The following is a 57,093-nucleotide window of genomic DNA, read 5'->3' as shown; positions in this document are numbered from 1 at the left end:
CTATGCTGAATCCTTCCAAGCGGAACAAGGCGGGATTCTTAGCGACTATGACGCTGACTTCAACGCTCATAAGGGCGAGGTATTCGAGCCCAGTACGGGCAAGCAGTATGAGCTGGGCGTTAAATATCAACCAGTCGGCAGCGACATATTACTCAGCGCCGCAGTCTATGACCTGACGCGGCAAAATATCGTAACCACCAGCACCGGGGGAGCGACCGAGCCGGTGCGCGAAGTGCAAGTTCGTGGCCTGGAACTCGAAGCCACAGGCAACATCACCGACAACCTGAAACTGACAGCCGCCTACACCTACACCAACAGCAAGATGACCAAGGTCGCCGACCCACGTGACAAGAACCGCGCGCTACCGCTGACGCCCGAGCACCAGGCCTCGATCTGGGCCGACTACGACTGGAGCGTAGGCCCATTGGCTGGCTTCAGCATCGGTTTCGGAACGCGCTTTATCGGCTCTAGCGACAACGTTGGCGTAGGTAACCTCGCGTGGACTGAAAAAGAATACGGCCACAGCAGCGCCTATACCGTCTACGACGCCGCGGTGCGTTACGACCTCGGCCAGCTCGATGCAAGCCTGCGTGGCGCCAGCGTATCGCTCAACGCCAACAACCTGTTCGACAAGGAATACCTGGCCACCTGCGATGGTTTCTACTGCTATGCCGGCGACCCACGCCGGGTCACAGCCAGCCTCGACTACAAGTGGTAACAGGCTGAAAAACAGGAGCCGCCCGATGGGCGGCTCCTGTCATTACGCTGCAGTCAGCTCGCAATCCCCTGCAACTCGGCAGCGCCCTTGAAGAACACCAGCATCAGCGCCACGCCGGCCCCAAGCAACGGCAGCAGCGCCACTAGCATCAACAGCACGCTGGCCAGCATCAGCCCACCGACGATATCGAGCCAGGCCATCACTTTCAGCGCCGGATAGGGATTTTGCAGCTTGAGCAACCGTATCCCCAGCCAGGTGGTGCATATGCCCATAAGACACAACAGCGCCATATAGCCGATGGTCTGCCAGTCCAATCCGGCGAACAGTTGGTCAGCGAAAAGCATGTCCACTGCCTCCAGCAGCAGCGTCACCGCGAGCAGCAACCAGATCGGTACGCTTAGGTTGCGCGCGAAAAAGCGGGCTTCGGCAAAGGCTTTGAAACGCAGCAGCAGGTAGCAGCCGAGTAACGCCAGCGCCAGGCTAAGCCAGTCGGTGTAGGTAAACAGCAATTCAGCTTCATCCGCCTCCAGCAGGGCTCCGGCAAATGTAAGGCCGACCACCAGAGCGTTGGCTACCACCGAGACCAGTGCCAGCCAGCCCAGCACCTGCAGTTGCCTGGTGCTCCAACCTGGCAACGACTGTACGCCCGCGCTGTCGAGCAACTCCACCTGTGGCGCACTGTAGGGATTGTCTGGTTGCATCGCCTTTATCCTTGTTCGGCAAAAAACCGAGGCTAACCATCCAGACAGCACTTGACCAGACTGTACGGTTCAACCCAGCGGTGGCTGTACCGCGACGGCGTGGCGACCGCGCAATAGGCTTTGCCAGTCACCGGAGAACGACCATGTCCACCGAACTGCTGCTCGCCTTCATCGCCTTCGCCTTCGTCACCTCGGTGACGCCCGGCCCCAACAATATGATGCTGCTCGCCTCCGGGGTGAACTTCGGCGTGCGCCGCAGCATTCCACACATGCTTGGCATCAGCCTCGGTTTCATGCTGCTGGTGGCTGCCGTGGGCCTAGGCCTCGGCCAGGTGTTCCAACGCCTGCCGGTGCTGCACGACGTACTGCGCTATGTCGGCGCCGCGTACCTGCTTTATCTGGCCTGGAAAATCGCCCAGTCCGGCGCACCGCAGAGCCGCGAGAATCCCGAGGCCAAGCCGTTCACCTTCATCCAGGCGGCGGCCTTTCAGTGGGTCAACCCCAAGGCGTGGATCATGGCCATCGGCGCCATCACCACCTACACGCCGCAGGATGGCTTCTTCAGCAACGTACTGTTGATCGCCGCTCTGTTTGCCCTGGTCAACTGCCCCAGCGTGGGATTGTGGACCGTCGCCGGCAGCCTGCTGCGCAAGTGGTTGGACAACCCGCGCGCGCTGCGCGCCTTCAACATCGGCATGGCGCTGCTGCTGGTCGCCTCGCTCTACCCCATCATCGTCGACACTGGAATGTTCTGATGCAAGACGCCGCCCCTACTCGTCTGCGCCCACTGGCGGACACCTCCACCTCGGCCGTGGTCGCTGGCTTCATTGCCATGCTCACCGGCTATACCAGCTCCCTGGTGCTGATGTTCCAGGCCGGCCAGGCTGCCGGCCTCACCGCAGGACAGATTTCCTCGTGGATCTGGGCACTGTCGATCGGCATGGCGCTGTGCTGCATCGTGCTCTCGCTGCGCTATCGCGCGCCGGTGATGATCGCCTGGTCCACCCCTGGCGCCGCGCTGCTGATCACCAGCCTGCCGCAGGTCTCCTATGGCGAGGCCATTGGCGCCTACATCCTCGCCTCGGGCCTGATCGTTCTGATCGGTCTGACCGGCACCTTCGACCGCCTGATGCGCCGTATGCCTAGCTCCATCGCCGCCGCGCTACTGGCCGGTGTGCTGTTCAAGATCGGCCTGGAAATCTGCGTGGCCGCCGAGCAGCAGCCCTTTCTGGTGATCGCCATGCTGCTTGCCTACCTGCTCGGCAAGCGCCTGTGGCCGCGTTACTCAGTGCTCTCTGCGCTGATCGTCGGCAGCGTGCTGGCCGCGGTCTTCGGCCTGCTGGACTTCAGCGATTTCCAGTTGCAACTGGCCACGCCTGAATGGACCACGCCGAGCTTCTCTTTGGCCGCCGCCATCAGCATCGGCATTCCGCTGTTCATAGTCGCCATGGCCTCGCAGAACCTGCCGGGCATGGCCGTTCTACGCGCCAATGGCTATGACGTGCCGGCCTCACCGCTGCTGACCAGCACTGGCCTGGTGTCGATCCTGATGGCGCCGTTCGGCAGCCATGGCATTCATATGGCCGCCATCAGCGCCGCCATCTGCGCCGGCCCGGAAGCTCATGAAGACCCGCGCAAGCGCTACACCGCAGCAGTCTGGTGCGGGGTGTTCTACGCCATCGCCGGCATCTTCGGCGCCACCCTGGCCTCGCTATTCGAGGCGCTGCCGGCGGCGTTGATCCTGTCAATCGCCGCGCTGGCTCTGTTTGCCTCGATCATCGGCGGCCTGACCCAGGCCATGAGCGAGCCCAACGAGCGCGAAGCGGCGCTGATAACCTTCCTGGTCACCGCCTCCGGCATGACCCTGGCGGGCGTCGGATCGGCATTCTGGGGCATAGTCGCTGGCCTGCTGACCCTGGCCGTACTGAACTGGGGCAAGCGATAACCCCCTGTCGCCCGGATGCAATCCGGGCTACGCGCGGTAGGGTGCGCCGTGCGCACCAACGACTGACAGCGTATGCATGCGGTGCGCGCAGCGCACCCTACTGTTCGGGCACCGCGTCGTGGGCCAGCTCTGCGCCATGCACACGGTTGACCCACAAGCCGAACAGCGCCGCCGTGATGAACATGATCAGGCTGTAGATGGCCGCAGGAATGGCCATGGTCGGGTTGTTCAGCAGCGCCGGGCTCAGCGCCAGGGCAATGGCCAGGGTGCCGTTGTGAATGCCGATTTCCATAGCAATGGCGATGGCCTGACGCAGATTGAGCTTGAGCAACCTGGGCACGCAGTAGCCCACCGCCATGCTCAGCAGGTTGAAGGCCAGCGCCGCGCCGCCCACCGCAGGCGCGTAATCGACGAAGGTGCGCCAGTCCTTGGCCACTGCCAGCAGGATGATCAGCAGCAGGAACAGCGCCGAGATGATCTTCACCGGCTTCTGCATGCGCTCGGCGAAGCCCGGAAAACGGCTGCGCAGCCACATGCCGATGGCCACCGGACCAAGGACGATGACGAACACCTGCACCACCTTGGCGAACTGCAGCGGGATAGCCTGATCGGCCGACATGAAATAGGCCAGTGACAGATTGACGATCAACGGCATGGTCAGAATCGCGATCACCGAATTGACCGCGGTGAGGGTGATATTCAACGCCACGTCGCCGTGAGCCAGATGACTGTAGAGATTGGCGGTGGTGCCACCCGGCGAGGCAGCCAACAGCATCAGACCGACGGCCAGCGCCGGCGCCAGACCGAACAATTTAGCCAGGAAGAAGCACGCCAGCGGCAACAGCAGCAGCTGACAGGCCAGGCCGATCAATACCGGTTTGGGGAATTTGGCCACGCGGGCGAAATCGGCCAGGCTCAGTGACAGGCCAAGCCCGAGCATGATGATGCCCAGCGCAGCGGGAAGGAAAAACGTCAGCAAGGGATCGGCGGTCATTATTGTTATCGCTCCAGTTGAACCTGGCAGGATTGTGCTGAGTCAGGACCACTGCTGACAGTGGCCCTGCGAGCCAACCTTAGCCTGCTTGCAGACTACCGGGCTAGAGCCTTTATATTGCTGTGGCCCCGCCATCCACGGCCAATGCCTGACCAGTGGTGAATGCCGCGTGGTCGCTGCACAGATAGAGCACGGCAGCCGCGATCTCCTCGACCTTGCCGATGCGCCCGACCGGGTGCATGGCGGCGGCGAACTCGGCCTTCTTCGGGTCGGCCTCATAGGCGCGGCGGAACATGTCGGTGTCGATCACCGCCGGGCAGACCGCGTTGACGCGGATCTTCTTCTTGGCGTACTCGATCGCCGCCGATTTGGTCAGGCCGATCACCGCATGCTTGGAGGCGGCGTAGATGCTCATCTTCGGTGCGGCACCCAGGCCGGCGACCGAAGCGGTGTTGACGATGGCACCACCTCCCTGGGCCAGCAGCAAGGGGATCTGGTGCTTCATGCACAGCCACACGCCCTTGACGTTGACACCCATGATAGCGTCGAACTCGGCTTCGTTGCCGTCGGCCAGCTTGCCCTGTTCGATCTCGATACCGGCGTTGTTGAAGGCGTAGTCCAGGCGGCCGTACTGTGCCACCGTGGCGTCCATCAGCGCCTTGACCTCGGCATCACGGGTCACGTCGCAACGCACGAAGCAGGCCTCGCCGCCGGCCGCACGAATCAGCTCGACAGTGCCCTCGCCAGCGGCGACGTCGACATCGGAAACCACCACCTTGAGCCCTTCGGCAGCGAAGGCCTGGGCGGTGGCACGGCCAATACCGGCTGCAGCACCGGTGACCAGGGCGACCTGGCCGGAGAACGTCATGCTCATGTCTGCTTCCTCGCAGCGATTCTTGTTGAATTGGCGAGGAGTCTAGCCAGCAAGCCAGACGGTGAGCAGCACTATCAGGCTCTGGAGTGGTGGGTCATGCAGGGCGCTGATGGCGCGCCCTGCCAATCGATGCTCAGCCTTGCAGTTCGGCAACCACGGCAGCCAGGGCCTGCGCCGGATCGGCAGCCTGGCTGATCGGACGGCCGATCACCAGATAATCGGAGCCGGCCTCCAGCGCCTGGCGCGGGGTAAGAATGCGCTTCTGATCATCGGCGCTGCTGCCGGCAGGACGAATGCCCGGCGTGACCAGTTGCAGACGCGGCTGCGCGACCTTCAGTGCGCGGGCCTCCTGCGCCGAGCAGACCAGGCCGTCGAGCCCAGCCTCGGCGGCCAGGCCGGCCAGGCGCAGCACCTGCTCCTGCGGCGGCACGTCCAGACCGATGCCGGCCAGGTCCTGCTGCTCCATGCTGGTCAGCACCGTCACGCCAATCAGCAGCGGCTTGGCGCCAGCCAGCTTGTCCAGCTCATTACGACAGGCCGCCATCATGCGCAGGCCGCCGGAACAGTGCACGTTGACCATCCACACGCCCAGCTCCGCCGCGGCCTTGACCGCCATCGCCGTGGTGTTGGGGATGTCGTGGAATTTCAGATCGAGGAACAGCTCGAAACCCTTGGCCTGCAACGCCTCGACCACTTGTGGGCCGCTACGGGTGAACAGCTCCTTGCCGACCTTGACCCGACACAGCGCCGGATCGAGCTGATCGGCCAGCGCCAGAGCGGCATCACGGCTGGGAAAGTCGAGGGCGACGATGATCGGGGTTTGGCAGACAGGCATGGGCGGGTCTCGAACAGGATAAAAACGCCGCGCATTGTAGCGCAAAGCTTCCTCTCACTGGTCGCGGCTAAAGCCCTTACCACATGCAGTCCGCTAGCCCAGACTGCATCCGGGCTAGCGGCTATCAGGCAATCAGCCGCTCACGCAGGCGCCCGAGCATGCCCAGCAGACTGCCGACCTTCTCCTGCTCGCGCTCGTCACGCGGCACCTCGGCCAGGCGAGTGACCACCTGCTGCGGCTGCGCGCGCCAGATCAAGGCTTGCTCGGCAGCGGCCTTGAGGCCCTTCTCGAACAGACCACGGCGAATCGGCTTGGGCAGATAGCGGAAGATCTGCGCCTCGTTGACCAGGCGCAGCAACGCCTGGGTGTCCTGAAACGGCGTGACCACCAGGCTGAGCAGACGTGGGTGCGCTTGCGCCAGGGTCTTGAGCAACGGCGCGGTGTCCTCGCCTGCCAGCTTGAGGTCACTGACCAGAATGTCCACGCCTTCGTTGTTGAGTTGCAGCATGGCCTCGGCCAGATTGCGCGCACGCAGCAGGCGGTGCCCGCCTGCGACGCAGAACTCGCCAACGACGCTGAGCGTGTCCGGATCGTCGTCCAACAGCAGCACCGACAGCGGAGCACTCAGCCCTTCGCTGGCGACAGATTGCAGCGGCTGTGCCTGGCGCACCGCCAACTCTGCCGCCTGACGCAGGGTGAAGGCCATTTCCTGCTGGTCCCAAGGCTTGGTCAGGTAGCGGAAGATGCCGCCGTTGTTCAACGCCTCAACCGCGGCATCCAGATCGGAATAGCCGGTCAGCAGGATACGCAGGGTGTTCGGCGCGATCTCGCGCGCTTCGGCCAGCAGTTGCGCTCCGCTCATCTGCGGCATGCGTTGATCGCTGACCAGCACGTGGATGTGCTCCTCACGCAGGCGCTGCAGGGCGCGCAACGGGTCACTCTCGGTCAGCACCTCGTAGTGGCGGCGAAACTGCAGGGCGAGACTGCGCAGAATGCGCTCCTCGTCATCGACGAAGAGAATGCGAACGGGTGCGGACATCAGGCGCTCCTTTTCATGGCGACAGTAGCGGGCAGCGGCAGGCTGATCAGAAAACGCGTGCCACGCCCTGGCTCGGAGGCGACGCGAATGCGGCCGCCGTGGTCCTGGACGATCTTGTAGCTGATGGACAACCCGAGGCCGGTGCCCTGGCCGACCGGCTTGGTGGTGAAGAAAGGATCGAAGATTTTCGCCATGACTTCCGGCGGCATGCCACGGCCGTTGTCCTGCAGCGAGACATGGATGCCCTCGGCATCGGCCCAGCTGCGAATCTGAATACGCCCGCTGCCATCGATGGCCTGGGCAGCGTTGGTCAACAGGTTGAGCAACACCTGGTTGATCTGCGAGGGCGCGCAGGCGATACGCGGCAGCTCGCCGAGCTGCTGCACCACTTCGGCCTTGTCCTTGATGTGGTTGCGCGCGATCAGCAGCGCACTGCGGATGCAGTCATTGAGGTCGACCTCCTCGCTCATGGCGCGGTCGAGACGGGCGAAATCCTTCAGGCCCACCACCAGTTCGGCGATCTGTTCCAGGCCATACAGGGTGTCGCCATACAGCTGCTGCAGATCCTCGGCCAGTAGCTCCGGCGCAGCCTGCTGGCGAGCCTGTTCGGCGGCCTGCAGGGCCTGGCTCAGGCTCGCCTCGTCGCAGTCGGGGTCGTTCAGACACTGGCCCAGGCGCGCCTGTGCGGCGGCGAGTTCGAACAGTGGCTCACTCAATTCACGCAGCAGCTGCACGTTGTTTTTCACGTAGCCCAGCGGCGTGTTCAACTCGTGGGCGACGCCGGCGACCATCTGCCCGAGCGACGCCATCTTCTCCGATTGCAGCAACTGCACCTGGGACTCCTTGAGATCCACCAGCGCCTGGCGCAGCACGCGGTTGCGCTGGGCGACACGTGCTTCCATGGCCTTGAGCAGATCCAGCACCGTACCCAGACCGCAGTATTCTCCCTGGGCATCGATCAGGACGAAGTCCTCGGTGATCGGGTATTGCAACTGGGCGGTGACCTGCTTGGAAGCCTCTTCCAGGCTGGCTTCCAGGCTGACGATCAGCGGCGCGTCGTTCATCACCTCGCCAACCGGATGACGACCGCGCAGGTCGCGCCCGAAGCGCTGCATGAAGATGTCCTGCAGGGTGGCGCGACTGACCAGGCCGAGTGGCCGGTTGTTCTCGTCCACCACCGGCAGGGAAAGAAAGGCGCGGTGTTCAGCCGCCAGAAACAGATCGGCGACCTCGTTGATGCTCATCGACGCAGCGAGCGGCTTCACGGCTCGCATCAGCGATTGCAGCGCTCTGGCTTGGGTCACGAACGGCCTCCCCTGCTATCGGAAAGCCGTCATTCAAACAGCGCCAAGTTGCCATCATGTGACAGACATCACGCTGCCGGCGCGCCACCCTGGTGCGCCAGCCCTATTCCCCGCACCATTTTCCAGCTCCTGAGATAGCCGGCCAGCTTCTACGGAGCGCAAATCTCGGGCGGCCGGCCCTCTGGCATGAGCACTGCACGGCAAGCACATCCTTTTGCAGCAGGTTGCAGCCATGCCCTATCAAACCACCATCGGCAGCCTGGTCTACCGCTTCGCCGACCTCAAGACGCTGTTGGCCAAGGCCAGCCCGGCGCGCTCCGGCGATTACCTGGCAGGGCTGGCCGCCGCTACCTACGAAGAGCGTATGGCGGCCAAGCTGGCCCTGGCCGAGGTGCCGCTCAAGCGCTTTCTCGACGAGGCGCTTATTCCTTACGAGCAGGACGAAGTCACCCGCCTGATCATCGACCACCACGATGCCACTGCCTTCGCCCCGATCAGCCACCTCACGGTCGGCGACCTGCGCGACTGGCTGCTGCTTGAGAAGACCGACAGCGCGCGCCTGGCTGCCGTGGCCGCCGGGTTGACGCCGGAGATGGTTGCCGCCGTGAGCAAGCTGATGCGCAATCAGGACCTGATCCTGGTGGCGCGTAAATGTCAGGTGATCAGCCGTTTTCGCAACACCCTGGGCCTGCCCGGCCATCTGGCCGTACGCCTGCAGCCCAACCACCCCACCGACGATGTGCGCGGCATTGCCGCCAGCATGCTCGACGGCCTGCTCTACGGCTCGGGTGACGCCACGGTTGGCATCAACCCGGCCAGCGATTCGCTGCCAACGCTGATGCGCCTGTGGCAGATGATGGACGAGGTGCGCCAACACTTCGAAATCCCCATGCAGAGCTGCGTGCTCACCCACGTCACCACCCAGATCCAGGCCATCGAGGCCGGCGCGCCGATCGACCTGGTGTTCCAATCCATCGCCGGCACCGAGGCCACCAATGCCGGCTTCGGCGTTTCCCTGGCGATCCTGCGTGAGGCTCACGAGGCCGCGCTGTCGCTCGGTCGCGGCACCCTGGGGGATAACGTCATGTACTTCGAAACCGGCCAGGGCAGCGCGCTGTCGGCCGGCGGCCACCATGGCGTCGACCAGCAGACCTGCGAGGCGCGCGCCTACGCCGTGGCCCGCGAGTTCCGCCCGCTGCTGGTCAACACCGTGGTCGGCTTCATCGGCCCGGAGTACCTCTACGACGGCAAGCAGATCATCCGCGCCGGGCTGGAGGATCACTTCTGCGCCAAGCTGCTCGGCCTGCCGATGGGCTGCGACGTCTGCTACACCAACCACGCCGAAGCCGATCAGGACGACATGGACAGCCTGCTCACCCTGCTCGGCGCGGCCGGCATCAACTTCATCATGGGCATCCCGGGTGCCGACGACATCATGCTCAACTACCAGAGCACCTCGTTCCACGATGCGCTGTACCTGCGCAACGTGCTGGGCCTGAAACGCGCACCGGAATTTGACGCCTGGCTGGCGCGCATGGCCATTACCGAACCGAGCGGCCGCCTGCGCGAGATCGGCCGTGGCCACCATCTGCTCAAGCAACTGCCGCACATCTCGGGAGCCGCGTGATGGCCAATGACCTGATTCAGCAAAATCCCTGGGATGAACTGCGCGCGCATACCTCGGCGCGTATCGCCCTCGGTCGCGTCGGCTGCAGCCTGCCTACCCGCGAGGTGCTCAAGTTCGGCCTGGCCCATGCCCAGGCGCGCGATGCGGTGCATCGTCCGCTGGACTTCGGCGAACTCAAGCATCAGTTGCATACGGCAGGCTTTCGTACCCTGAAAGTACGCAGCAACGCCGAGGACCGGCAAACCTACCTGCTGCGTCCGGATCACGGCCGACACCTGCACGGCGACTGCCGCGTGCAGCTGCAACACGAACTGCCCGCGCCTGAACTCGCCATCGTACTGGCCGACGGTTTGTCGGCCGTCGCCGTGCAGCGCCATGCCCTGCCGCTGCTGCAGGCCTTTCGCGAACGCTTCACCACCGACTGGGCCAATACCCCGGTGGTGCTTGCCGAACAGGGCCGCGTGGCGATTGGCGACGGCATCGGCGAAGCGCTGCGAGCCCGCCTGGTGGTCGTGATGATCGGCGAGCGCCCGGGCCTGACCTCGCCGGACAGCCTCGGCCTGTATCTGACCTACGCACCGCGGGTAGGTTGCCTGGACAGCGCGCGCAACTGCATCTCCAACGTGCGGCCCGAGGGCCTGCCTTACCAGTTGGCGGCACACAAGCTCGACTACCTGGCACGTCAGGCGCTGCGCCTGCAACTGAGTGGCGTGCAGCTCAAGGACGACAGCAACCTGCAGCCGGTGGCGTTACAGGCCGACTGACAAGACCCGGCACGCGGGTTATGGTGATAACTTCATTGCCCCATGAGGAGTCATCATGCCTTGGTACGTCTGGCTGCTGCTGGTTCTGGTGTTTGGCTCGGTGATCGGTAGCCTGCTGGTGCTGCGCAGCAGTGCCAAGAAAATGCCCCTGAGCGAAGACCAGCTCGAACGCATGCGTAAACGCGCCATCGAGCAGGAAGCCAAGGATGCGCGCGAGCGTCAGCGCTAAACGCACTCGTCCCGTCAGGTAACGCCAAGACTGCCCGCAACGCAGCCTGCTAGACTGCGCGCCTTCTCCAGGAGAGGTGCCATGCCCCTGCATCTGCGCTTGCTGCTCCCCGTCCTGATCCTGGCCCTGGGCACAGGACTGGGTTTCATCCAACCCGTCGGCCTGCTGCTGGGCAGCGCATTCGTCATCGTCCTGCTGGCCGGACAATCGCATCTGCCAAACTGGCTATGGCTACCTCTGATCCTGCTTGGCGGAATCGCCCTGGCGGCGCACCTCATACCCGGTTTCAGCCCTTGGCAGCTGTGGCAGCCACGTCTCATCAGTGCTGATGCGGCGCCCTATGGCCTGCGCCTGTCCTGGGACAAACTGCTGTTGGGCAGCGCCCTGCTCGCCTGGTGGCTGGGGCAGCCACGCAGACCCGTGCTTTCGCTGAAAAATGCCTGGCTGACGTGCATCGCCACCCTGCTGCTGGTGCCGCTGCTGGCCATGGCGCTGGGCCTGGTCGCCTGGCAACCCAAATGGCCGCAGGGTCTGCTGTTGTGGCTGGCGGTCAATCTCTGCGTAGCGGTGCTGGCGGAAGAATTGCTCTTTCGCGGCCTGCTACAGACCGTCCTGATCAAGCACCTGGGCACCTGGCCCGGTTTGCTGTTGACGGCCGGCTTGTTCGGCGCGGCCCATCTGCCTTTCAGCGCACTATTTGCCGTGCTGGCAACCTGCGCTGGCCTCGGTTATGGCCTGGCCTTTCACTACAGCGGCCGCCTGAGCCTGGCCATCGCGCTGCATACAGCGGTCAATCTGCTGCATATTCTGTTGCTGAGCTATCCGTTACGTCTTGCGTGACGGCAATGCGGTAAGGCGAGAAGATGCGTTGCAGCTCGCCCTTCTCCCGCAACTGCTCGAGCAAGGTGGCGAAGCGCTCGGGAGTTATCGGCGCGCCAGCGCGAATCATCGCATGGTGACGATAGACCTGATCGACACGCTCGGAGATCAGTAACTGGCGTGCATACTCGCGATTGCGCTCAAGGAAGTCATAGAGATTGGAACGAGTGACCAATGCGACATCGGCGCGCCCGCGTATCACCATCAGCAGGTTGCTGTCGTGAGAGTGACCGAGGTTGGCGTTGAAGGTGCTGGTCAGGAACTCCGGATCGCTGTTGAACTGGGCAAATCCGTAGTGATAACCGCGATAAAGCGCCAGGCGCTTGCCTTCGAGCTGTTCGAAGTAACTCTGGTCGCGCAGCGCCTCGTTCCTGGCCACGAACAACTCAGCATCTTCCAGCCTCATATCGACAGCTTCAGCGTCGATGTCCTGCCATCCCCATTGCGGATTCTCGAAAATCGCCATGTCGATACGCCCACGCTGCAGGTCACTGAAACGACGCACGATGGCGGTGGGCAGCATGGTGAAGTGGTATTCGCTCTGCTCTCGGTTGAGCGCTTCGAGCAGTTGCGGCAGCAAGCCACTCGAGTCGTGCAGGTTGGATTTGATCACATAGGGGGGAAAGTGCGCGCCACCGACCTTGACCACGTCGGCCGCGTAGAGAGAATCCACTAGCAAGAGACACAAGGCACCCAAACATCCATGAATCCAGCACCGCGCATGCCGCATCTCGAGTCCCCAAAAAATTCCTTCTCTTAGTGTGGTGCACACTACTCCAGTCTCTCCTGACCGACCAGATGGATTTTCACTGCACTGACACTTTGTTGCCCAATGTCAGACGATAGCGCCCAAGTAGCTTCGCTAGCTCTCCACTGGTCTGCAGCCGGTTCAACAATTCGGCAACTTCAGCCGGGCTCAGCGGCCCCTTGGGCCGCAGCAGCACCTGATGGTGGTAGAGCTGATCCAGCCGATCGGAAACCAGCAACTCGGGCAGCATTTCCGGATGCCGATCCAGAAACAGCTCCAGGTACGAGCGCGTCACCACGGCGATATCGACGCGTCGCGCCAGCAGCATGCGCAGGTTGCTATCGTGGGAATAGGTCAACAGCGCATTGAACGTGCGTGCGAGATAGTCAGGGTCGGCATCGAAACTGGCAAAACCATAGTGATAGCCGTTGTAGAGCGCCATGCGCTTGTCGTTGAAATCCTCGAAATAGTCTTGCCCACGTCCCGGCTCCGCCGCGGCGACATAGACTTCCGCATCATCGATATCCAGCCCCAAGGCCAGGTATGAAGTGCCCTGCCACCCCCAGCGACTGGACTCGAAGAACATCAGATCGAAGCGTCCGCTCTCGAGGTCGCGGTAACGGCGGGTCGCCGAGGTCGGCACCAGGACGAAACGGTATTGCTGCTGCGCCGCATTGAGCGCGCGTAACAATTCGGGCACCAAACCTTGCGGATAAGGTGATTCGGGTTTGTCCAGATATGGCGGGAAGTGATAACCACCGACACGCACCTCCTGCAGGGCAACGGCAGCAGGTACATGCAACAGCGAAAGACTGCACAACAGGCAAAAGGCTAGTGCGCGCAAACTTGACCTCTCGTCACGGATCACAACGCGGGAGCACCCCAGCGCCCGTGTTCGAGCCGAAAACCGGCAGTTGCTATCATCCTAGCCGAATTCGCTCAGGCTTCCTTGCACACCAATGACAACGCTTCCTCGGCCAGCTGATCCAGCGTCATTGGTCCCTGCGAACGGAACCAGGTATTGGTCCAGCTGAGCGCACCGGTGAGAAAACGTCGCTGAATGAACGGGTCGCCCTTGAAGTAACCGGCTTCACGGGCCTCGCCCAGCACCGCCAGCCAGATCTGCTCGTAGGTATCACGCAAGGCCAGTACCTGCGCCTGGCCCTCCTCCGAAAGGGAACGCCATTCGTAGACCAGAACCGCCATGGCCTCGCCAGTACCGCCCATGATCGATTGCAGCTCGCAGCGGATCAGCGCCAACAGCCGCTCACGAGTGCCTTGCGCCTCGGCCAGTGCAGCGCGCATCAGGGCAGTGTTGTAGACGATAGTTTCCTCCATCACCGAACGCAGGATCTCTTCCTTGCTCTTGAAGTGGTGAAAGATGCTGCCGGACTGAATACCGATGGCGGCAGCCAGATCGCGCACCGTAGTGCGCTCGTAACCCTTGCTGCGAAACAGGTGGGCGGCCATCTGCAAAAGCTTGCCACGGGCACTGTCCGGATCGGTTACCTGGCCGCTGGCGACCAGCTCCTGCATCACGGCCTGGGCTCTGTGTTCGTCCACGCTGACTTCTCCCCTGATTGCCTTGCACGGCGATTGTTCTGATGAATTCTTGTTGCGGCCGGCAAGTGCTTGTCTTGCTTGATGAAATGTATGCGGCGCCAGCTGACCAAGCAAGCGCTCGGCCGTACTTTTGGCCGATTTGCCCTCCCTCAACTCTTTTCAACCAAGCGCTTGCTTGGTAATGTCAACTCACCTTCTCAATGTGTGACGGGCCAATTCCAATGAACAAAACCGTACGCATCGGCTGCGCCTCCGCGTTCTGGGGCGACACCTCCACCGCTGCAGCTCAGCTGGTTCAGGGTGCCGAACTGGACTACCTGGTGTTCGACTACCTGGCCGAGATCACCATGTCGATCATGGCCGGCGCCCGTATGAAGAAGCCTGACGACGGCTATGCCCGCGATTTCGTCGAGGTGCTCGCGCCGCTGCTGGGCAACATCGCGACGAAGAAGATCCGCGTCATCAGCAACGCTGGCGGGGTCAACCCGATGGCCTGCGCCGCCGCCCTGAGCGCCGCCTGCGAACAGGCCGGCGTACAGCTGAAGATCGCCGTGCTGCATGGCGACAACCTGCAGCCCAAGCTCGGTGAGCTGGTCAAGGCCGGCACCCGAGAGATGTTCACGGGCGCGCCGCTGCCGCCCTTCTGCGTTTCGGTCAACGCCTACCTGGGCGCACCGGGCATCGTCGCCGCGCTGGAACAGGGCGCCGACATCGTTATCACCGGCCGCGTGGTCGACAGCGCCGTGGTCAGCGCCGCCCTGGTGCACGAGTTCGGCTGGTCCTGGAGCGACTACGACAAGCTGGCCCAGGCTGCGCTGGCCGGGCACATCATCGAGTGCGGCGCGCAGTGCACCGGTGGCAACTTCACCGACTGGCGCGACGTGCCGGACTACGAGCACATCGGTTTTCCCATCGTCGAAGTCGAGGACGATGGCCGCTTCGTCGTGACCAAGCCGGAGGGTTCCGGCGGCCTGGTCACGCCTTTTACCGTTGGCGAGCAGATGCTCTACGAGATCGGCGACCCGCGCGCCTATCTGCTGCCGGATGTAGTCTGCGATTTCACCCAGGTCGCGCTGAGCCAGGTCGGCGACCACCGCGTGCAGCTGCAGGGCGCGCGCGGCCTGCCGCCCACCGGGCAATACAAGGTCAGCGCCACCCACCCGGACGGTTTTCGCTGCACCGCCAGCTGCGTGCTCGCCGGTATCGATGCGGTGGCCAAGGCCGAGCGGGTCAGCCAGGCGATCATCAACAAGACCGAAGAGATGTTTGCTGAACGTGGCTGGGGCCGTTACCAGGAGGTCAGCGTCGAGCTGCTGGGTAGCGAGGCCACCTATGGTGCCCACGCTCGTCGCCAGGATAGTCGCGAGCTGGTGGTGAAGATCGCCGTGCGTCATGCCAAGAAGGAGGCGCTGATCCTCTTCTCCCGCGAGATCGCCCAGGCCGCCACTGGCATGGCACCGGGCCTGACCGGCATCGTCGGTGGTCGTCCCACCGTCTACCCGGTGATCCGCCTGTTCAGCTTCCTGGTGGACAAGAGCGCCTGCGCGCTGGAGGTGGAAATCGGCGGCGAGCGCCAGCCGGTCACCCTGCCCCAGGTCGATGCCTTCAACCCCGAGCGACTGCACGCGCCGGCCGCCCTGCCCGTACCGATGGGCGAAGCCGACGCCTCCGTGCCACTGATCCGCCTGGCCGTGGCCCGCTCCGGCGACAAGGGCAACCACAGCAACATCGGCGTGATGGCGAGAGAACCCGAATACCTGGCGTGGATAGCCGCGGCGCTGACGCCCGAGGCCGTGGCCAACTGGATGGCACATACCCTGGACGCCGAACAGGGCCGTGTCAGCCGCTGGTACCTGCCGGGCAGCCAGAGCCTCAACTTCCTGCTCGAGAATGCGCTTGGCGGCGGCGGCGTCGCCAGCCTGCGTATCGACCCGCAGGGCAAGGCCTTTGCCCAGCAACTGCTGGAATTCCCGGTGCCGGTGCCCAGCGCGCTGGCGGAAACCTTGAATGGTGCGCACGGCGCACCCCGCCCGTAGGGTGCGCTGCGCGCACCGAAATCACTCAGGACAACAAGAACAATGAGCTACGACTCCGTATTCAAGCCTGGCCTGTTCGCCGATCAGACCATCCTGGTCACCGGCGGTGGCAGCGGCATCGGTCGCTGCGTGGCCCACGAGCTGGCCCACCTGGGTGCCCATGTGGTGCTGGTGGGGCGCAAGCAGGAGAAGCTGGAGAAGACCCGCGCCGAGATCATCGAAGATGGCGGCAGCGCCAGCTTCCAGGCCTGCGACATCCGTGACGAAGACGCGGTGAAGGCCATGGTCGGCGCGGTGATTGCGCAACGCGGACGCATCCATAACCTGGTCAACAACGCCGGCGGCCAGTTCCCCGCGCCGCTGATCGGCATCAACCAGAAAGGCTTCGAGACCGTGGTGCGCACCAACCTGGTGGGCGGTTTTCTGGTGGCCAAGGAAGTCTTCCTGCAAAGCATGAGCAAGCACGGTGGCAGCATCGTCAACATGCTCGCCGACATGTGGGGCGGCATGCCCGGCATGGGCCATTCCGGTGCCGCACGTGCCGGCATGGAGAACCTCACCAAGACCGCCGCCTACGAGTGGGGCCATGCCGGCGTGCGGGTCAACGCCGTGGCGCCGGGCTGGATTGCCTCCAGTGGCATGGACACCTACCCCGAGTCGATGAAGAACATGATCCGCAACCTCAAGGATCACGTGCCGCTGCAACGCATCGGCAGCGAGTCCGAGGTCGCCGCGGCCATCGTCTTCCTGCTCAGCCCCGGCGCCAACTTCATCAGCGGCAACACCATCCGTATCGACGGTGCCGCCAGCCAGGGCACCCGTGCCTGGACGCTGGGCAAGGCCAAGAACAGCGAGCCCTACAACGGTTTCCACCGGGCCTATCTGCCCGACGTACTGAAAGATCAGGAGTAAGGCGATGCCCGTGATCCAATCGGAAATCGACGTGCATGGCGAAGCCTTCGTGCAGAACCGCGAAGCCATGCTGGCGGCCATCGCGACCTTCCGCGACGTGGAACAGAAGGTGCTCGACAAGGCACAGGAGGCCAAGGCCAAGTTCGACAAGCGCGGCCAGTTGCTGCCGCGTGAACGCATCAACCTGCTGCTCGATGCCGGCGCGCCCTTCCTTGAGCTGTCCTCGCTGGCCGGCTACAAGCTGCACGACGACAAGGACGGCAGCCAGGCCGGTGGCGGCCTGATCGCCGGCATCGGCTACATCGCCGGCGTGCGCTGCCTGGTGATCGCCAACAACAGCGCGATCAAGGGCGGCACCATCTCCCCCACTGGCCTGAAGAAATCGCTGCGCCTGCAGCAGATCGCCTTCGAGAACAAGCTGCCGGTGGTGACCCTGGCCGAAAGCGGCGGCGCCAACCTCAACTACGCCGCCGACATCTTCGTCGAGGGCGCACGCGGCTTCGCCAACCAGGCGCGCATGTCCGCCATGGGCCTACCGCAGATCACCGTGGTGCACGGCTCCAGCACCGCAGGCGGGGCTTACCAGCCTGGCCTGTCGGACTACGTGGTAGTGGTACGCGGCAAGGCCAAGATGTTCCTCGCCGGCCCGCCTCTGCTCAAGGCCGCCACCGGCGAGATCGCTACCGACGAGCAACTCGGTGGCGCCGAGATGCACGCTCAGGTCGCCGGCACGGCTGAATACCTGGCCGAGAACGACGCCGACGGCGTGCGCCTGGCACGCGAGATAGTCGGCATGCTGCCGTGGAACCAGCAGCTGCCGGCACGTGAGAAACGCACCTGGCGCGAACCGCTGTACCCGGCCGAGGAACTGCTCGGCCTGGTGCCGGCCGATGCCAAGAAACCCTACGACGTACGCGAGATCATCGCGCGCCTCGCCGATGGCTCTGAGTTCCTCGACTTCAAGAATGAGTTCGACAGCCAGACCGTCTGCGGCCATCTGCAGATCGAAGGCCAGGCCTGCGGCTTCATCGGCAACAACGGCCCGATCACCCCGCAAGGCGCGGCCAAGGCGGCGCAGTTCATCCAGCTGTGCGAGCAGAGCAACACGCCGATCCTGTTCTTCCACAACACCACCGGCTTCATGGTCGGCACGGAATCGGAACAGAACGGCGTGATCAAGCACGGCTCGAAGATGATCCAGGCGGTGGCCAACGCCACGGTACCCAAGCTGACCATCGTCGTCGGCGGTTCCTACGGCGCCGGCAACTACGCCATGTGCGGCCGCGGCCTCGACCCGCGCTTCATCTTCGCCTGGCCCAACAGCAAGACCGCTGTGATGGGCGGCGCCCAGGCCGGCAAGGTGCTGCGCATCGTCACCGAGGACAAGCACGCCAAGGAGGGCAAGGAAGCCGATCCGAAGATGCTCGACATGCTGGAAACCGTGACCGCGCAGAAACTCGATAGCCAGTCCACGGCCCTCTATGGCACCGCCAGCCTGTGGGACGACGGCCTGATCGACCCGCGCGACACCCGCAAGCTACTGGGCTTTCTGCTGGACATCTGCGCCGAAGCCAACCTGCGACCGCTGAAGAAAAGCAGCTTCGGCGTCGCGAGATTCTGACCGTAGGGTGCGCCGTGCGCACCAAAACACCTGAGCTGGTGCGCACGGCGCACCCTACTGGAGAAAAACAACAATGATCTTCACCCAGGAACACGAGGAACTCCGCCGTACCGTCCGCAATTTCGTCGACAAGGAAATCAACCCGCACGTCGATGAGTGGGAAAAGGAAGGCCGCTTCCCGATCCACGATATTTTCAGGAAAGCCGGCGAGCTGGGCCTGCTGGGCATCTCCAAGCCGGAGAAATTCGGCGGCATGGGCCTGGACTACAGCTACTCGATCGTCGCCGCCGAAGAGTTCGGCACCATTCATTGCGGCGGCATCCCCATGTCCATCGGCGTGCAGACCGACATGTGCACCCCGGCCCTGGCGCGCTTCGGCTCGGACGAGCTGCGCGAAGAATTCCTGCGCCCTGCCATCAGCGGCGAGATGGTCGGCTGCATCGGCGTATCCGAGGTCGGCGCCGGCTCCGACGTGGCGGGCCTGAAGACCACCGCGCGCAAGGACGGCGACGACTACGTGATCAATGGCAGCAAGATGTGGATCACCAACTCGCCGTCGGCCGACTTTATCTGCCTGCTGGCCAACACCTCGGACGACAAGCCGCACGTCAACAAATCGCTGATCATGGTGCCGATGAAGACCCCGGGCATCAGCGTCAGCCCGCACCTGGACAAGCTCGGCATGCGCAGCTCGGAGACCGCCCAGGTGTTCTTCGACAACGTGCGCGTGCCGCAGCGCTACCGCATCGGCCACGAAGGCGCCGGCTTCATGATGCAGATGCTGCAGTTCCAGGAAGAGCGCCTGTTCGGCGCGGCCAACATGATCAAGGGCCTGGAACACTGCGTCGACAGCACCATCGACTATTGCAAGCAGCGCCACACCTTTGGCCAACCGCTGATCGACAACCAGGTCATCCACTTCCGCATGGCCGAACTGCAGACGGAGATCGAGTGCCTGCGCGCACTGGTCTACCAGGCCACCGAACAGTACGTGAAGGGTCGCGACGTGACCAAGCTGGCGTCGATGGCCAAGCTCAAGGCCGGGCGCCTGGGCCGCGAGGTATCCGACGCCTGCCTGCAGTACTGGGGCGGCATGGGCTTCATGTGGGACAACCCGGTGTCGCGTGCCTACCGCGACGTGCGCCTGGTCAGCATCGGCGGCGGCGCCGACGAAATCATGCTCGGCATCATCTGCAAGCTGATGGGCATTCTGCCGGGGAAAAAGAAGGGCTGAGCCACCACTCTTCGTAGGGCGGGTGCAACCCGCCACCCACAGCGCAGCGGCGGGTTTCACCCGTCCTACACCGAGGTATGCAATGAACGATCTGCCCTCCTGCGAAACCCTGCTGCTGAGCCTCGAAGGTGGCGTGCTGCACGTCACCCTCAACCGGCCGGACAGCCGCAACGCCATGAGTCTGACCATGGTCGGCGAACTGCGCGCCACCTTGGAGGCCGTGCGCCATGACCCGAACGTGCGTGCCGTCGTCCTGCGCGGCGCGAGCGGCCACTTCTGCGCCGGCGGCGATATCAAGGACATGGCCGGCGCGCGTGCTCAAGGGGGCGACGCCTACCGCGAACTGAACCGCGCCTTCGGTGCACTGCTGGAAGAGGCCCAGGCCGCACCGCAGGTACTGGTGGCGGTGCTGGAAGGCGCCGTGCTCGGCGGTGGTTTCGGCCTGGCTTGCGTGTCCGACGTGGCCATCGCCACCAGCGGCGCCAAGTTCGGCCTGCCGGAAACCACGCTAGGCATACTGCCGGCGCAGATCGCCCCCTTCGTGGTGCGGCGCATCGGCCTGACCCAGGCGCGCCGCCTGGCGCTGACCGCCGCCCGCTTCGACGGTGCCGAGGCGCTGCGCCTGGGCCTGGTGCACTACTGCGAGAACGACGAGATCGCACTGGCGCAGCGCCTGGACGAGACCCTGGAACAGATTCGCCAGTGTGCGCCGCAGGCCAACGCCCAGACCAAGGCCCTGCTGCTGGCCAGCGAACGCGAAGCCCTCGGCCCGCTGCTCGACCGCGCCGCCGAACAATTCGCTGCTGCCGTCACAGGCGCCGAGGGTGTCGAAGGCACCATGGCCTTCGTGCAGAAACGCAAGCCGAAGTGGGCCCAGTAATAGCCCCCTCTCCCGCTTGCGGGAGAGGGTGCTGTTGCCCCCTTTCCCAAACCCTCTCCCCAAGGGGAGAGGGAACAAATAGAACGTAGCCCGGATGCAATCCGGGAACGCTCACCAAAATGATTCCCCGGATTGCATCCACAGCAGGAGCACAAAGATGCCCGCCTTCAACAAGATCCTGATCGCCAACCGTGGCGAGATCGCCTGCCGGGTGATGCGCACCGCCATTGAGCTTGGCTACCGCACCGTGGCGGTGTACTCCGAGGCCGATGCCGACGCCCGCCACGTGCAGATCGCCGACGAAGCCGTGTGCATCGGCCCGGCCCAGGTCAACCAGTCCTACCTGCGCATCGACGCCATCATCGAAGCCGCGCGCAAGACCGGCGCCGACGCCATCCACCCCGGCTATGGCTTCCTCTCCGAAAACGCCGATTTCGCCCGCGCCTGTGAAGCAGCCGGTATCGTCTTCATCGGCCCGACCGCTTCCGCCATCCACCTGATGGGCAGCAAGCGCCTGTCGAAGATCGCCATGCTGGAGGCCGGCGTACCCTGCATTCCCGGCTTTGAGGGCGCCGCCCAGGATGACGAAACCCTGGCCAGCGAAGCCGAACGCATCGGTTACCCGCTGATGATCAAGGCCAGCGCCGGTGGCGGCGGCCGCGGCATGCGCCTGGTACAGGAATCCTCCGAACTGCTGGGGCAGATCCGCACCGCCCGCTCGGAGGCGCAGAATGCCTTCGGCTCCGGCGAGCTGATACTCGAGCGCGCGGTGATCCGCCCGCGCCATGTCGAAATTCAGGTGTTCGGCGACCAGCAGGGCAATATCGTCTACCTCGGCGAGCGCGACTGCTCGGTGCAGCGTCGCCACCAGAAGGTGGTCGAGGAAGCGCCCTGCCCGGTGATGACGCCCGAGCTGCGCAAGGCCATGGGCGAAGCGGCGGTCAAGGCTGCAGCATCGGTGAACTACGTTGGCGCCGGCACCGTGGAATTCCTCCTCGACGCCAGCGGCGAGTTCTTCTTCCTGGAAATGAACACCCGCCTGCAGGTGGAACACCCAGTCACCGAGCTGATCACCGGTCAGGATCTGGTGGCCTGGCAGATTCGCGTGGCCGAGGGCCAGCCCCTGCCACTTCGACAAGACGAAATCCGCCTCAACGGTCATGCCATGGAAGTGCGCCTGTACGCCGAGGATTCGGCCGCCGGCTTCCTGCCGCAAACCGGCCAGGTACTGCGCTGGGAACCCGAATTGTTGGCTGGCGTGCGCATCGATCACGGCCTGGTCGAGGGCCAGGCCGTCACCCCCTTCTACGACCCGATGCTGGCCAAGGTCATCGCCTACGGCGAAACCCGCGACGAAGCCCGGCGCAAGCTGTTACGCGCCGTCGAGCAGTGCGTGCTGCTGGGCGTGAACGGCAACCAGCGCTTTCTCGCCAACCTGCTCAAGCACCCGCAGTTCGCCGCTGGCAACGCCACTACAGCATTCATCGCCGAGCACTTCGCTGATGACCCCAGCCTGCATCCGCACCCGGCCAGCCTGGCCGAGCTGGCCATGGCCGCCGCCCTGCTCTACCAGACCTCGGCCAACGCTCGCGCGCACCAGCCCGGCCTGTCCGGCTGGCGTAGCGCCGGCAGCGCGCCCTGGCGTTTCGTCCTCAAGCAGGGGGAACACAAGCACGCCGTGGAACTGGACGTGATCGCCAGCGGCACGCAAGCGCACCTTTGCGTGCGTCGGGGCGAGGACCAGCTACCCCTGCGCCTGCTGGCCAGCGATGGCCGCTGGTTGACCCTGGAGCTGGACGGCGTGCGCCGCCGCCAGGCCTACCACATCGAAGGCGAGCGCCTGTGGCTGTACGGTGAGCATGGCAACCTGGAACTGCTGGATGTCACCCACGAGCCGGCCGGTGGCCAGAACGCCGCCAGCAGCGGCACGGTGAAGGCGCCGATGGATGGCGCCATAGTCGAGGTACTGGTCGCCGAGGGGGCCAGCGTCAGCAAGGGGCAACTGCTGCTGGTGCTGGAAGCGATGAAGATGGAACACCCGCTCAAGGCCGGCATCGACGGCATCGTTCGCCGCGTCGGCGTGAGCCAGGGCGACCAGGTGAAGAGCCGCCAGTTGCTGGTGGAAATCGAAGCTAACTCGTAGGTGTCGCGGGGGCCGCCTAGCAGGCCGTGCGCACCCAAAACCCGTCGGTGCGCACGGCGCACTCTACCCATACAAGAGGAACGCCCATGTCACTTTCCGCCAAGACCCTGTTCATCACCGGCGCCAGCCGTGGCATCGGCCGCGAAATCGCCCTCAAGGCCGCCGCCGATGGCGCCAATATCGTCATCGCAGCCAAGAGCGCCGAGCCGCACCCGAAACTGGAAGGCACCATCTTCAGCGTCGCCGCCGAGGTCGAAGCCGCAGGCGGCAAAGCGCTGGCCCTGCAGCTGGACGTGCGTGACGAACAGGCCGTGGCGGCCGCCATGGCCCAGGCCGCCGAGCATTTCGGCGGCATCGACGCCCTCGTCAACAACGCCGGGGCCATCAAGCTGGTGGGCGTGGAAAAACTAGAACCCAAGCGCTTCGACCTGATGTACCAGATCAACACCCGCGCGGTGATGGTCTGCAGCCAGGCGGCCCTGCCGTACCTGAAGCAGAGCGCCAACGGCCATATCCTCAACCTCTCTCCGCCGCTCAATCTCGACGCCAAGTGGTTCGCCCAGCACGGCCCCTACACCGTCACCAAGTACGGCATGAGCATGCTTAGCCTGGGCATGAGTGAGGAGTTCAAGAAGTACGGCATCAGCGTCAACTCGCTGTGGCCGAAGACCATGATCGCCACCGCCGCCATCGAATTCGAACTGGGCAGCCGCGACGCCTTCAAGCGCGCGCGCACTCCGGCGATCATGGCCGACGCGGCCCACGCCATCCTGAGTAGCGAAGGCCGCAGCATCACCGGCCGCCTGCTGATCGACGAAGACATCCTGCGCGAACGTGGCGTCAACGACTTCGAACAGTACCGTTTCGATCCCGCTGGCGGCAGCCTGGTGCCAGACCTGTTCGTCGATTGAGCACTGCGGGATACGCTCCGCTCCCCTCTCCCATTTATGGGAGAGGGGCTGGGGGAGAGGGAATGCCGTTTCGACTTCGTAGGCCGGATGCAATCCGGGCTACGTGCGCGCCTCGATCCGTAGGGTGCGCCGCGCGCACCGAGACAACCTCGGGATTTGTGCCGGTCCGGTGCGCGCAGCGCACCCTACGAGCGGCAAGGCTATTTGCCGATCTGCCCACCGCTGAACGCACCTGGGCCATGGCTGGTGTTCGCCAGGCTGACTAGAGTCAGAACTCGCCTCCAATTCATAACAGCCAAGTGCGCCCCAATGAGCCAAGCCGATCTGATTTCGCCCTTCCGCTTCCTGGCCCACCTGCCGCAGCACCTGCCACGCGTGCCGCGCATGCTGCGCGGCCTTTACTACGCAGGCATCCGCAACCGCGAGAAGAATCTGTCGCTGGCCTGGGCCCTGCAACGCGCTGCCGAGCGCCACCCCGAGCGCCCGGCGCTGATGGATGAACACCGCCAGCTCAGCTATCGAGCGTTCAATGTCTGGGCCAACCGCCTGGCCTGGGCGTTCAAGGCCGAGGGGGTCGGCCATGGCGACGTGGTCGCGGTGATGCTGGAGAACCGCCTGGAGCTGCTGGCGATCCTCGCAGCCCTATGCAAACTCGGCGCCGTAGGCGCGCTGATCAACACCACCCAGCGCGGCAAGGTGCTGGCGCACAGTTTCAACCTGGTCAAACCCGGATTCCTGGTAATCGGCGACGAACTGATCGGCGCCTTCGACGAAATCGCCGACCAGTTGCATGACCTGCAGGCACGTCGCTACTGGATCGCCGACCAGGACTGCCTGGGCGATCCCGGCCATGCGCCGCAGAGCTGGCTCAACCTCATGCAGATCGCCAGCGGCCAGGCCGAAGACAATCCTCCGGATAGCCAAGGTGTGCGCATGAAGGATGCCTGCTTCCTGATCTACACCTCCGGCACCACCGGCCTGCCCAAGGCCTCGATCATGAGCCATGGCAAGTGGATCAAAGCCTACGGCGGCTTCGGCCATTCCGGCCTGACCCTGAACGAGCACGACGTGCTCTATCTCACCCTGCCCTGCTATCACAACAACGCCGTCACCGTATGCTGGAGTGCGGCCCTGGCCGGCGGCGCAGCCATCGCCCTGCGCCGCAGGTTCTCCGCCAGCGCCTTCTGGAGCGACGTGGCGCGCTACCAGGCCACCTGCTTCGGCTATATCGGCGAACTGTGCCGTTACCTGCTCAATCAGCCGGAAACCGACACCGAAAAGAACAACAGCCTGCGCTGCATGATCGGCAACGGCCTGCGCCCCTCGATCTGGGCCGAGTTCAAGCAACGTTTCGGTATCGAGCAGATCACCGAGTTCTATGCCTCCAGCGAAGGCAATATCGGCTTCACCAACGTCTTCAACTTCGACAACACCGTCGGCTACACCCCCGCCACCTACGCCATCGTCCGTTACGACATGGAGAACGATCAGCCGCTGCGTTGCAAGAAGGGCTTTCTGCAAAAGGCCGACAAGGGCGAGGCCGGTCTGCTGATCAGCGAGATCAGCGCCAAGTGGCCGTTCGACGGCTACACCGATCAGGCCAAGAGCGAGGCGGCGATCCTGCGCGACGTGTTCAAGAAGGGCGACGCCTGGTTCAACACCGGCGACCTGATGCGCGATATCGGCTGCAAGCACGCGCAGTTCGTCGACCGCCTCGGCGATACCTTCCGCTGGAAAGGCGAGAACGTCTCCACTACCGAAGTGGAAAACGTGCTCGGCGCCTTCCCCGGTGTGGAGGATGCGGTGGTCTACGGCGTGGAGATTCCCGGTACCAACGGTCGCTGCGGCATGGCTGCACTGCGCCTGGCACAAGGCCTTGAGCTGGACGGCGCCGCCCTGGCCGCCCACCTCGACGCGGAGCTGCCGGCTTACGCCGCGCCGCTGTTCGTGCGCCTGCTAGGCGAAGTCGAGACCACCGGTACCTTCAAGTACAAGAAGACGGATCTGAAGCAGGCCGGCTACGACCCATGCCAGGTCGACGGTCCGCTCTACGTGCGCTTGCCTGGCTCGAACAGCTTTCAGTGGTTGGATGGCGAACTGCATGCAGCCATCGAACAGCGACACTACCGTTTCTGAGCAGAATGAAGCCCGGCCATGGGTAGGGTGCGCCGCCCCTGCTACTGCTTGAACTCGAACTGCAGCTCAGCGCCTTCGATGGAGTCCCAGTAGTCGTCGACCCGTTCGTTGCTGATCAGCCGACCACTGATCTGGAACGGGCTCTGGACTTCGGTTTTCTCGCCAAACAGCGGCGGCAGCAAGGGAGAGAGATCCTCGCGGGTTTCGCTTTCCAGCGCCTGCTCGAACAACTCCTGCGGCACACTCAGATCCAATGCCAGTTTCGATTCAGGCTCCACCGGCTTGGGCTGTGGCGCTACAACAGGCTTGGGCTTGGCAACGACGGGCGGTTTGGCGGCGGGCATGGGCTTGCTTTCGACCACCTTGGCAGGCGGTGCTGGTTCGACAGGCTCTGGCTTGGCGACCTCTGCAACGGGCGCAGTTGCAGTGACCACTGCCGGCGCTGGCGCGGGCTGCTGTGCAACGGGTTCCGACTCACGCTCACAAGCGCTCAGCCAACCCAGGCAAAGCAATAGAAGAATGGACTTACGCATCATGGGACAAGGGTAGCTCGATCAGTAACGCGCCCATGCTCCTCCGCCTGGGCGCGCCTGACAAGCCGACTTACATGACTTTTACCTCGTGCCTCATTCACTCGGCGACTCGCTGGCCAGATGAGCGAGCTCAGCCTCGATATCCAGTTGTGGATAGTCGGCCTTTAGCTGCTCCAGCAACCGCTGCGCCTCCTCCTGCTCACCCGCCTTGCGCAGCTCCAGCAGACGCAGCAGCGCCTCGCGCGGTTCGCTCTGGATCACCAATTCGGCCATGGGCGCCAACGCAGCGCTACTGGCCATCGGTGCCTCAGCCACATCGGCAGACGGCGCCTGACGTGCCATGGCCTGACTTCTCATGCGTTCCTGCGGGGCAGCCATAGGCGCAATCGCCTCCTGCTCTGGCGCACGCTTGGCCGCCATCGGAGCCGATGCAGCCGGACTCATGGCCACGCTGGGCGGCACGGCATCGAAGGCATCCGGCGTCTGCTCCAGCGTGCGCCAGGTCAGGCTGACCCCGATCCCGACACAAGCCAGCCCGGCCACGGCCACCGACCAGCGCTGTCGGCCACTGCCGAACAGCCACTGGTGCAAACGTTGCGCCCAGCCAGCTTCGCCACTGACCGCTTCGGCCTGCTGCGCCTCACGGGCGGCCGCGCTTGCCGCCGCCAGAATGCGTGCATCCAGCTCGGCCGAGGGTTCGCCGCTGCCATGGGCACGAAAATGCGCCAGCAGCGCCTGCTCGTGATCCAGAGGTTCTCGTTGATCTTTCATGCGGACAACTCCTCGGTGGCCAGCAGCCGGCGCAGCTTCTGCAGGGCATAGCGCAGACGGCTCTTGACCGTCTCGGCCGGCGTGCGGGTCAACTCGGCAATCTCGTTCAATTCCAGGTCGCCATGGGCGCGCAGCAGGAATACTTCGCGCTGATCTTCCGGCAGATCGGCCAACGCCGCCTGCAGCCGCTCACTGTCGCGACTCAGGCCCCATTGCTGCTCCGGGCCGGGTTGCGGGTCAGGCTGGGCGTGCTGCCCTTCATCGTAAGCGTCGTGCCCGACCTGATGTCGCCCGCTCTTGCGCCAGTGGTCAATCAGGCGGTTACGCGCGATCTGGTACAGCCAGGTCTTGAACAGCACAGACTCGCGCTGCTCGCTCTGGCTTCGCACCAGGCTCATCCAGGTTTCCTGGAACACTTCTTCGGCCAGGGCGTGATCGCCGCACAGGCCGAGCAGAAAGCGAAACAGGCCCAGCCGATGGCGCTGGTAAAGCGCGTTGAAGGCCGCGGCATCGCCGCGGCGGTAACGCCGCAACAAAGCGGCGTCGTCATCCGTGAGAGGTGCGTTCACTGCTGAGCTCGTGCAGGGGTGGAGCCGGAAGTGTGCAGGCTCTGGGCGATTTCGGCCAGCTGGATGAACTCGCCACGCAGACCGAAGCGATCCTCACCTTTGGCCGAGCGCGCCAGCGCGATGCTCTGCGCCAGATCGAAGTCGCCCGTGTAGCGCCCGTCCTTGAGCTGCTGGGCGAAGGCGGCTACCGCTGCGGCGAAGCGCAGGTCCTCGCTGGCGGCGTTCATCGGCTTGGCCTCGGCACGTGCGATGGGGCGCTCCAGCAACCGACTGCTCACCTCCCCCGGCGCCTTGTAGCGAATCCGCAACCAGGCCAGTTCGCCACTCTTGCTCGCGGTCTGGGCAGTGGCCTGATAGCGCAGCGGCTCCAGCCAGCCTTTACCGCCCGCCGGGACAATCTCATAGAGCGCGGTGACGGTGTGACCGGCGCCAATATCACCGGCATCGACCTTGTCGTTACTGAAGTCCTCGCGCTTGAGCGCACGGTTTTCGTAGCCCAGCAGGCGGTACTCGCTGACCTCGCTCGGGTTGAATTCCAGTTGCAGTTTCACGTCGCTCGCCACGGTGGACAGGGTCGAGCCGAGCTGATCCACCAGCACCTTGCGTGCCTCGCGCAGGTTGTCGATGTAGGCGTAGTTGCCGTTACCGGCGTCGGCCAGTTGCTCCATCAGGCGCTCGTTGTAGTTGTCCACGCCAAAACCCAGGGTGGTCAGCGAGACACCTGTCTTGCGCTTGTCGGCGGCCAATTGCTTGAGGCTGTCGAAGTCGCTGATGCCGACGTTGAAGTCGCCATCAGTGGCCAGCAGGATGCGATTGATGCCGCCATCGATCAGGTGCTTGCCCGCCTGCTGGTAGGCCAGCTGGATGCCCGACTCCCCTGCCGTCGAACCACCGGCGCTGAGTTGGTCGATGGCTGCACGGATCTTCGCCTTGTCGCTGCCGGGCGTGGAATCGAGCACCACCTGGCTGTCACCGGCATAGGTGACCAGCGAGACGCGATCCTGCGGGCGCAACTGCTCGACCAGCAATTTCAGGGTGCCCTGCACCATGGGCAGGCCTTCACGGCGATGCATCGAGCCGGAGACATCGACCAGAAACACCAGGTTAGCCGGCGCCAGCTCCTCCACGCTGCGATCCGACGCCTTGATGGCGATGCGCAGCAGGCGTGTCTGCGGGTTCCATGGCGTCACCGCCAGTTCGGTGCTGACGCCGAAAGGCGCATCGGCCTGCGGCAACGGGTAGGCGTAGGGAAAGTAGTTGACCAGTTCCTCCAGACGCACGGCGTCCTTCGGTGGCAGTTGCCCGCCATTGAGGAAGCGCCGCACGTTGGCGTAGCTACCGGTGTCGACGTCGATGCTGAAGGTGGATACCGGGGTCTCGGCAACCGCGAACACCGGATTATCGGCATAGGCCTGGTATTGCTCGCGCGACTCATCACGGTAGCGCGGCGGCAGGACATCGGCGATGGGCGACGGCGCGTAAACCAGGGTCGACATGCGCTTCTGGCTGGCAGCAGCAGGCATCTCGGCTGCTACAGGCGCAGCCAGACGTTCACGGACGAGTGTCGCCGCCGGCTCCGAATTGGCCAGGGCTTCCGGCTCCGGGCCAGAGGCGCTGCAGGCGGCGAGCAGCAGCAAGGTGCTCGCGGAAAAACCGACGGCGAATGGGCGAACGAGCAACGAGGAATAAATGGACATGGTGCACCTCCTGAGCAATGGCACGAGACCTTCGCTCAGGTAGACGCAGCACTTCGATGAAACGGGTTAACCCAGGACGTGCTTTCTCAACCTTCCCAGGAACCGCCCGCCTCCTGGCACAGCTGCGTGGCCAACATCCCAAGGGTCATCAGCGCCCTCTCCGCCTCGCGGTTCCATGGAATGCCACAGTTGAGCCGCACGCAATGATTGAACTGCTCGGTGTTGCTGAAGATCAGCCCCGGTGCGATCGAGATGCCCTGCTGCAGCGCGCGCACGTGCAGATCCTTGGTATTGACCCGCGCCGGCAGGCTGACCCAGAGAATGAAGCCGCCCTTGGGCCGGGTCATCTGCGTACCGACCGGAAAGTACTGCTGCACCGCCAGTTGGAAGGCATTGAGGTTCTTGCGGTACTCCTGGCGGATATGCCGCAGATGGCGGTCATAGCCACCGTTCTCCAGATAAGCCGCCACCGCCATCTGGGTGACGCTGCACGCCGAATGGGTGGAAAAGGTCTGCAGCCGCTGGATCTCGTCCTGATACTTGCCGGCGACGATCCAGCCAATACGCACACCGGGCGACAGTGTCTTGGAGAAGCTCGAGCAATAGATCACCCGGCTGTCGCGATCATGCGACTTCAATGCTTTGGTCGGCCCCTGTTCGAACATCAGCTCGCCGTAGATATCGTCTTCGACGATCTGGAAATCGTAGTCGCCGGCCAGGCGCAACAACTGACGCTGACGCTCCTCGGGGATGGTGCCACCCAGCGGGTTGGATAGCCGCGCAGTCAGCACCAGCGCCTTGATCGGCCACTGGTTGGCCGCCAGTTGCAGCGCTTCAAGGCTGATGCCGGTAGTCGGGTCGCAGGGAATCTCGATGACCTTGAGCCCAAGCAGGTCGGCCAGTTGCAGCAGACCGTAGTAGGTCGGCGACTCTACCGCGATGAGATCGCCCGGCTTGGTCAGCACACGCAGGCTCATCTGCAGCGCATCGACGCAGCCATGGGTGATCACCACCTCGGACGGATCGACCACTACACCAGCATCGCGCATGCGGATCGCCACCTGGCGGCGCAACGGCTCGAAGCCGGGGCTGAACATGTAGCTAAAGGCGCGCGGGCTGTGAAAACGGGTGACCTTGGCCAGTTGCTGGTGCAATGCGCGCACCGGCAGGTAATCGACATGCGGCACCGCGGCGCCCAGCGGAAATACGCCCTCGCGGCGAGACTCGGTGAGCACCTGATTGATGATGCTGGCGCGAGTGACCAGGCCTGGTCGCTCGACCTTGGCGATGTCCGGCGTCGGCGCGGTCAGCGCTGGTGTCTGGTGCACGTAGAAGCCGGATTGCGGGCGTGCACGAATCAACCCCTGATCTTCGAGGTTGGCGTAGGCCTGCAACACCGTGGCGTGGCTGACATTGAGCTGAGCGCTCATCTTGCGCACCGAAGGCACGCGCTCGCCAGGCTGGTAGACACCGCGACGAATATCTTCGGCCAACTGCTGGGCGATACGTTGATAGAGCAGCAGATTGGTCATGGCGATATCCTCCGTGGTCATTGGAGCATAACAGTAACCTATTGCTACACAATTGTACCGGCACAGATACGATCTGTTTTCCCCTTACGTCATTGCTTGCCAAGCATGCACGGCATCGTCGCCATTTTCAGTGCATAAAAAACCCCGGACTCTGCCGGGGGTTCTGTCAGGCATTTCGCTCAGCGCTCGGCACCAAGCTGGCCTCGCTCGTCAGAAAAGACGATCTCCACTCGCCGATTCTGCGCCCGGCCACGTGCCGACGCATTTTCCGCAACCGGGAAGTCGACACCGTAACCGGCGACCTGAATACGCTTGGCTTCCACGCCCAGATCCACCAGCAGATCGGCCACAGCCTGCGCGCGCGCGCGGGACAGTTCAAGATTCTCGGCAGCATCACCGGTATTGTCGGTGTAGCCCTCGATACGCACGCGGCGCTGCGGATTGATCTGCAGGAACTGCACGAGCTTGAGTACCGTACGGTTGGCTGCTGGTTGCAGATCGGCGCGACCAGCGTCGAACAACATATCGCCCAGGGTCATCACCAGGCCGCGCTCGGTCTCGTTGGTGGCGAGGCTGACCATCTGCTCTTCCAACCAGCCGTTGTGCTGCTGCACGCTCATCAGCTTGGCTTCGCGCAGGGTCAACTGCAGACGCTGGCGTTCCAGTTCGAGCTTGGCTGCGCGTTCCTGGTTGAGACTGATATCGCTGTGTTGCCGGGCGATCTCGGCATAGCGCTGGCTGAGGTAGGCGTAATGACGCACATCGTCGCCACTGCCCCAGTAACTGGACAGGCGCTCGGCACGGCCCAGCGATTCGCCTGCGCGAATCACGTCCTTGGGTGCGGCACGCAGCACGCTGGGATCTTCCTTGACCGACTGGAAACTCAGACGCGCTTCTTCCAGAGCCTGCTCACTCGCCAGCTGACTGGACGCACAACCACTCAACAGCGTACCGACCAGCATCAGGCCGCCCAGATGACCAAAAGCCTTCATCACATGGCTCCCAGTTGCTGGCGCAGACGGCCGATGCGTTGATTGAGTTCGGTCAGTTGCTCCCGCCCTTTGGCATTGAGGTGCTCGGCCTCGGCCAGGCGCGCATCTAGCTCGGCCTGCTCGGCCAACAGGCGCGCCTGCTTGTTTTCACCGTCCTGCATGGCCGCCTGGGCCTGCGCGAACTTCTCTTCAGCCTGGCGAAGTGACGCGGACTGTTCGCTGACCACCCCCAGGGATTTGGTCTGCGCCAACGCCTGTTCGGTCAGCCGCATCTGCTCGGTCGGAGCAGGATCGCTGGCACAGGCCGTCAGGCCCAGCGCCAGCAGCAAGGGAAGGGTTCGATTGATCACGAAAATTTCCTACTGAGTGACGTCGCCAACCGGGTCCGGCTGCATCTGCTGTGCCTTCCACAGTTCCAGATTGCGTTGCAGGAACTGCTCAGGCAGCCCGGCGGCGACCATTTCTGTCATCTTTCGCGCCAGCTGGCCACGTAGCCAGGGCTCGTTGCACGCCGAATTATGCGACAGGGTAAGGTAGAGGCCTTCGCTGGAAATCGGCGGATCCAGCACCTCCAGATCATCGTCCATACCCAGCGTCTCGGCGAGCGCCAAGCCTGGATAGCGCTCGTAGAGCACATAGTCGGTGCGGCCAAGCAGCAACTTCTGGAACGCCTGGGTCAAGCTGGAAACGCCCTCGAGCTTCAGGTTCTGCTTGGCGAAGGTATCGAACTGCTGACCAAAACTGTTGCCCACCAGGGTGTCGCCGGTATGCCCCTGCAGGTCGATCCAGCTGCCATAGGGAAATGCTTCGCCCTTGCGCACCCAGACCACGCTGGGCGTGTAGAAGAACGCCGGGTGCACGTAATCCATGTGTTCCAACCGCGGCAGGGTGATGAAGGCCCCAGCAAGCAGATCGACACGCCCGGTACGCACCTCATCCTGCGCTCGCGACCAGGGGCCGGTGTAGATCACGTCAACCACCACGCCGAGTTCTTTTGCTAGATGCTTGAGCAGATCGGCATTGGCGCCGATCAGCTGCTGTGGGTTCTGCGGATCACGCCAGAGATAGGGGGGATATTCCGGATTACCGGTCGCTACCAAGCGCTCGCATTTACCAACGGCCAGGGCCGCAGTTGGCATAACGACCAGGGCGCACCACAGCAACAGCGACTTAAACAGACAACGCTCAGGCATTGGCTACTCTCGGTTTATGCGTTGATTGGCAGGATGAGCTTGGCACCCCGGCATCCTCTGTGTTCATGCTAGCTTAGTGGCGCCGCCAGTTCGCGATAAGGACGCGCCATGAAAAAACTGCTGCTCGCTTTGCTGCTACTGCTTCTCGCCACCTCAGCAACGCTGTATTTCTTTCCCGCTGCTCAGTTGCTCAGCCTGCGCCTGATAGAACAACAGCGCGCCGGGCTCAGTCACGAGCGACTATCTGTCCGCGATCTTAACATCCATTACTATCAGGGAGGACCGGCGAGTGGCGAAACCCTGGTGTTGCTCCACGGTTTCGCTGCAGACAAGGATAACTGGCTGCGTTTTTCTCGCCACCTGACCAAGGACTATCGTGTCATCGCATTGGACCTGCCCGGCTTCGGCGACAGCGACCTGCCACCCGGCAGCTACGATGTCGGCACCCAGGCTGAACGGCTGGCGGATATTCTCGATGCCATGGGCATTCAGCAGGCTCATCTGCTGGGCAATTCGATGGGTGGACACATCGCCGCACTCTTCGCGGCACGCTACCCGGATCGTGTTCGTTCGCTGGCGCTATTGGCCAACGCCGGAATCGACAGCCCGCACAAGAGCGAACTGTATCGATTGCTGACCAGTGGTGCGCCCAATCCACTGGTGGTCAAGCAACCGCAGGATTTCGACAATCTGCTGCACTTCATCTTCGTCGAACCACCCTATCTGCCCGAGTCGCTCAAGCGATATCTGGGCGAGCGCTCCATGGCCAAGGCTGCGCACTATGAACGGGTATTCAAGCAATTGGTGGAGCGCGCCATCCCATTGGAGCCAGAGCTGGCGAAAATCCAGGCCCCCACTCTGCTGCTCTGGGGTAAACAGGACCGGGTGCTGGACGTATCCAGCATCGACGTCATGCAACCGCTGCTAGGCAAATCCAGCGTGGCGGTCATGGACAACGTCGGCCATGCCCCCATGCTCGAGCGCCCCGAAGAAAGCGCCCTGCTCTACCGGCAGTTTCTAGAAGGCCTGAAGTGACACCGAGCACACGCAGGCAATAAAAAACCCGCTCTGGTGAGCGGGTTTTTTCGTTGCGGAAAAAGCGGCTTAGACCGACTTCTCCAGCTCCGGTACGGCTTCGAACAGGTCGGCGACCAGGCCGTAGTCAGCCACCTGGAAGATCGGCGCCTCTTCGTCCTTGTTGATCGCAACGATCACCTTGGAGTCCTTCATACCGGCCAGGTGCTGGATCGCGCCGGAGATACCGACGGCGATGTACAGCTGCGGCGCAACGATCTTGCCGGTCTGACCGACCTGCATGTCGTTCGGCACGAAGCCGGCGTCGACGGCAGCGCGGGAAGCACCTACGGCAGCGCCCAGCTTGTCGGCCAGGGCGTACAGGTGCTTGAAGTTGTCGCCATTGCCCATGCCACGGCCGCCGGAAACGACGATCTTGGCAGCGGTCAGTTCCGGACGGTCGGACTTGGCCAGTTCTTCGCCAACGAACGCGGATTTGCCGGCGTCAGCCGGGCCGGAAACGGCTTCAACGGCAGCGCTGCCGCCTTCGGCAGCAGCCGCGTCGAAACCGGTGCTACGCACGGTGATCACCTTGATGGCAGCCGAGGACTGCACGGTCGCGATGGCGTTACCGGCATAGATCGGACGCTTGAAGGTGTCGGCGCTTTCAACGGCGATGATCTCGGAGATCTGATCGACGTCCAGAGCAGCAGCGACGCGCGGCAGGATGTTCTTGCCGTTGCTGGTCGCGGCCGCCAGGATGTGGCTGTAGCCCTTGCCGAGTTCGGCTACCAGCGGAGCGACGTTCTCCGGCAGTTGGTTGGCATAGGCAGCGTTGTCGGCAACCAGGACCTTGGCCACGCCAGCGATCTTGGCCGCGGCTTCGGCAGCAGCGCCAGCGTTGGCACCGGCTACCAGAACGTGAATGTCGCCACCGATCTTCTGTGCAGCAGCAACGGTGTTCAGGGTCGCGGCAGCCAGAGCGGCATTGGTGTGTTCAGCGATAACCAGGATAGTCATTTAGATTACCTTCGCCTCGTTCTTCAGTTTCTCGACCAGTTCAGCCACGGACTTGACCTTGATGCCAGCGCTGCGAGCAGCCGGCGCTTCGACTTTCAGGGTCTTCACGGTGGAGGCGGTGGAAACGCCCAGAGCGTCCGGAGTGACGGTTTCCAGCGGCTTCTTCTTGGCCTTCATGATGTTCGGCAGCGACGCATAGCGCGGCTCGTTCAGACGCAGGTCAGTGGTGACGATCGCCGGCAGGTTCAGCGCAACGGTCTGCAGACCGCCATCGATCTCACGGGTAACGTTGACCTTGTCGCCAGCCACTTCGACCTTGGAGGCGAAGGTGCCTTGGCCGAAGCCAGTCAGGGCGCCCAGCATCTGGCCGGTCTGGTTGTTGTCGCTGTCGATGGCCTGCTTGCCCATGATCACCAGCTGCGGCTGCTCCTTGTCGACCACTGCCTTGAGCAGCTTGGCCACGGCCAGGGAGTTCAGCTCGTCATTGGATTCGACCAGGATGGCACGGTCGGCACCCAGAGCCAGCGCGGTGCGCAGTTGCTCCTGGGCGGTAGCCGGGCCGATGGAGACGACGACGATTTCGCTCGCCACGCCTTTCTCCTTCAGGCGTACGGCTTCTTCCACGGCGATTTCGCAGAAGGGGTTCATGGACATCTTGACGTTGGCGAGGTCGACGCCGCTGTTGTCCGCCTTGACGCGAACCTTGACGTTGTAGTCAACCACTCGTTTGACAGCTACAAGAACCTTCATGGATTCCTCGTTACTCTCCGGTGAATAAGAATGTCGCCAAGGCGAGCCTGGCCGGTGATGCAAAATCGGCCGCAACCAACCTTTCAGCTCAGACGGCGAGCGCAAAACCGCCCGTATCTTGACCCCGCGGCCTGGCCCGGTCAATACAGCGAACTGGCCGGTCATCCGCGATGTAGTACGATTCTAACAGGCCTACAGAAAATTCAAACAAACGTTTGTATTGGCCCGCTGAGAGGGTGTAGATATAATGCCCACGCCGTGCTTAGGGAGCGAGCCGCGCCCTCCAACATAAAATATCGAAGAGCCTTGAGTAGGAGATAGCCTGTGGAACGCGAATTTATGGAGTTCGACGTCGTCATCGTCGGCGCCGGCCCGTCCGGACTGTCCGCCGCCTGCCGACTGAAGCAGAAAGCCGCTGAAGCGGGTCAGGAGATCAGCGTCTGCGTGGTCGAGAAAGGCTCCGAAGTTGGCGCTCACATCCTCTCTGGTGCGGTGTTCGAACCGCGCGCCCTGAACGAACTCTTCCCCGACTGGAAAGAACTCGGCGCCCCGCTGAACACCCCGGTCAAGCGCGATGACATCTATCTGCTGCGCGACGCTGACAAGGCTACCCGAATTCCTGACTTCTTTGTGCCGAAAACCATGCACAACGAAGGCAATTACATCATTTCCCTGGGCAACCTGTGCCGCTGGCTGGCCCAGCAGGCCGAGAACCTGGGCGTGGAGATCTACCCGGGCTTCGCCGCTCAGGAAGCGCTGATCGACGAGAATGGCGTGGTACGCGGCATCGTCACCGGTGACTTGGGTGTCGACCGTGAAGGCAACCCCAAGGAAGGCTACTACACCCCCGGCATGGAACTACGTGCCAAGTACACCCTGTTCGCCGAAGGCTGCCGTGGCCACATCGGCAAGCAACTGATCAAGAAATACAAGCTCGACAGCGAAGCCGACGCCCAGCACTACGGCATCGGCATCAAGGAAATCTGGGACATCGACCCGGCCAAGCATGAACAAGGCCTGGTGGTGCACACCGCCGGTTGGCCGATGGACATCATGGGCACCGACAATACCGGTGGCTCCTTCCTCTACCACCTGGAGAACAACCAGGTCGTGGTCGGTCTGATCATCGATCTGTCCTACGCCAACCCGCACCTGTCGCCGTTCGACGAATTCCAGCGCTACAAGCACCACCCGGTAATTGCCCAGTACCTGGAAGGTGGCAAGCGCGTTGCCTACGGCGCACGCGCCATCAGCAAGGGCGGCCTGAATTCGCTGCCGAAGATGGTCTTCCCGGGCGGCGCCCTGATCGGCTGCGACCTCGGCACCCTGAACTTCGCCAAGATCAAGGGCAGCCACACCGCGATGAAGTCCGGCATGCTGGCTGCCGACGCCATCGCCGAAGCCCTGGCAGCCGGCCGCGAAGGTGGCGACGAGTTGAGCAACTACGTCGATGGCTTCAAGGCCAGCTGGCTGTATGACGAACTGTTCCGCAGCCGCAACTTCGGTGCGGCCATCCACAAGTACGGCGCCATCGTCGGCGGCGGCATCAACTGGCTGGACCAGAACATCTTCGGCGGCAAGGCGCCCTTCACTCTGCACGACAACAAGCCGGATTACGCCTGCCTGAAGCCTGCAGCCGAGTGCGCGAAGATCGCCTACCCGAAACCGGACGGCAAACTGAGCTTCGACAAACTGAGCTCGGTATTCCTCTCCAACACCAACCACGAAGAAGAGCAGCCCTGCCACCTGAAGCTCACCGACCCGAGCATTCCGCTGGCGAAGAACCTGCCGCTGTACGACGAACCGGCGCAGCGCTACTGCCCGGCCGGCGTGTACGAGGTGGTGACGCAGGAAGACGGTGAGAAGAAGTTCCAGATCAACGCGCAGAACTGCGTGCACTGCAAGACCTGCGACATCAAGGACCCGGCCCAGAACATCACCTGGGTGGCGCCGGAAGGCACCGGTGGCCCGAATTACCCCAACATGTAATTCGGCCAGATATGAAAAAGGCTCCCTCGGGAGCCTTTTTCGTTTGCGTCGAATCTGTAGGAGCGAGCTCTGCTCGCGAAGGTTTCAAGACCACGTTCCGCGAGCAGAGCTCGCTGCCACAGGCATTCAATCCTGATAGATCATCTTGCGGCTCATGCCGCCGTCGATGACGAACTCCTGTCCGGTGATGAAACCGGCCGCATCGGAGAGCAGCCAGGCGACCTGCGCCGCTACATCCTCCACGGTACCCACACGGCCGACCGGATGTTGCGCATGATCGAATACCGACAGCGGCTCCAGGCGCTGCTGCGACGGGTCGCGAGAGTCGATCCAGCCTGGGCTGACGCAGTTGACACGCACCTCCGGGCCCAGACTGATCGACAGCGCGTGAGTGAGCGCAACCAACCCGCCCTTGCTCGCAGCGTACGCCTCACAATCGGCCTCGGACTGGCTGGCGCGGGTGGAGGCGATATTGACGATGGCGCCGCGATGCCCACGCAAATATGGCGCACAGTGCTTGGCCAGCAGCATGGCGCCTGTCAGGTTGACCGCCAGCAGGCGATTCCAGCGCTTGAGGTCGAGCGACTCCAGCGGCGGCGTGTGCGGATCGGAGATGGCTGCATTGCACACCAGCGCATCGAGACGCCCGAACTGGCCGAGCACCTCGGCGACGCCGACGCTTACCTGATCTTCCTTGGCCACATCCATGGCCACGAACCAGGCGTTATCACCCAAAGCACGTGCCACTCTGGAGCCACGCTCGCGGTCGACGTCGGCCAACACCACCTGCCAACCCTCGGTGATCAGCCAGGCACTGATACCCAGGCCGATCCCGCGAGCGGCTCCGGTGACCAGCGCGACACGCCCGTTGTTGGGCGTGTCATTCGTCCCCCACTCCAGCATGCTCAGAGCGCAGCCAGGCCGCGCGCCAGGTCCGCCTTGAGGTCTTCCAGCTCTTCCAGGCCCACAGCGACGCGGATCAGGTTGTCGCGAATGCCGGCGTTGGCACGCTCCTGCGGCGTCAGGCGGCCATGGGAGGTGGTAGCTGGATGGGCGACGGTGGTCTTGGTATCGCCGAGGTTGGTGGTGATGGAGATGACGCGTGTGGCATCGATCACCTTCCAGGCGGCATCACGGCCACCCCTGACCTCGAAACTGACCACGGCACCGAAGGCGCTCTGCTGCTTTTTCGCCAGTTCGTGCTGCGGATGGCTGGGCAGCCCTGCGTAATGCACGCGCTCGACCTGCGGCTGCTGCTCCAGCCACAGCGCCAACTGCAGCGCACTCTCACTCTGCGCACGCATACGGATGCGCAGGGTTTCCAGGCCCTTGACGAACATCCAGGCGTTGAACGGGCTCAGGGTGGGACCTGCGGTACGCAGGAAACCGACCACTTCCTTCATCTGCTCGCTACGCCCCGCCACCACACCGCCCAGGCCACGGCCCTGGCCGTCGATGTACTTGGTCGCCGAGTGCATGACGATATCGGCGCCAAGCTTCAGCGGCTGCTGCAGGGCCGGCGTGCAGAAGCAGTTGTCCACCGCCAGCAGCGCGCCGCGGGCATGGGCGATTTCCGCCAGTGCGGCGATATCCACCAGCTCGGCCAGCGGGTTGGACGGCGACTCGACGAACAGCAGCTTGGTATTGGGCTTGAACGCGCCCTGCCAGGCATCGAGATCGGCCAGTGGCACGTAATCCACCTCGATGCCGAAGCGCTTGAGGTACTTCTCGAACAGGCTGATGGTGGAGCCGAACACGCTGCGCGACACCAGTACGTGGTCGCCGCCGCTGCACAGGCTCATGACGATGGCGAGGATCGCCGACATGCCGGAAGCGGTCGCCACCGCCTGCTCGGCACCTTCCAGCGCGGCAATGCGCTCCTCGAAGGTACGGACGGTGGGGTTGGTGTAGCGCGAATAGACGTTGCCCGGCACTTCGCCAGCAAAACGCGCAGCGGCATCGGCAGCGGTGCGGAACACGTAACTGGACGTCAGGTACAACGCTTCGCCATGTTCGCCCTCAGGTGAACGGTGCTGACCGGCACGCACCGCCAGGGTGTCGAAGCCTACGCCATCCAGGTCGCTGTCGAGCCTGCCGGCTTCCCATTCCAGAGTCATATCGCTTCCTCACGAAAACAGCCCGGGCAGGACCGCTGCCCTGCCCGCTCGAATCAATTGTTATACAGATCGATGATCGCGCTGACTGCCTGCGACTTGACCTTGCTGGCATCGTTGCGCGCCTGCTCGATCTTGTCCAGGTATGCCTCGTCGACGTCGCCGGTGACGTACTTGCCGTCGAACACCGCGCAGTCGAAGTTGTCGATCTTGATCTTCTTGCTGCCGCTGACTGCTTCGATCAGGTCCGGCAGGTCCTGATAAACCAGCCAGTCGGCACCGATCAGCTCGCAGACCTCTTCGGTGCTGCGGCCATGTGCGATCAGCTCATGGGCGCTCGGCATGTCGATGCCGTAGACGTTCGGGTAGCGCACCGCCGGGGCTGCCGAGCAGAAGTAGACATTCTTCGCGCCGGCCTCGCGGGCCATCTGAATGATCTGCTTGCAGGTGGTGCCACGGACGATGGAGTCGTCCACCAGCATCACGTTCTTGCCGCGGAATTCCAGCTCGATGGCGTTGAGCTTCTGCCTTACGGATTTCTTGCGCGCCGCCTGGCCGGGCATGATGAAGGTACGGCCGATGTACCGATTCTTGACGAAACCTTCGCGGAATTTCACGCCCAGATGATTGGCCAGCTCCAGCGCCGCGGTACGGCTGGTGTCAGGAATCGGGATGACTACGTCGATGTCATGATCCGGACGCTCGCGCAGGATCTTGTCGGCCAGCTTCTCGCCCATGCGCAGACGCGCCTTGTACACCGAGATACCGTCCATGATCGAGTCCGGGCGCGCCAGGTAAACGTGCTCGAAGATGCAGGGCGCGTACTGCGGGTTGGCCGCGCACTGACGGGTGAACAGCTTGCCCTCTTCGGTGATGTAGACCGCCTCGCCCGGCGCCAGGTCGCGGATCAGGGTGAAGCCGAGCACGTCCAGCGACACGCTCTCGGACGCGATCATGTACTCGACGCCTTCATCGGTATGGCGCTGGCCGAAGACGATCGGACGAATGCCGTTGGGGTCGCGGAAACCGACGATGCCATAGCCGGTGATCATCGCGACGACGGCGTAACCGCCCAGGCAGCGCTCGTGCACGTGGGTGACGGCAGCGAATACATCTTCTTCGGTCGGCTGCAGCTTGCCGCGCTGGGCCAGCTCATGGGCAAACACGTTGAGCAGCACTTCCGAATCGGAATTGGTGTTCACGTGGCGCAGATCGGACTCGTAGATCTCCTTGGCCAACTGCTCGACGTTGGTCAGGTTGCCGTTGTGCGCCAGGGTGATGCCGTACGGCGAGTTGACGTAGAACGGCTGAGCTTCGGCCGAGCTGGAGCTACCAGCGGTCGGATAGCGCACATGACCGATGCCCATATGGCCAACCAGGCGCTGCATGTGACGCTGCTGGAACACGTCACGCACTAGGCCGTTGTCCTTGCGCAGGAACAGACGGCCATCATGGCTAGTGACAATACCGGCAGCATCCTGGCCGCGGTGCTGGAGGACGGTGAGCCCGTCATACAGCGCCTGATTGACGTTCGATTTACCGACGATACCGACGATGCCACACATGTGCCACGACCCCTGCTAGATAGTTCAGGCTAATTCAGCGACCGATGCAGCGGTTACTCCGCAACGGTCACTCTTTTAAAGCAGATCAGCTGGGTGAGCCGATCCACCGGTAAACCACTGATCGGACCACCCCAGAATGAGGTTCTTCGACCAGTCGGCGACCATCAGAAAATGCGGCACCAGTTGCGACTGTTGCCACCACGTATCCTGCTCCACTGGCGCCAGGCTGATCAGCCCGACCAGCAGCACCACCAACAAACCACCACGTGCGGCGCCGAATACCATGCCGAGAAAACGGTCGGTACCGGACAGGCCTGTCACGCGGATCAGCTCACCAATGAGGAAATTGACCAGAGCGCCCACCAGCAAGGTGGCGATGAAGAGAATGGCACAGGCTGCAATGACCCGCGCGGAAGGCGTTTCGATAAATTCGACGAGATGCTGGGCCAGTGCGCCACCGAACATCCAGGCGACCACACCTGCGATGATCCAGGTCAGCAGCGACAGGGCTTCCTTGACGAAGCCGCGCTTCAGACTGATCAAACTAGAAATGGCGATGACGGCGATGATCGCCCAATCGACCCAGGTGAATACCACGGTGCGGCCTACCAGCGGAAAAGGCGGAGCATTTTAGCAGAGCCCGGCGCTTCGGGTAACCAGGCGCTGCAAAGTCCCTTGCGTGCTTAGCCTGCTTCCGGCTGGAAGCGCACGACAAAACCGCTGAGTTTGTGCTGGCGGTTGAGCTGGTCACGCAGACGCTCGGCCTCGGCGCGCTCGATCAACGGCCCGACAAACACCCGATTCATGCCATCGAAAGTACGGATATAGGCGTTGTAACCCTGACTGCGCAGCGTTTTCTGCAGATTTTCTGCTCCCGCGCGACTGGACAGACTGGCCAACTGTACCGACCAGCTGATCGGCAGACTGTTGGCGTCCAGGCGGCCTTCGGGCTTGGCAGGAGCAGCGCTCGCCGCCTGTTCGGTCTTGACCGGATCGGGCTTGTTCTGCTGCGCGACAGGCGGCGGGGTCGGCTTGGGCTGCTCAGGCACCTCGACGATCTGAGGCTCCACCTCTTCGACGGGAACCGGCTCCTGCGGCAACTCCTCGGGCTCGACGACCTCGGCAGGCTGCACGATGATCTCGGCAGCAGCCGGCGCTTGCGGCATGGCCGGCGCATCCACTACCACGCGGCGCATCTCATCCTCGCGCGACAGCAGCATAGGCAGGAAAATCACCGCCAGCGCCACCAGCACCAGAGCACCGACCATGCGCTGCTTGAGCCCACTGTCCAGCATTGCCATCCCCAATCCCCTTATCAAGCCGGGCGGGCCAACCAATCCAGGGCCTCGGCCACGCAGAAAAACGATCCGAACAACAGTATCTCGTCACCCTCTGCCGCCTGCTCGCACTGCGCATCGAGCGCGGTACGCACATCCGGGTACTGCACCACCACCGCGCCCTGCCCCCGCAGGTGCTCGGCCAGATCATCGGCAGAGCGTGACCGCGGCGTATCCAGCGGCGCCACGGCCCAACCAGCAACCAGACTCAGAAGCGGCGACACCACGCCGGGCAGGTCCTTGTCGGCCAACAAACCGAACACCGCCCAACGCTGCCCGACCAACGGGCAACTCTCCAGGCGCTGCGCCAGATAATCGGCGGCATGGGGATTATGCCCAACATCGAGCAACAGTGTGAGTGACTTGCCTCGCCAATCCAGCGCACGACGATCCAGACGCCCGGTTACCCGCGTGGCGAGCAGGGCCTGAACGATCTGCTGGTGATTCCACGGCAGCGGCAGAAGCGCATAGGCCTGCAACGCCAGCGCCGCGTTTTCCATTGGCAGATCAAGAAGAGGCAGCTGCTCCAGCCGCAGCACCTGGCCTTTTGCATCGAGGCCATACCAGGACCAGTCCTGCGCCTGCACATTCAGATCATAGTCACGACCACGCAGGAACAACGGCGTGTCCAAAGACACCGCCTGCTCCAGCAAGGGCTGCGGCGGGTCGAGATCACCGCAAAATGCGGGCATGCCAGCGCGCATGATCCCGGCCTTTTCGAAGGCGACCGATTCACGGGTATCGCCCAGCCAGTCAGCATGATCTAGGCCAATGCTGGTGATCAGGGCCAGATCGGCATCGACCAGGTTCACCGCATCCAGGCGCCCACCGAGGCCAACTTCAAGCACCACGGCATCCAGCTGAGCACGCTCGAACAGCCAGAAGGCCGCCAGCGTACCCATCTCGAAATAGGTCAGGGAAATTTCACCACGCGCGGCCTCGACCGCCGCGAAAGCCTGACACAGCTCTTCATCGCTCGCCTCGCGCCCATCAAGCAACACACGCTCGTTGTAACGCAGCAGGTGCGGTGAACTGTAGACACCGACGCGCTGCCCCTGGGCTGCGATCAGGCTGGCGAGAAAGGCGCAGGTAGAACCCTTGCCATTGGTACCGGTGACGGTAACCACCAATGGCGCAGGTTTGCCCAGGCCGAGCCGCTGCGCCACCTCACGCGAGCGCTCCAGCCCCATGTCGATGGCCGACGGATGCAACTGCTCGAGGTAGGCGAGCCACTCGCCCAGGCTACGTTCGGTCATGCAGTGGCCGGCAGGGAAACCGGAGAGGGACGATGCATCATTTGCGCAAGCAGACGCGCCAGGCGCGGACGCAGTTCATTGCGCGAAATGATCATGTCGATGGCACCATGCTCCAGCAGGAACTCGCTACGCTGGAAGCCTTCCGGCAATTTCTCGCGCACGGTCTGCTCGATCACGCGCGGACCGGCGAAGCCGATGAGAGCCTTCGGCTCTGCCACGATCACGTCGCCGAGCATCGCCAGGCTGGCGGAAACGCCGCCGTAGACCGGATCAGTCAACACGGAGATGAACGGCAGGCCTTCTTCACGCAGGCGCGCCAGGGCGGCCGAAGTCTTGGCCATCTGCATCAGCGAGATCAGCGCTTCCTGCATGCGCGCACCACCGGAAGCGGAGAAGCACACCAGCGGACAGCGTTTTTCCAGCGCGACATTGGCCGCCTGAACGAAACGCTCGCCAACGATGGCGCCCATGGAGCCACCCATGAAGGAGAACTCGAAGGCGCAAACGGCGATCGGCATACCTTCGAGGGTGCCGCTCATGGAGATCAGCGCGTCTTTCTCGCCAGTCTGCTTCTGCGCACCAGCCAGACGATCCTTGTATTTCTTGCTGTCGCGGAATTTCAGGCGGTCGACCGGCTCGAGATCGGCACCGATCTCCTCGCGCCCCTCGGCATCGAGGAAGAGGTCGATACGCGCACGAGCGCCGATACGCATGTGGTGATTGCACTTGGGGCAGACATCGAGTGTCTTTTCCAGCTCAGGACGGTAGAGCACGGCATCACAGGACGGACATTTGTGCCACAGGCCCTCGGGCACAGAGCTCTTCTTCACCTCGGAACGCATGATCGAGGGAATGAGTTTGTCTACCAACCAGTTGCTCATGCTGTCATTTCTCCATAACCGTTGGTTCGGATGAACGCCTCATCGTGAAACGCCCATCTCCAGCAATTCTTTTCTGCCGCACCCAGCGCCCGTCGAAACGAGCCAGGGCGGCGTGACAGGCTAATTGACGGCCCTGCTTCAATCGCCGTCACATCGAGCATCACGCACTGCCCGCACGAATGCACGAATCTTGCCTGCATCCTTTATGCCTTTACTGGCCTCTACCCCACCGCTGACATCCACGGCATAGGGCCGCACCTGGCGAATAGCCGTCGCGACATTGCCTGCATCCAGGCCACCGGCCAGGATGATTGGCTTGGCGACATCTTCAGGCACCAGCGACCAATCGAACGAAGCGCCCGTACCACCCGGCACGCCCTCGACGAAGGTATCCAGCAGAATACCCTGCGCACCAGCGTAGGGCGCCATGGCGGCCGCCACATCCTCACCAGGGCGAACCCGCAGCGCCTTGATATAGGGGCGGCCATGGCCTTCACAGTCGGCCGGCGACTCATCACCGTGAAACTGCAGCAGATCCAGCGGCAGGCGCTGCAACAACTGTTGCAGCTCGTCGCGCGGCATGTCGACGAATAGCCCGACACTGGTCACGAACGGCGGTAACGCCTGCAGGATAGCTGCGGCCTGCTCGATGCTGACTGCTCGCGGGCTTTTCCCGTAGAACACCAGACCAATGGCGTCGGCTCCCGCTTCCACCGCTGCCAGAGCATCCTCGATGCGGGTGATCCCGCAAATCTTGCTACGTACGACCGTCACGTTCATACCTCTCGCCATCCGGGCTCGGATGGTAACAAAGGGTTATGGCTGTCGCACGTCCGGCAGACCGGAGAGAAAATGCGGCCCGAGATAGCGCTGTGGCAATTCGAACTCCTCCGGGTAATCGACCTGTATCAGGTATAGACCGTAGGGGTGCGCCGTCACTCCCCCACTATGTCGATCGCCCCGCTCGAGCACCTCGCGCGCCCATTCCGGCGGCCGCTCGCCCGCACCAATGGTCATCAACACACCGGCGATGTTACGCACCATATGATGCAGAAAAGCATTGGCGCGGATATCCAGCACGATGAAGCGGCCATGCTCGATCAGTTGCAGGTGGTGCACGGTCTTGATCGGTGACTTGGCCTGGCAGCGCGTGGCCCGGAAGGCGCTGAAATCATGGGTGCCGACCAGCGCCTGGGCCGCTTCACGCATGCGCGCCACATTCAGCGGCCGATGATTCCAGGTGACTTCCTCGGCCATGTGCGCCGGGCGAATCGGATCGTTGTAGATCACGTAGCGGTAGCGTCGCGCCATGGCCGAGAAGCGTGCATGAAAGTGCGCCGGCATCACCTTCGCCCAGGTCACGCTGATGTCACCGGGCAAATTCATGTTGGCGCCCATGATCCACGCATGCAGAGAACGCTCGACAGTGGTATCGAAATGCACCACCTGACCACTGGAGTGCACAGAAGCATCGGTACGCCCTGCGCACAGAATGCTGACCGGGGCACCACCGGCGACCTTGGACAAGGCATTTTCCAGGTGCCCCTGGATCGACGGAACATTCGCGCCCTGGCGCTGGAACCCGCGATAACGTGCGCCCTTGTATTCGAGGCCCAGGGCGATTCTGAAAAAGCCAGCGGCCGCCATTTCGGCGGCCGCTACAGGTACTGCGTCAGACATCTATCAATCAAACCATCTTGGCAATCATCTCGCGAGCTTCTTGCTGCTGGGCATCGCTGCCTTCGGCAATCACTTCATCAAGAATGTCGCGCGCACCTTCGGTGTCACCCATGTCGATATAAGCCCGAGCCAGATCCAGCTTGGTCGCGGTTTCATCGGTGCCGGACAGGAAGTCGAAGTCATCATCGCCGTCCAGATCACTGGACAGGCTGTTGGCCGGCGCCAGCGGAGCTGCTTGCGGCTCTTCGAAGTCAGTCGACAGCTGATCCAGCTCGGCGGTCACTTCATCCAGCTGCGCGGCAAAGCTGTCGGATGCAACAGCCGGCTGAACCGGAGTCTCGTCTTCGAGCGAGAGATCGAAGTCAGCCGGCAGATCGAGATTGGCAGATGGCGCTTCTTCAGCCAGATCGAGGCTCAGATCGGAAAGATCGTCGGCCGGCTGGTTCAGCGGTGCATTGTCATCGAGGCTCAGCAGGAAATCATCAGCTTCATCGCTGACTGCCGGAGTCGTCTCGTCCAGATCCAGGCTGAACGCGGACAGATCGTCGGCCGGCTGGGATAGCTCAACCTTGTCATCATCCAGGGCGAGATCGAAGCCCAGATCGTCGTCGGCAGAAGCTGCCGGCGCGGCAGGCTCATCGACCAGACCGAAGTCCAGATCATCATCCAACGACAACGGCGCTTGCTCAGCCTTGGCCGACTGAACATCGCTCTCCAGATCGGCCTCCAGGTCGTCGAGGCTCAGATCGAAGGCATCATCCAGATCACCGCTGGTGGAAGCAGGCGCTTCTGCGGTCGGCTCATCCAGGCTGAGGTCGTCCAGACTGAAGTCGCCCATGTCGTCATCGACGGAGGCAGCGGCAGCTGCGGCACCCGCACCTGCGAAGGCTGCGATCGCTGGATACTTGGACTTCAGCTGCTCAGCTTCGGCATTCACCCCGCCGATCTCGCGCAGCTCGTTATCCTGACGGGCAAAGCCTTCGCGGTCACCCAGCTCGGCGTAGACTTCCATCAGCTTCAGACGCAGATCGGCACGGTGTGGCTCGTCATTGATCGCGTTCTGCAGCAGCTCGGCCGCCTGATTGAAGCGCCCGTAAGCAATGTAGATATCAGCCTCGCCCAATGCGTCGCCAGTCTGCGCCGTGACACGTTCCTCGCCAGCGGCCTGGGCGGCCTGGACAGGCTCGTCGTCGAGGCCAGCGAAACTGTCTTCAGGCATATCCAAATCGGAGGCGAACGCCTGCTCCTGAGACAGGTCGTCAGCCAGTTCATCTTGCAGCTCGGACTCTTTCTGGGCGTTGCGGCGCGACAGCGCCATCAGGCCGATCAACAGAAGCAGAAGCGCCCCACCACCGGCCAGCCCCAGCGTCATCGGGTTAGCCATCAGGTCATCGATAAAGCCCTGTGGGGCCGGTGCAGGCGCAGGAGCAGGTGTAGCAGGTTTGGCTGCTTCGGCCGGCTTGGCCGGGGTGGCTGGTTCAACGGCAGCAGCCGGCTCACTGGCCGGCTGTTGGGTTGCGGCGGCGCTGTCCTCGACAGGCGCAGCCGGTTCCTCGGAATAGTTGTAGTCGGGCGCCGCCTCCTCAGGCGGCGTAGTCGGCGGCGTGGCCGCCTCCACAGCGGGCGGTGCGGCCTCAGGCTCTACTGCCGGAGTTTCCGCAGGCGGTTCTTCCGTTGCAGCGGGCGTTGCGGGTGCTGCCGACAGGTCGGCCTGCAGCTTGGCCAACTGGCTGTCCTTCAGCTCCACCAGACGCTGCAGCTTGTCCAGTTGACTTTGCAGGTCACCTACACGGCTCTGCAGCTCGGCGTTCTCGCGACGAGTCGAATCCAGACTTTCCTGAGTCACTGCCAGCTTGTCGGCCAGCGCCTTGCTGCCAGCCGCACCGGTATCGCTACCGCGAGTGGACTGACCCGCTTCAGCAGCGACCAGCTTCAGGCTATCACCCGCCTCTGCAGTCGCCGGCGCAGCACCCGCTGTGGTGCGGCGAGTGGCATCCAGCTGACGCGAAGCGACAGCACGGCCTTCACGCCAGGCGGCATTCTGCTCGGCAACCTGAGCGATCGCCTCGGCATTGCTGCGGCTGCGAATCTGCTGTTCGTCCGGCAGACGAAGCACCTGACCGCTCTTCATACGGTTGATATTGCCACCGATGAAGGCATCCGGATTCAGATCCTGAATAGCCAGCATGGTCTGATTGACCGAACCACCACCGACACGCTGGGCGATTTCCCAGAGCGTATCGTTGGCAGTGGTTCTGTATTCGTTACCGGAAATGGCGCGCGACGCGGGTGCCGGCGCTGCAGGACGCGGAGCCGCAGCAGGTGCAGCGCTGGCTGGCGCAGTGGCAGGCGCGGCAGCTGGGCGTGGCGAAGGCGCAGCAACTGGCAACTGCGGGGCAGCAGCTACGGACGGTTGCGGCGAGTAAAGTGGCGGATCGAGCAGCAAGGTGTATTCACGCAGCAAGCGTCCGTTCGGCCAGAGCACTTCAACCAGGAAGTTGAGGTAAGGCTCACGCACGGTCTTGCTCGAGGTGATGCGGATAACGCTCTTGCCGTTGGGCTTCAATACCGGGGTGAACTTGAGATCGGTCAAAAAGTACTGACGATCGACACCGGCTTTGATGAACTCCTCAGGGGACGCGAGACTGGGAATCACCTCATTGGAAGCAAGATCGCGTACCTCCAGCAATTCGATTTCCGCTACCAGCGGCTGATTCAGCGACGATTGCAGGGTAACCTCACCCAACCCCAGCGCATGCGCCATACCGGAAGACAGCGCGGAAGCGGCTGCGATTGCCAGCACCAGTTTGCGAACCCGAACCATAGCGTTATCCCTTGTTTTATCTTTTTCTCGGCATGCGAGAGGGTCTTGAGAATTGCTGCCTGCCTCCGCTCCACGAGCGGCTCCCCATTCAGCAATCAACTCAGCCAGTATTGCCAAGCTAGAAAGATTCTTCAAATTTCTAGGTAAGTATCTTTTACAGATAGTGTTTTATCAATAACTCAGCTATCTGCACAGCGTTCAGCGCGGCGCCTTTTCTTACATTATCAGACGCAATCCACAAATTGAGTTGCCTTGGATCGCTCACGCCACGCCGGACACGGCCCACGTAGATCTGATCCTGCCCCACCGCATCGCCCACTGCAGTCGGGTAATCGCCGGCCTCTACCAACTCGATGCCTTGCTCGACCTCGAGCAACTGCCGCACTGCACTGATATCGATATCCGAATCAGCATACACGCCCAGTGCGAGACTATCGCCAAAGAACACCGGCACCAAGGCGCAGGTAGCTGCTACCGGAAGCTCGGGCAGACTCAATAATTGCTGAATCTCGGCCGCCAGACGCTTCTCCAATTGAGCATGCCCATGATCATCCACCTCGCCGACCTGCGCCAGCAGGTTGAACGCGACCTGTCGATCCACCGTCTTGGGCTCCAGCGGGCGCCCGTTGAGCAGCTCGGCGGTCTGCCGCGCCAACTCCTGCACACCACTGCGCCCCAGAGTGGAGATCGACAGCATGGCAGTCACCTGCAGCTGCTGAGGCATCAGTACAGGCCTCAGCGTCGCCAGCACCAGCGCACAGGCAACCGCCGAAGGTGTCGGCGCACTGACGCACCACGGCTTGGTCAATGCCGGCAGCCCCGCAGCGCCAAGCTCGGGCAATACGCATGGCGCTTGCTCCAGCGAAAAAGCAGCGCTCAGGTCTATGACCGAGCAACCGGCTGCGACCACGCGCTCATGATGGCTGCGCGTCACGTCAGAGCCCGCAGCAAAGAACGCCAGTTGCACCTGAGTGAAATCGAAGGCATCCAGTGACCTGACCCGCACCTGCCGACCACGGAAAGAAAGACTCTGCCCAGCCGACTCGCTGCTGGCCAGTAGATGCAGATCCTTCACCGGAAACTCACGCTCTTCGAGCAATTCGACCAGCGCTTCACCGACGTTGCTGGTGGCGCCGATCAGGGCGACATTGATGGACTGACTCATGAGCTGACCTACGACACAGAAGGAGCGGCACTGTAACTGCGGCCCATCGCCCAGGCAATCGCCCCCCAGAAAGCACAAAGCCCCTCTGCCGAGACAGAAGGGCTTTGTTTGATGCTGGATACCGGCTTCGCGCTTAGCGCTCCAGCAGGATCCGCAGCATGCGACGCAGAGGTTCGGCAGCGCCCCACAGCAGCTGGTCACCGACGGTGAACGCACCCAGGTACTGCGAACCCATGTTGAGCTTGCGCAGACGACCGACCGGAACGCTCAGGGTACCGGTCACGGCAGTCGGGCCGAGGTCGCGGATGGAATCTTCGCGGTGGTTCGGCACCAGCTTGACCCAGGGATTGTGCTGGCTGATCAGGCCTTCGATATCGGCCATCGGCACATCCTTGTTCAGCTTGATGGTCAATGCCTGGCTGTGGCAGCGCATGGCACCGATGCGCACGCAAATGCCATCGACCGGGATCGGGTTCTTGAAACGACCGAGAATCTTGTTGGTTTCGGCCTGAGCCTTCCACTCTTCACGGCTCTGCCCGTTCGGCAGTTCCTTGTCGATGTAGGGGATCAGGCTGCCAGCCAGCGGCACACCGAAGTTGTCGACCGGGAAGCCTTCGCCACGCATGGCCTCGGCCACCTTGCGGTCGATGTCGAGGATGGCGCTGGCCGGGTCGGCCAGTTCATCGGCGACAGCGCCGTTGATTGCGCCCATCTGCTTGATCAGTTCACGCATGTTCTGCGCGCCAGCACCGGAAGCAGCCTGGTAGGTCATGGCACTCATCCACTCCACCAGACCAGCCTCGTACAGACCACCGAGCGCCATCAGCATCAGGCTGACGGTGCAGTTGCCGCCGATGTAGTTCTTGGTGCCGGCGTCCAGCGCCTGGTCGATCACCTTGCGGTTGACCGGGTCGAGCACGATCACCGAGTCGTCATCCATACGCAGGCTAGAGGCCGCGTCGATCCAGTAGCCCTGCCAGCCAGCTTCACGCAGCTTGGGGAATACTTCATTGGTGTAGTCGCCGCCCTGGCAGGTCAGGATCACGTCCAGGCCCTTGAGGTCGTCAATGCTGTAGGCATCTTTCAGCGCAGCGATGTCCTTGCCAATGGCAGGGCCTTGGCCACCGACATTGGAAGTGGTGAAGAACACCGGCTCGATCAGGTCGAAGTCCCGCTCTTCCAGCATGCGCTGCATGAGCACGGAACCGACCATGCCACGCCAACCGATCAGACCTACACGTTTCATAACGACTACACCTATATAAACAGCCCGCCGGAACCACCCCGGCGGGGCTGGGAAGATTACAGACTACGCAGCGCTTCGACTACTGCATCACCCATGGCAGCGGTACCGACCTTGGTCTTGCCCTCGGACCAGATGTCACCGGTACGCAGGCCCTGATCCAGCACCAGGCTCACCGCTTTCTCGATGGCATCGGCGGCAGCGACCTGGCCGAAGCTGTAACGCAACATCATGGACACCGAGAGAATGGTAGCTAGCGGGTTGGCGATGCCCTTGCCGGCGATGTCCGGCGCGGAGCCATGGCAAGGCTCGTACATGCCCTTGTTGTTGGCGTCCAAGGATGCCGACGGCAGCATGCCGATGGAACCAGTGAGCATCGAAGCTTCGTCAGACAAAATGTCACCAAACATGTTGTCGGTGACCATCACGTCGAATTGCTTGGGCGCACGCACCAGTTGCATGGCGGCGTTGTCGACGTACATGTGGCTCAGTTCGACGTCCGGGTAGTCCTTGGCCACTTCCTCGACTACGGCGCGCCACAGCTGGCTGGAGGCCAGGACGTTGGCCTTGTCCACCGAACACAGCTTCTTGCCGCGCACGCGCGCCATATCGAAGCCGACCTTGGCGATGCGGCGGATTTCGCTCTCGCTGTACGGCAGAGTGTCATAGGCCATGCGCTCGCCGTTTTCCAGCACCTTGCTTTCGCGCGGCTGGCCGAAGTAGATGCCGCCGGTCAGCTCACGGACGATGAGGATATCCAGGCCAGCAACCACTTCCGGCTTGAGGCTGGAGGCCTCGGCCAATTGCGGGTAGAGGATGGCCGGACGCAGGTTGCCGAACAGGCCCAGTTGCGAACGGATCTTCAGCAGGCCGCGCTCCGGGCGGATGGCCGGATCGATGGTATCCCACTTCGGCCCGCCTACGGCGCCGAGCAGCACGGCATCAGCGGCTCGGGCGCGCGCCAGAGTCTCGTCGGCCAGCGGCACGCCATAGCGGTCGATGGCGGCGCCGCCCAGGTCATCGAAGCTCAGTTCAAAACCCAGGGCGTACTTGTCGTTGGCCAGGTTCAGCACCTTGACCGCCTCGGCCATGATTTCCGGGCCGATACCGTCGCCAGGGAGAACCAGAATCTGCTTGCTCATTGCATCCTCATCAAACCGTAGGGTGCGCCGTGCGCACCACTTAAATAGTCTTAAATCAGGTGCGCACAGCGCACCCTATCGAACGCCTTACTTGATTGCGCCGAACAGCCAGGGGCTGCTCTGCTGATAACCGACCTCGAACGCCTTGATCGCGTCCTGATCCTGCAGGGTCAGACCGATGTCGTCCAGGCCGTTGAGCAGGCAGTGCTTGCGGAAGGCATCGACCTCGAAGCTGTACTGCACACCATCGGGGCGAGTCACGGTCTGCGCCTGGAGGTCGACGGTCAGTTGATAACCCTCGGTGGCCTCGGCCTGCTCGAACAGTGCATCGACTTCTTCGTCCTTGAGGACGATCGGCAGCAGGCCGTTCTTGAAGCTGTTATTGAAGAAGATGTCGGCGAAGCTCGGCGCGATCACCGTGCGGAAACCGTACTCGTCCAGCGCCCACGGCGCGTGCTCGCGCGAAGAGCCGCAGCCGAAGTTCTCACGGGCCAGCAGCACGCTGGCGCCCTGGTAGCGCGGGAAGTTGAGCACGAAATCCTTGTTGATCGGACGCTTGGAGTTGTCCTGGTTCGGCTGACCGATGTCCAGATAGCGCCACTCGTCGAACAGGTTGGGGCCAAAGCCGGTGCGCTTGATCGACTTCAAGAACTGCTTGGGAATGATCTGGTCGGTGTCGACGTTGGCGCGATCGAGCGGGCAGACCAGGCCGGTGTGTTGGGTGAAGGCTTTCATCATCTAACTCCTCAGGCCTGGATCAATTCGCGAACGTCGATGAAACGACCGGTCACTGCCGCAGCGGCAGCCATGGCCGGGCTCACCAGGTGGGTACGGCCACCGGCGCCCTGACGACCTTCGAAGTTGCGGTTGGAGGTCGAGGCGCAATGCTCGCCGCTGCCCAGCTTGTCCGGGTTCATCGCCAGACACATGGAGCAGCCCGGCTCACGCCATTCGAAACCGGCCTCGATGAAGATCTTGTCCAGCCCCTCGGCCTCGGCCTGCTGTTTCACCAGGCCAGAACCCGGCACCACCATGGCTTGCTTGATGGTACTGGCGACCTTGCGCCCCTTGGCCACCTCGGCGGCAGCGCGCAGGTCCTCGATACGCGAATTGGTGCAGGAGCCGATGAACACGCGATCGAGCTGGATATCGGTGATCGGCTGATTGGCGCTCAGGCCCATGTACTTGAGTGCGCGGATGATCGAATCCTTCTTCACCGGGTCGGCCTCGGCAGCCGGGTCCGGCACGTTCTGGTCAACGGCCAGGACCATCTCCGGCGAGGTGCCCCAGCTCACCTGCGGCTTGATATCTTCGGCACGCAGCTCGACCACAGTGTCGAACACCGCATCGGCGTCGGACACCAGGTTCTGCCACTGCGCCACGGCCTTGTCCCAGTCGCTGCCCTTGGGCGCGAACGGACGATCCTTGACGTAGGCGATGGTTTTCTCGTCCACCGCCACCAGACCCACACGGGCGCCAGCCTCGATGGACATGTTGCAGATGGTCATGCGCCCTTCCAGCGACAGATCGCGAATCGCGCTGCCGGCGAATTCCAGCGCATGGCCGTTGCCGCCAGCGGTGCCGATCTTGCCAATCACGGCCAGCACGATGTCCTTGGCGGTGACGCCGAACGGCAATTTGCCTTCGACGCGCACCTGCATGTTCTTCATCTTCTTGGCCACCAGGCACTGGGTGGCGAGCACGTGCTCGACCTCGGAAGTGCCGATGCCATGGGCCAGCGCGCCGAAGGCGCCATGGGTGGAGGTGTGCGAGTCGCCGCAAACCACGGTCATGCCCGGCAAGGTAGCGCCCTGCTCCGGCCCGACCACGTGGACGATGCCCTGGCGCACGTCGTTCATCTTGAACTCGAGAATGCCGAAGTCATCGCAGTTCTCGTCCAGGGTCTGCACCTGGATACGCGAGACTTCGTCGGCGATGGCCTCGAGGCCACCCTGACGCTCGGCCTTGGTGGTCGGCACGTTGTGATCCGGGGTGGCGATGTTGGCGTCGATGCGCCACGGCTTACGCCCGGCCAGACGCAGCCCCTCGAAGGCCTGTGGCGAGGTCACCTCATGGAGGATGTGACGATCGATGTAGATCAGCGAGGAACCGTCGTCGCGACGTTTCACTTCGTGCATTTCCCAGAGCTTGTCGTAGAGCGTCTTGCCAGTCATCAGCCTTACCTCATCAGCGCCTTTTGAGCACATCCGGAAACTGCCTGCGTTATCACCGCCCGGCGTCAGAAGTGCACCTTTCTATGCCTGGGCGAAAATGGCCCTTCGGCTTATGGGGAGAATGCTATTGCCAGGCACGAAATAACTCAAATTCATATTTTTTATTCAAAGGATTCCGAAGAGGAATGTATGCTCAACGCATCATTACTTACCGGAGCGTTCCATGGATCTGGCCAACCTCAATGCCTTCATCGCCATTGCCGAAACCGGCAGCTTTTCCGAAGCCGGCGAGCGCCTGCACCTGACCCAGCCAGCCGTAAGCAAGCGCATCGCCGGCCTGGAACAGCAACTGGGCGTGCGCCTGTTCGACCGCCTCGGCCGCGAAATTGGCCTGACCCAGGCCGGCCGCGCCCTGCTGCCGCGCGCCTACCAGATCCTCAACGTACTGGACGATACCCGTCGCGCGCTGACCAACCTGTCCGGCGAAGTCAGCGGCCGCCTGACCCTGGCTACCAGCCACCACATCGGCCTGCACCGCCTGCCCGCCCTGTTGCGCGCCTTTACCCGCGCCCACCCGCAGGTGGCGCTGGATATCCAGTTCCTCGACTCGGAGGTCGCGTACGAAGAAGTGCTGCATGGTCGCGCCGAGCTGGCGGTGATTACCCTCGCCCCGGAAACTCGTGAGCCGATCCGTGCCGTCGCCGTGTGGGACGATCCGCTGGATTTCGTCGCCGCACCGGAACACCCGCTGGCCCGCAGCCAGGTGATCAACCTGGCCGACGTGGCGCAGCATCCTGCGGTCTTCCCCGGCGGCAACACCTTCACCCATCACATCGTGCAGCGCCTGTTCGAGGCCCAGGGCCTGACGCCCAACATCGCCATGAGCACCAACTACCTGGAAACCATCAAGATGATGGTGTCCATCGGCCTGGCCTGGAGCGTGCTACCGCGCACCATGCTCGACGAGCAGGTCGCGCGCCTGCCGATACCGGGCATCCAGCTGACCCGCCAGTTGGGCTACATCCTGCATACCGAGCGCACCCTGTCGAATGCCGCACGGGCATTCATGGATCTGCTCGACAGCCAGCGCGATGATCTTGCATAGGCATCCGAACTGAGACTAACGTGGCGACATAACGACAAAAACATATCTACATGCCTCTAACGCCCGCCCCGCGCATCGCGCACTCCGGAGGAAGGTACGGCCATGGCCAGATCGACTGACCAGACCCCGCCCCTGCCACATATACCGGCGATGGATCCCGCCGAATTCGAGCAAACCTGGCAAGACGCGCCGCGTTTGCTGGCCGCGCTGAACGGCGCCCATCTCGGCACCTGGTATTGGGACATTCGCAGTGGCCAGGTGAACTGGTCGCGCGGCGCCCAGGCCCTGTTCGGCCTCGACCCCAATCGCCCGGTCACACGAGAACTGCATTACATCGAGCTGATTCCCGAAGAGGAACGTGCCGAGGTGCTGGCTAAATTCGACGCCATCCTCAAGGGCGAACAGATTGCCGACGCCCTGCGCCACCGTATTCGCTGGCCGGACGGCAGCCTGC

53 protein-coding genes (2 of these 53 running past the window's edge) are annotated in these 57,093 nt (G+C 63.1%); 19 read left to right on the top strand and 34 right to left on the bottom strand.

Translation table 11 applies throughout. The annotated features are described in order from the left end of the window. On the top strand, positions 1-718 hold the 3' end of the coding sequence (locus BM186_RS08605; RefSeq protein WP_074914649.1) for a TonB-dependent siderophore receptor. 1,721 nt of this gene lie to the left of the window's left edge; only the last 718 of its 2,439 coding nucleotides appear in the window; its start codon lies off the left edge, out of view; its stop codon occupies positions 716-718. Between the two features lie 53 nt (positions 719-771). Here the strand turns inward: BM186_RS08605 and BM186_RS08600 are convergent, their stop codons facing one another. Continuing rightward, positions 772-1,419, bottom strand: coding sequence for a hypothetical protein (locus BM186_RS08600; protein ID WP_083431579.1), 648 nt, complete (start codon positions 1,417-1,419; stop codon positions 772-774). Between the two features lie 143 nt (positions 1,420-1,562). On the opposite strand from BM186_RS08600, the gene BM186_RS08595 reads away from it, so the two are divergent. Beyond that, positions 1,563-2,174, top strand: a complete 612-nt coding sequence (locus BM186_RS08595) for a LysE family translocator (RefSeq protein WP_072424767.1) — start codon at positions 1,563-1,565, stop codon at positions 2,172-2,174. Further along, positions 2,174-3,364: a benzoate/H(+) symporter BenE family transporter gene (locus BM186_RS08590; protein ID WP_074914646.1), complete on the top strand. Its 1,191-nt coding sequence runs from the start codon at positions 2,174-2,176 to the stop codon at positions 3,362-3,364. The genes BM186_RS08595 and BM186_RS08590 overlap by 1 nt, the downstream gene beginning before the upstream one ends. A 97-nt stretch (positions 3,365-3,461) precedes the next feature. Here the strand turns inward: BM186_RS08590 and BM186_RS08585 are convergent, their stop codons facing one another. From BM186_RS08585 to BM186_RS08565, 5 genes are all read right to left on the bottom strand, one after another. Continuing rightward, positions 3,462-4,358: a bile acid:sodium symporter family protein gene (locus BM186_RS08585; RefSeq protein WP_074914644.1), complete on the bottom strand. Its 897-nt coding sequence runs from the start codon at positions 4,356-4,358 to the stop codon at positions 3,462-3,464. Between the two features lie 112 nt (positions 4,359-4,470). Continuing rightward, positions 4,471-5,232, bottom strand: coding sequence for an SDR family oxidoreductase (locus tag BM186_RS08580; protein ID WP_074914641.1), 762 nt, complete (start codon positions 5,230-5,232; stop codon positions 4,471-4,473). Between the two features lie 133 nt (positions 5,233-5,365). Beyond that, positions 5,366-6,067, bottom strand: a complete 702-nt coding sequence (gene pyrF / locus BM186_RS08575) for an orotidine-5'-phosphate decarboxylase (RefSeq protein ID WP_074914639.1) — start codon at positions 6,065-6,067, stop codon at positions 5,366-5,368. Between the two features lie 124 nt (positions 6,068-6,191). After that, positions 6,192-7,109 (bottom strand): response regulator, encoded by a 918-nt coding sequence (locus BM186_RS08570; protein WP_093053565.1) that lies wholly within the window; start codon positions 7,107-7,109, stop codon positions 6,192-6,194. Next, positions 7,106-8,380 carry a sensor histidine kinase gene (locus BM186_RS08565; RefSeq protein WP_174892474.1) on the bottom strand — a complete coding sequence of 425 codons (1,275 nt, stop codon included), beginning with the start codon at positions 8,378-8,380 and terminating at the stop codon, positions 7,106-7,108. The genes BM186_RS08570 and BM186_RS08565 overlap by 4 nt, the downstream gene beginning before the upstream one ends. A gap of 262 nt (positions 8,381-8,642) precedes the next feature. Between BM186_RS08565 and BM186_RS08560 the strand changes: the two genes are divergently transcribed. The 4 genes from BM186_RS08560 (at position 8,643) to BM186_RS08545 (ending at position 11,870) form a co-directional block, all read left to right on the top strand. Next, positions 8,643-10,037 (top strand): ethanolamine ammonia-lyase subunit EutB, encoded by a 1,395-nt coding sequence (locus tag BM186_RS08560; protein WP_074914634.1) that lies wholly within the window; start codon positions 8,643-8,645, stop codon positions 10,035-10,037. Then, positions 10,037-10,801, top strand: a complete 765-nt coding sequence (gene eutC / locus BM186_RS08555) for an ethanolamine ammonia-lyase subunit EutC (protein WP_074914631.1) — start codon at positions 10,037-10,039, stop codon at positions 10,799-10,801. The genes BM186_RS08560 and eutC overlap by 1 nt, the downstream gene beginning before the upstream one ends. A 55-nt stretch (positions 10,802-10,856) precedes the next feature. Continuing rightward, the gene (locus tag BM186_RS08550) at positions 10,857-11,030 is read left to right on the top strand and encodes a DUF2897 family protein (protein WP_003461005.1); all 174 of its coding nucleotides are present in this window, start codon (positions 10,857-10,859) and stop codon (positions 11,028-11,030) included. An 81-nt stretch (positions 11,031-11,111) separates the two neighbouring features. Further along, positions 11,112-11,870: a CPBP family intramembrane glutamic endopeptidase gene (locus BM186_RS08545; protein ID WP_074914629.1), complete on the top strand. Its 759-nt coding sequence runs from the start codon at positions 11,112-11,114 to the stop codon at positions 11,868-11,870. On the opposite strand, the gene BM186_RS08540 is transcribed toward BM186_RS08545, so the two are convergent. From BM186_RS08540 to BM186_RS08530, 3 genes are all read right to left on the bottom strand, one after another. Next, complete coding sequence (locus BM186_RS08540; protein ID WP_074914627.1) at positions 11,821-12,639, bottom strand: substrate-binding periplasmic protein; 819 nt, start codon at positions 12,637-12,639, stop codon at positions 11,821-11,823. The genes BM186_RS08545 and BM186_RS08540 overlap by 50 nt on opposite strands. Before the next feature lie 76 nt (positions 12,640-12,715). Beyond that, positions 12,716-13,525, bottom strand: a complete 810-nt coding sequence (locus BM186_RS08535) for a substrate-binding periplasmic protein (RefSeq protein ID WP_394327884.1) — start codon at positions 13,523-13,525, stop codon at positions 12,716-12,718. A gap of 71 nt (positions 13,526-13,596) precedes the next feature. Then, positions 13,597-14,220 carry a TetR/AcrR family transcriptional regulator gene (locus BM186_RS08530; protein WP_021489915.1) on the bottom strand — a complete coding sequence of 208 codons (624 nt, stop codon included), beginning with the start codon at positions 14,218-14,220 and terminating at the stop codon, positions 13,597-13,599. 221 nt (positions 14,221-14,441) lie between these two features. Between BM186_RS08530 and BM186_RS08525 the strand changes: the two genes are divergently transcribed. The 8 genes from BM186_RS08525 (at position 14,442) to BM186_RS08490 (ending at position 26,093) form a co-directional block, all read left to right on the top strand. After that, positions 14,442-16,256 carry an acyclic terpene utilization AtuA family protein gene (locus tag BM186_RS08525; protein WP_074914625.1) on the top strand — a complete coding sequence of 605 codons (1,815 nt, stop codon included), beginning with the start codon at positions 14,442-14,444 and terminating at the stop codon, positions 16,254-16,256. Positions 16,257-16,298: 42 nt separating this feature from the next. Beyond that, on the top strand, positions 16,299-17,168 hold the full coding sequence (locus BM186_RS08520) for an SDR family oxidoreductase (protein ID WP_074914622.1): 870 nt from the start codon (positions 16,299-16,301) through the stop codon (positions 17,166-17,168). Positions 17,169-17,172: 4 nt separating this feature from the next. Further along, complete coding sequence (gene atuC, locus BM186_RS08515; protein WP_074914609.1) at positions 17,173-18,789, top strand: geranyl-CoA carboxylase subunit beta; 1,617 nt, start codon at positions 17,173-17,175, stop codon at positions 18,787-18,789. A gap of 73 nt (positions 18,790-18,862) precedes the next feature. Further along, on the top strand, positions 18,863-20,023 hold the full coding sequence (gene atuD / locus BM186_RS08510; protein ID WP_074914606.1) for a citronellyl-CoA dehydrogenase: 1,161 nt from the start codon (positions 18,863-18,865) through the stop codon (positions 20,021-20,023). An 82-nt stretch (positions 20,024-20,105) separates the two neighbouring features. Beyond that, entirely contained in the window at positions 20,106-20,903 is a 798-nt protein-coding gene (gene atuE, locus BM186_RS08505) for an isohexenylglutaconyl-CoA hydratase (RefSeq protein WP_074914604.1), read from the top strand. Between the two features lie 157 nt (positions 20,904-21,060). Beyond that, on the top strand, positions 21,061-23,046 hold the full coding sequence (locus BM186_RS08500) for an acetyl/propionyl/methylcrotonyl-CoA carboxylase subunit alpha (protein WP_074914601.1): 1,986 nt from the start codon (positions 21,061-21,063) through the stop codon (positions 23,044-23,046). Between the two features lie 86 nt (positions 23,047-23,132). Beyond that, positions 23,133-23,957: an SDR family oxidoreductase gene (locus tag BM186_RS08495; protein ID WP_074914598.1), complete on the top strand. Its 825-nt coding sequence runs from the start codon at positions 23,133-23,135 to the stop codon at positions 23,955-23,957. 309 nt (positions 23,958-24,266) lie between these two features. Then, positions 24,267-26,093 carry a long-chain-acyl-CoA synthetase gene (locus tag BM186_RS08490; protein ID WP_074914595.1) on the top strand — a complete coding sequence of 609 codons (1,827 nt, stop codon included), beginning with the start codon at positions 24,267-24,269 and terminating at the stop codon, positions 26,091-26,093. A gap of 41 nt (positions 26,094-26,134) precedes the next feature. Here the strand turns inward: BM186_RS08490 and BM186_RS26835 are convergent, their stop codons facing one another. The 8 genes from BM186_RS26835 to BM186_RS08450 all read right to left on the bottom strand — a co-directional run bounded on the left by BM186_RS26835 (position 26,135) and on the right by BM186_RS08450 (position 33,380). Continuing rightward, positions 26,135-26,437 (bottom strand): hypothetical protein, encoded by a 303-nt coding sequence (locus BM186_RS26835; RefSeq protein WP_230875498.1) that lies wholly within the window; start codon positions 26,435-26,437, stop codon positions 26,135-26,137. A 282-nt stretch (positions 26,438-26,719) separates the two neighbouring features. Next, on the bottom strand, positions 26,720-27,397 hold the full coding sequence (locus BM186_RS08480) for a hypothetical protein (protein ID WP_074914592.1): 678 nt from the start codon (positions 27,395-27,397) through the stop codon (positions 26,720-26,722). Next, a complete protein-coding gene (locus BM186_RS08475; RefSeq protein ID WP_074914590.1) occupies positions 27,394-27,966 on the bottom strand; it encodes an RNA polymerase sigma factor in 573 nt (190 codons plus the stop codon). Before BM186_RS08475 ends, BM186_RS08480 begins: the two co-directional genes overlap by 4 nt. Further along, complete coding sequence (locus tag BM186_RS08470) at positions 27,963-29,663, bottom strand: vWA domain-containing protein (RefSeq protein ID WP_074914587.1); 1,701 nt, start codon at positions 29,661-29,663, stop codon at positions 27,963-27,965. Before BM186_RS08470 ends, BM186_RS08475 begins: the two co-directional genes overlap by 4 nt. A gap of 86 nt (positions 29,664-29,749) precedes the next feature. Beyond that, complete coding sequence (locus tag BM186_RS08465) at positions 29,750-31,195, bottom strand: aminotransferase-like domain-containing protein (protein WP_021489928.1); 1,446 nt, start codon at positions 31,193-31,195, stop codon at positions 29,750-29,752. A gap of 179 nt (positions 31,196-31,374) precedes the next feature. Further along, positions 31,375-32,187 (bottom strand): OmpA family protein, encoded by an 813-nt coding sequence (locus BM186_RS08460; RefSeq protein WP_021489929.1) that lies wholly within the window; start codon positions 32,185-32,187, stop codon positions 31,375-31,377. Continuing rightward, positions 32,187-32,537, bottom strand: coding sequence for a DUF4398 domain-containing protein (locus tag BM186_RS08455; RefSeq protein ID WP_074914585.1), 351 nt, complete (start codon positions 32,535-32,537; stop codon positions 32,187-32,189). Before BM186_RS08455 ends, BM186_RS08460 begins: the two co-directional genes overlap by 1 nt. A 9-nt stretch (positions 32,538-32,546) precedes the next feature. Continuing rightward, positions 32,547-33,380 carry a substrate-binding periplasmic protein gene (locus BM186_RS08450; protein WP_072424742.1) on the bottom strand — a complete coding sequence of 278 codons (834 nt, stop codon included), beginning with the start codon at positions 33,378-33,380 and terminating at the stop codon, positions 32,547-32,549. A gap of 108 nt (positions 33,381-33,488) precedes the next feature. Here BM186_RS08450 and BM186_RS08445 point away from each other — a divergent pair, with 108 nt between their 5' ends. Beyond that, positions 33,489-34,415, top strand: a complete 927-nt coding sequence (locus BM186_RS08445) for an alpha/beta fold hydrolase (protein WP_074914582.1) — start codon at positions 33,489-33,491, stop codon at positions 34,413-34,415. 69 nt (positions 34,416-34,484) lie between these two features. On the opposite strand, the gene BM186_RS08440 is transcribed toward BM186_RS08445, so the two are convergent. Both BM186_RS08440 and BM186_RS08435 read right to left on the bottom strand, forming a co-directional pair. Continuing rightward, positions 34,485-35,414: an electron transfer flavoprotein subunit alpha/FixB family protein gene (locus tag BM186_RS08440; protein ID WP_017677310.1), complete on the bottom strand. Its 930-nt coding sequence runs from the start codon at positions 35,412-35,414 to the stop codon at positions 34,485-34,487. Then, positions 35,415-36,164: an electron transfer flavoprotein subunit beta/FixA family protein gene (locus BM186_RS08435; protein ID WP_012018936.1), complete on the bottom strand. Its 750-nt coding sequence runs from the start codon at positions 36,162-36,164 to the stop codon at positions 35,415-35,417. A gap of 324 nt (positions 36,165-36,488) precedes the next feature. Between BM186_RS08435 and BM186_RS08430 the strand changes: the two genes are divergently transcribed. Next, the gene (locus BM186_RS08430) at positions 36,489-38,153 is read left to right on the top strand and encodes an electron transfer flavoprotein-ubiquinone oxidoreductase (protein WP_074914580.1); all 1,665 of its coding nucleotides are present in this window, start codon (positions 36,489-36,491) and stop codon (positions 38,151-38,153) included. Between the two features lie 126 nt (positions 38,154-38,279). On the opposite strand, the gene BM186_RS08425 is transcribed toward BM186_RS08430, so the two are convergent. From BM186_RS08425 to leuC, 15 genes are all read right to left on the bottom strand, one after another. Continuing rightward, a complete protein-coding gene (locus BM186_RS08425) occupies positions 38,280-39,056 on the bottom strand; it encodes an SDR family oxidoreductase (protein ID WP_074914577.1) in 777 nt (258 codons plus the stop codon). 2 nt (positions 39,057-39,058) lie between these two features. Next, entirely contained in the window at positions 39,059-40,270 is a 1,212-nt protein-coding gene (locus tag BM186_RS08420) for an O-succinylhomoserine sulfhydrylase (RefSeq protein WP_074914574.1), read from the bottom strand. A 53-nt stretch (positions 40,271-40,323) separates the two neighbouring features. Next, entirely contained in the window at positions 40,324-41,832 is a 1,509-nt protein-coding gene (gene purF / locus BM186_RS08415; protein ID WP_003461126.1) for an amidophosphoribosyltransferase, read from the bottom strand. Positions 41,833-41,907: 75 nt separating this feature from the next. Further along, a complete protein-coding gene (locus tag BM186_RS08410) occupies positions 41,908-42,429 on the bottom strand; it encodes a CvpA family protein (protein ID WP_003461125.1) in 522 nt (173 codons plus the stop codon). Positions 42,430-42,515: 86 nt separating this feature from the next. After that, positions 42,516-43,133 carry an SPOR domain-containing protein gene (locus tag BM186_RS08405; protein WP_074914571.1) on the bottom strand — a complete coding sequence of 206 codons (618 nt, stop codon included), beginning with the start codon at positions 43,131-43,133 and terminating at the stop codon, positions 42,516-42,518. 14 nt (positions 43,134-43,147) lie between these two features. Next, the gene (folC, locus tag BM186_RS08400) at positions 43,148-44,425 is read right to left on the bottom strand and encodes a bifunctional tetrahydrofolate synthase/dihydrofolate synthase (RefSeq protein WP_074914568.1); all 1,278 of its coding nucleotides are present in this window, start codon (positions 44,423-44,425) and stop codon (positions 43,148-43,150) included. Next, a complete protein-coding gene (gene accD, locus BM186_RS08395; protein WP_017677314.1) occupies positions 44,422-45,306 on the bottom strand; it encodes an acetyl-CoA carboxylase, carboxyltransferase subunit beta in 885 nt (294 codons plus the stop codon). The genes folC and accD overlap by 4 nt, the downstream gene beginning before the upstream one ends. Before the next feature lie 138 nt (positions 45,307-45,444). Beyond that, a complete protein-coding gene (locus tag BM186_RS08390; protein WP_074914554.1) occupies positions 45,445-46,098 on the bottom strand; it encodes a phosphoribosylanthranilate isomerase in 654 nt (217 codons plus the stop codon). Positions 46,099-46,122: 24 nt separating this feature from the next. Then, positions 46,123-46,986 carry a tRNA pseudouridine(38-40) synthase TruA gene (gene truA, locus BM186_RS08385; RefSeq protein ID WP_045733085.1) on the bottom strand — a complete coding sequence of 288 codons (864 nt, stop codon included), beginning with the start codon at positions 46,984-46,986 and terminating at the stop codon, positions 46,123-46,125. A gap of 7 nt (positions 46,987-46,993) precedes the next feature. Further along, the gene (locus BM186_RS08380; protein ID WP_074914551.1) at positions 46,994-49,810 is read right to left on the bottom strand and encodes a motility hub landmark protein FimV; all 2,817 of its coding nucleotides are present in this window, start codon (positions 49,808-49,810) and stop codon (positions 46,994-46,996) included. 154 nt (positions 49,811-49,964) lie between these two features. Next, positions 49,965-50,975: an aspartate-semialdehyde dehydrogenase gene (locus BM186_RS08375; protein ID WP_074914549.1), complete on the bottom strand. Its 1,011-nt coding sequence runs from the start codon at positions 50,973-50,975 to the stop codon at positions 49,965-49,967. A 133-nt stretch (positions 50,976-51,108) separates the two neighbouring features. Beyond that, complete coding sequence (gene asd, locus BM186_RS08370) at positions 51,109-52,221, bottom strand: aspartate-semialdehyde dehydrogenase (protein ID WP_003461106.1); 1,113 nt, start codon at positions 52,219-52,221, stop codon at positions 51,109-51,111. A 56-nt stretch (positions 52,222-52,277) separates the two neighbouring features. Continuing rightward, positions 52,278-53,360 (bottom strand): 3-isopropylmalate dehydrogenase, encoded by a 1,083-nt coding sequence (leuB, locus tag BM186_RS08365; RefSeq protein WP_074914547.1) that lies wholly within the window; start codon positions 53,358-53,360, stop codon positions 52,278-52,280. A gap of 87 nt (positions 53,361-53,447) precedes the next feature. After that, positions 53,448-54,095, bottom strand: coding sequence for a 3-isopropylmalate dehydratase small subunit (gene leuD, locus BM186_RS08360; protein WP_074914544.1), 648 nt, complete (start codon positions 54,093-54,095; stop codon positions 53,448-53,450). 11 nt (positions 54,096-54,106) lie between these two features. Next, a complete protein-coding gene (leuC, locus tag BM186_RS08355; RefSeq protein WP_074914543.1) occupies positions 54,107-55,534 on the bottom strand; it encodes a 3-isopropylmalate dehydratase large subunit in 1,428 nt (475 codons plus the stop codon). A 223-nt stretch (positions 55,535-55,757) separates the two neighbouring features. On the opposite strand from leuC, the gene BM186_RS08350 reads away from it, so the two are divergent. After that, entirely contained in the window at positions 55,758-56,639 is an 882-nt protein-coding gene (locus tag BM186_RS08350) for a LysR family transcriptional regulator (RefSeq protein ID WP_074914540.1), read from the top strand. A gap of 102 nt (positions 56,640-56,741) precedes the next feature. Next, positions 56,742-57,093, top strand: the start of a protein-coding gene (locus tag BM186_RS08345) for a sensor domain-containing protein (RefSeq protein WP_074914538.1). Its footprint extends 2,936 nt past the window's final position; 352 of the gene's 3,288 nt are visible here — the first part of the coding sequence; the start codon lies at positions 56,742-56,744; its stop codon lies off the right edge, out of view.

This window comes from Ectopseudomonas toyotomiensis, from assembly GCF_900115695.1.
GTDB classification, from domain to species: Bacteria; Pseudomonadota; Gammaproteobacteria; order Pseudomonadales; family Pseudomonadaceae; genus Aquipseudomonas; species Aquipseudomonas toyotomiensis.
The sequence above is the reverse complement of the archived record's forward strand: the minus strand, read 5'-3'. Positions and strand labels throughout refer to the sequence as shown.

Excerpts from the sequence above, each read along its gene's own strand:
- BM186_RS08600 (WP_083431579.1), bottom strand. The coding sequence starts at position 1,419 with ATGCAACCAGACAATCCCTACAGTGCGCCACAGGTGGAGTTGCTCGAC.
- BM186_RS08595 (WP_072424767.1), top strand. The coding sequence starts at position 1,563 with ATGTCCACCGAACTGCTGCTCGCCTTCATCGCCTTCGCCTTCGTCACC.
- BM186_RS08590 (WP_074914646.1), top strand. The coding sequence starts at position 2,174 with ATGCAAGACGCCGCCCCTACTCGTCTGCGCCCACTGGCGGACACCTCC.
- BM186_RS08585 (WP_074914644.1), bottom strand. The coding sequence starts at position 4,358 with ATGACCGCCGATCCCTTGCTGACGTTTTTCCTTCCCGCTGCGCTGGGC.
- BM186_RS08580 (WP_074914641.1), bottom strand. The coding sequence starts at position 5,232 with ATGAGCATGACGTTCTCCGGCCAGGTCGCCCTGGTCACCGGTGCTGCA.
- pyrF (WP_074914639.1), bottom strand. The coding sequence starts at position 6,067 with ATGCCTGTCTGCCAAACCCCGATCATCGTCGCCCTCGACTTTCCCAGC.
- BM186_RS08565 (WP_174892474.1), bottom strand. The coding sequence starts at position 8,380 with ATGCGAGCCGTGAAGCCGCTCGCTGCGTCGATGAGCATCAACGAGGTC.
- BM186_RS08560 (WP_074914634.1), top strand. The coding sequence starts at position 8,643 with ATGCCCTATCAAACCACCATCGGCAGCCTGGTCTACCGCTTCGCCGAC.
- eutC (WP_074914631.1), top strand. The coding sequence starts at position 10,037 with ATGGCCAATGACCTGATTCAGCAAAATCCCTGGGATGAACTGCGCGCG.
- BM186_RS08550 (WP_003461005.1), top strand. The coding sequence starts at position 10,857 with ATGCCTTGGTACGTCTGGCTGCTGCTGGTTCTGGTGTTTGGCTCGGTG.
- BM186_RS08545 (WP_074914629.1), top strand. The coding sequence starts at position 11,112 with ATGCCCCTGCATCTGCGCTTGCTGCTCCCCGTCCTGATCCTGGCCCTG.
- BM186_RS08540 (WP_074914627.1), bottom strand. The coding sequence starts at position 12,639 with ATGCGGCATGCGCGGTGCTGGATTCATGGATGTTTGGGTGCCTTGTGT.
- BM186_RS08525 (WP_074914625.1), top strand. The coding sequence starts at position 14,442 with ATGAACAAAACCGTACGCATCGGCTGCGCCTCCGCGTTCTGGGGCGAC.
- BM186_RS08520 (WP_074914622.1), top strand. The coding sequence starts at position 16,299 with ATGAGCTACGACTCCGTATTCAAGCCTGGCCTGTTCGCCGATCAGACC.
- atuC (WP_074914609.1), top strand. The coding sequence starts at position 17,173 with ATGCCCGTGATCCAATCGGAAATCGACGTGCATGGCGAAGCCTTCGTG.
- atuD (WP_074914606.1), top strand. The coding sequence starts at position 18,863 with ATGATCTTCACCCAGGAACACGAGGAACTCCGCCGTACCGTCCGCAAT.
- atuE (WP_074914604.1), top strand. The coding sequence starts at position 20,106 with ATGAACGATCTGCCCTCCTGCGAAACCCTGCTGCTGAGCCTCGAAGGT.
- BM186_RS08500 (WP_074914601.1), top strand. The coding sequence starts at position 21,061 with ATGCCCGCCTTCAACAAGATCCTGATCGCCAACCGTGGCGAGATCGCC.
- BM186_RS08495 (WP_074914598.1), top strand. The coding sequence starts at position 23,133 with ATGTCACTTTCCGCCAAGACCCTGTTCATCACCGGCGCCAGCCGTGGC.
- BM186_RS08490 (WP_074914595.1), top strand. The coding sequence starts at position 24,267 with ATGAGCCAAGCCGATCTGATTTCGCCCTTCCGCTTCCTGGCCCACCTG.
- BM186_RS26835 (WP_230875498.1), bottom strand. The coding sequence starts at position 26,437 with ATGCCCGCCGCCAAACCGCCCGTCGTTGCCAAGCCCAAGCCTGTTGTA.
- BM186_RS08480 (WP_074914592.1), bottom strand. The coding sequence starts at position 27,397 with ATGAAAGATCAACGAGAACCTCTGGATCACGAGCAGGCGCTGCTGGCG.
- BM186_RS08470 (WP_074914587.1), bottom strand. The coding sequence starts at position 29,663 with ATGTCCATTTATTCCTCGTTGCTCGTTCGCCCATTCGCCGTCGGTTTT.
- BM186_RS08465 (WP_021489928.1), bottom strand. The coding sequence starts at position 31,195 with ATGACCAATCTGCTGCTCTATCAACGTATCGCCCAGCAGTTGGCCGAA.
- BM186_RS08460 (WP_021489929.1), bottom strand. The coding sequence starts at position 32,187 with ATGAAGGCTTTTGGTCATCTGGGCGGCCTGATGCTGGTCGGTACGCTG.
- BM186_RS08450 (WP_072424742.1), bottom strand. The coding sequence starts at position 33,380 with ATGCCTGAGCGTTGTCTGTTTAAGTCGCTGTTGCTGTGGTGCGCCCTG.
- BM186_RS08445 (WP_074914582.1), top strand. The coding sequence starts at position 33,489 with ATGAAAAAACTGCTGCTCGCTTTGCTGCTACTGCTTCTCGCCACCTCA.
- BM186_RS08440 (WP_017677310.1), bottom strand. The coding sequence starts at position 35,414 with ATGACTATCCTGGTTATCGCTGAACACACCAATGCCGCTCTGGCTGCC.
- BM186_RS08435 (WP_012018936.1), bottom strand. The coding sequence starts at position 36,164 with ATGAAGGTTCTTGTAGCTGTCAAACGAGTGGTTGACTACAACGTCAAG.
- BM186_RS08425 (WP_074914577.1), bottom strand. The coding sequence starts at position 39,056 with ATGCTGGAGTGGGGGACGAATGACACGCCCAACAACGGGCGTGTCGCG.
- BM186_RS08420 (WP_074914574.1), bottom strand. The coding sequence starts at position 40,270 with ATGACTCTGGAATGGGAAGCCGGCAGGCTCGACAGCGACCTGGATGGC.
- purF (WP_003461126.1), bottom strand. The coding sequence starts at position 41,832 with ATGTGTGGCATCGTCGGTATCGTCGGTAAATCGAACGTCAATCAGGCG.
- BM186_RS08405 (WP_074914571.1), bottom strand. The coding sequence starts at position 43,133 with ATGGCAATGCTGGACAGTGGGCTCAAGCAGCGCATGGTCGGTGCTCTG.
- folC (WP_074914568.1), bottom strand. The coding sequence starts at position 44,425 with ATGACCGAACGTAGCCTGGGCGAGTGGCTCGCCTACCTCGAGCAGTTG.
- accD (WP_017677314.1), bottom strand. The coding sequence starts at position 45,306 with ATGAGCAACTGGTTGGTAGACAAACTCATTCCCTCGATCATGCGTTCC.
- BM186_RS08390 (WP_074914554.1), bottom strand. The coding sequence starts at position 46,098 with ATGGCGAGAGGTATGAACGTGACGGTCGTACGTAGCAAGATTTGCGGG.
- truA (WP_045733085.1), bottom strand. The coding sequence starts at position 46,986 with ATGTCTGACGCAGTACCTGTAGCGGCCGCCGAAATGGCGGCCGCTGGC.
- BM186_RS08380 (WP_074914551.1), bottom strand. The coding sequence starts at position 49,810 with ATGGTTCGGGTTCGCAAACTGGTGCTGGCAATCGCAGCCGCTTCCGCG.
- BM186_RS08375 (WP_074914549.1), bottom strand. The coding sequence starts at position 50,975 with ATGAGTCAGTCCATCAATGTCGCCCTGATCGGCGCCACCAGCAACGTC.
- asd (WP_003461106.1), bottom strand. The coding sequence starts at position 52,221 with ATGAAACGTGTAGGTCTGATCGGTTGGCGTGGCATGGTCGGTTCCGTG.
- leuB (WP_074914547.1), bottom strand. The coding sequence starts at position 53,360 with ATGAGCAAGCAGATTCTGGTTCTCCCTGGCGACGGTATCGGCCCGGAA.
- leuD (WP_074914544.1), bottom strand. The coding sequence starts at position 54,095 with ATGAAAGCCTTCACCCAACACACCGGCCTGGTCTGCCCGCTCGATCGC.
- leuC (WP_074914543.1), bottom strand. The coding sequence starts at position 55,534 with ATGACTGGCAAGACGCTCTACGACAAGCTCTGGGAAATGCACGAAGTG.
- BM186_RS08350 (WP_074914540.1), top strand. The coding sequence starts at position 55,758 with ATGGATCTGGCCAACCTCAATGCCTTCATCGCCATTGCCGAAACCGGC.